48 protein-coding genes and 1 riboswitch (2 of these 49 running past the window's edge) are annotated in these 57,671 nt (G+C 58.0%); of the genes, 25 read left to right on the top strand and 23 right to left on the bottom strand.

The genetic code is table 11. From position 1 onward, the window contains the following. Together EDC27_RS02365 and EDC27_RS02360 are read left to right on the top strand one after the other, a co-directional pair. Positions 1–527, top strand: the final stretch of a protein-coding gene (locus EDC27_RS02365) for a hypothetical protein (RefSeq protein WP_123289007.1). 598 nt of this gene lie to the left of the window's left edge; the window shows 527 of its 1,125 coding nt (coding positions 599–1,125); its start codon lies off the left edge, out of view; the stop codon is at positions 525–527. A 262-nt stretch (positions 528–789) separates the two neighbouring features. Further along, positions 790–2,502, top strand: coding sequence for a glucose-6-phosphate isomerase (locus tag EDC27_RS02360; protein ID WP_170161526.1), 1,713 nt, complete (start codon positions 790–792; stop codon positions 2,500–2,502). 196 nt (positions 2,503–2,698) lie between these two features. On the opposite strand, the gene purB is transcribed toward EDC27_RS02360, so the two are convergent. The 3 genes from purB to EDC27_RS02345 are packed head-to-tail and all read right to left on the bottom strand — an operon-like array spanning position 2,699 to position 6,065. Then, positions 2,699–3,997 carry an adenylosuccinate lyase gene (gene purB / locus EDC27_RS02355; RefSeq protein ID WP_123289005.1) on the bottom strand — a complete coding sequence of 433 codons (1,299 nt, stop codon included), beginning with the start codon at positions 3,995–3,997 and terminating at the stop codon, positions 2,699–2,701. A 26-nt stretch (positions 3,998–4,023) separates the two neighbouring features. After that, positions 4,024–4,689, bottom strand: coding sequence for a potassium channel family protein (locus EDC27_RS02350; protein WP_123289004.1), 666 nt, complete (start codon positions 4,687–4,689; stop codon positions 4,024–4,026). 11 nt (positions 4,690–4,700) lie between these two features. Further along, entirely contained in the window at positions 4,701–6,065 is a 1,365-nt protein-coding gene (locus tag EDC27_RS02345) for a TrkH family potassium uptake protein (protein WP_170161525.1), read from the bottom strand. Positions 6,066–6,550: 485 nt separating this feature from the next. Between EDC27_RS02345 and sfsA the strand changes: the two genes are divergently transcribed. From sfsA to EDC27_RS02295, 9 genes are all read left to right on the top strand, one after another. Continuing rightward, complete coding sequence (sfsA, locus tag EDC27_RS02335; protein WP_123289154.1) at positions 6,551–7,288, top strand: DNA/RNA nuclease SfsA; 738 nt, start codon at positions 6,551–6,553, stop codon at positions 7,286–7,288. A gap of 79 nt (positions 7,289–7,367) precedes the next feature. Further along, on the top strand, positions 7,368–8,648 hold the full coding sequence (eno, locus tag EDC27_RS02330) for a phosphopyruvate hydratase (protein WP_123289001.1): 1,281 nt from the start codon (positions 7,368–7,370) through the stop codon (positions 8,646–8,648). After that, positions 8,620–9,318, top strand: a complete 699-nt coding sequence (coaE, locus tag EDC27_RS02325) for a dephospho-CoA kinase (protein ID WP_123289000.1) — start codon at positions 8,620–8,622, stop codon at positions 9,316–9,318. The genes eno and coaE overlap by 29 nt, the downstream gene beginning before the upstream one ends. Beyond that, positions 9,282–11,018, top strand: a complete 1,737-nt coding sequence (gene sdhA, locus EDC27_RS02320; protein ID WP_123288999.1) for a succinate dehydrogenase flavoprotein subunit — start codon at positions 9,282–9,284, stop codon at positions 11,016–11,018. The genes coaE and sdhA overlap by 37 nt, the downstream gene beginning before the upstream one ends. A gap of 1 nt (position 11,019) precedes the next feature. Beyond that, complete coding sequence (locus tag EDC27_RS02315) at positions 11,020–11,724, top strand: succinate dehydrogenase/fumarate reductase iron-sulfur subunit (protein ID WP_123288998.1); 705 nt, start codon at positions 11,020–11,022, stop codon at positions 11,722–11,724. 21 nt (positions 11,725–11,745) lie between these two features. Further along, positions 11,746–12,024, top strand: a complete 279-nt coding sequence (locus tag EDC27_RS02310; protein WP_123288997.1) for a hypothetical protein — start codon at positions 11,746–11,748, stop codon at positions 12,022–12,024. 23 nt (positions 12,025–12,047) lie between these two features. Beyond that, entirely contained in the window at positions 12,048–13,013 is a 966-nt protein-coding gene (locus EDC27_RS02305; RefSeq protein ID WP_123288996.1) for an acyltransferase, read from the top strand. A 104-nt stretch (positions 13,014–13,117) separates the two neighbouring features. Then, complete coding sequence (locus tag EDC27_RS02300) at positions 13,118–14,983, top strand: amino acid permease (RefSeq protein ID WP_123288995.1); 1,866 nt, start codon at positions 13,118–13,120, stop codon at positions 14,981–14,983. 132 nt (positions 14,984–15,115) lie between these two features. Next, complete coding sequence (locus tag EDC27_RS02295; RefSeq protein ID WP_148045655.1) at positions 15,116–15,322, top strand: hypothetical protein; 207 nt, start codon at positions 15,116–15,118, stop codon at positions 15,320–15,322. Between the two features lie 189 nt (positions 15,323–15,511). Here EDC27_RS02295 and EDC27_RS02290 read toward each other — a convergent pair whose 3' ends face one another. Further along, positions 15,512–16,693 carry an iron-containing alcohol dehydrogenase gene (locus EDC27_RS02290; RefSeq protein WP_123288993.1) on the bottom strand — a complete coding sequence of 394 codons (1,182 nt, stop codon included), beginning with the start codon at positions 16,691–16,693 and terminating at the stop codon, positions 15,512–15,514. A 48-nt stretch (positions 16,694–16,741) separates the two neighbouring features. Next, positions 16,742–19,219 carry an aldehyde ferredoxin oxidoreductase C-terminal domain-containing protein gene (locus EDC27_RS02285; RefSeq protein ID WP_123288992.1) on the bottom strand — a complete coding sequence of 826 codons (2,478 nt, stop codon included), beginning with the start codon at positions 19,217–19,219 and terminating at the stop codon, positions 16,742–16,744. 784 nt (positions 19,220–20,003) lie between these two features. Here EDC27_RS02285 and EDC27_RS02275 point away from each other — a divergent pair. The 4 genes from EDC27_RS02275 to EDC27_RS02260 are packed head-to-tail and all read left to right on the top strand — an operon-like array spanning position 20,004 to position 25,240. Then, a complete protein-coding gene (locus EDC27_RS02275; RefSeq protein ID WP_123288990.1) occupies positions 20,004–20,789 on the top strand; it encodes a SapC family protein in 786 nt (261 codons plus the stop codon). Positions 20,790–20,830: 41 nt separating this feature from the next. Further along, positions 20,831–22,171: a TolC family outer membrane protein gene (locus EDC27_RS02270; RefSeq protein ID WP_123288989.1), complete on the top strand. Its 1,341-nt coding sequence runs from the start codon at positions 20,831–20,833 to the stop codon at positions 22,169–22,171. Continuing rightward, positions 22,168–23,925 (top strand): type I secretion system permease/ATPase, encoded by a 1,758-nt coding sequence (locus tag EDC27_RS02265; protein WP_123288988.1) that lies wholly within the window; start codon positions 22,168–22,170, stop codon positions 23,923–23,925. Before EDC27_RS02270 ends, EDC27_RS02265 begins: the two co-directional genes overlap by 4 nt. Beyond that, positions 23,909–25,240, top strand: a complete 1,332-nt coding sequence (locus EDC27_RS02260; protein ID WP_123288987.1) for an HlyD family type I secretion periplasmic adaptor subunit — start codon at positions 23,909–23,911, stop codon at positions 25,238–25,240. The genes EDC27_RS02265 and EDC27_RS02260 overlap by 17 nt, the downstream gene beginning before the upstream one ends. Before the next feature lie 259 nt (positions 25,241–25,499). On the opposite strand, the gene EDC27_RS02255 is transcribed toward EDC27_RS02260, so the two are convergent. Further along, a complete protein-coding gene (locus EDC27_RS02255) occupies positions 25,500–26,294 on the bottom strand; it encodes an ABC transporter substrate-binding protein (RefSeq protein WP_123288986.1) in 795 nt (264 codons plus the stop codon). Positions 26,295–26,444: 150 nt separating this feature from the next. Here EDC27_RS02255 and EDC27_RS02250 point away from each other — a divergent pair, with 150 nt between their 5' ends. Continuing rightward, positions 26,445–27,626: a patatin-like phospholipase family protein gene (locus EDC27_RS02250; protein ID WP_123288985.1), complete on the top strand. Its 1,182-nt coding sequence runs from the start codon at positions 26,445–26,447 to the stop codon at positions 27,624–27,626. Between the two features lie 29 nt (positions 27,627–27,655). Further along, positions 27,656–28,084 (top strand): GNAT family N-acetyltransferase, encoded by a 429-nt coding sequence (locus tag EDC27_RS02245; protein ID WP_148045653.1) that lies wholly within the window; start codon positions 27,656–27,658, stop codon positions 28,082–28,084. 6 nt (positions 28,085–28,090) lie between these two features. Here EDC27_RS02245 and EDC27_RS02240 read toward each other — a convergent pair whose 3' ends face one another. Both EDC27_RS02240 and EDC27_RS02235 read right to left on the bottom strand, forming a co-directional pair. After that, positions 28,091–30,319 carry a hybrid sensor histidine kinase/response regulator gene (locus EDC27_RS02240; protein ID WP_170161524.1) on the bottom strand — a complete coding sequence of 743 codons (2,229 nt, stop codon included), beginning with the start codon at positions 30,317–30,319 and terminating at the stop codon, positions 28,091–28,093. Between the two features lie 15 nt (positions 30,320–30,334). Next, positions 30,335–31,852: a cyclic nucleotide-binding domain-containing protein gene (locus EDC27_RS02235; RefSeq protein ID WP_123288982.1), complete on the bottom strand. Its 1,518-nt coding sequence runs from the start codon at positions 31,850–31,852 to the stop codon at positions 30,335–30,337. 418 nt (positions 31,853–32,270) lie between these two features. Here EDC27_RS02235 and EDC27_RS02230 point away from each other — a divergent pair, with 418 nt between their 5' ends. After that, positions 32,271–32,645, top strand: a complete 375-nt coding sequence (locus EDC27_RS02230; protein WP_123288981.1) for a hypothetical protein — start codon at positions 32,271–32,273, stop codon at positions 32,643–32,645. 332 nt (positions 32,646–32,977) lie between these two features. On the opposite strand, the gene EDC27_RS02225 is transcribed toward EDC27_RS02230, so the two are convergent. The 3 genes from EDC27_RS02225 to EDC27_RS02215 form a co-directional block, all read right to left on the bottom strand. Continuing rightward, positions 32,978–34,129 carry a coiled-coil domain-containing protein gene (locus EDC27_RS02225; RefSeq protein ID WP_123288980.1) on the bottom strand — a complete coding sequence of 384 codons (1,152 nt, stop codon included), beginning with the start codon at positions 34,127–34,129 and terminating at the stop codon, positions 32,978–32,980. 235 nt (positions 34,130–34,364) lie between these two features. After that, entirely contained in the window at positions 34,365–35,705 is a 1,341-nt protein-coding gene (locus EDC27_RS02220; RefSeq protein ID WP_148045652.1) for an HDOD domain-containing protein, read from the bottom strand. 289 nt (positions 35,706–35,994) lie between these two features. Then, entirely contained in the window at positions 35,995–36,321 is a 327-nt protein-coding gene (locus EDC27_RS02215) for a ComEA family DNA-binding protein (RefSeq protein ID WP_123288978.1), read from the bottom strand. 197 nt (positions 36,322–36,518) lie between these two features. On the opposite strand from EDC27_RS02215, the gene EDC27_RS02210 reads away from it, so the two are divergent. From EDC27_RS02210 to EDC27_RS02200, 3 genes are all read left to right on the top strand, one after another. Next, a complete protein-coding gene (locus tag EDC27_RS02210) occupies positions 36,519–37,595 on the top strand; it encodes a M20 family metallopeptidase (RefSeq protein WP_211334742.1) in 1,077 nt (358 codons plus the stop codon). 45 nt (positions 37,596–37,640) lie between these two features. Further along, the gene (locus EDC27_RS02205; RefSeq protein ID WP_123288976.1) at positions 37,641–38,039 is read left to right on the top strand and encodes a DUF3783 domain-containing protein; all 399 of its coding nucleotides are present in this window, start codon (positions 37,641–37,643) and stop codon (positions 38,037–38,039) included. A 447-nt stretch (positions 38,040–38,486) separates the two neighbouring features. Then, positions 38,487–39,920, top strand: coding sequence for a DUF4139 domain-containing protein (locus EDC27_RS02200; RefSeq protein ID WP_170161523.1), 1,434 nt, complete (start codon positions 38,487–38,489; stop codon positions 39,918–39,920). 86 nt (positions 39,921–40,006) lie between these two features. On the opposite strand, the gene EDC27_RS02195 is transcribed toward EDC27_RS02200, so the two are convergent. From EDC27_RS02195 to EDC27_RS02165, 7 genes are all read right to left on the bottom strand, one after another. Continuing rightward, the gene (locus tag EDC27_RS02195) at positions 40,007–40,909 is read right to left on the bottom strand and encodes an ABC transporter substrate-binding protein (RefSeq protein WP_123288974.1); all 903 of its coding nucleotides are present in this window, start codon (positions 40,907–40,909) and stop codon (positions 40,007–40,009) included. Between the two features lie 402 nt (positions 40,910–41,311). Then, a complete protein-coding gene (locus EDC27_RS02190; protein WP_123288973.1) occupies positions 41,312–42,181 on the bottom strand; it encodes an ABC transporter ATP-binding protein in 870 nt (289 codons plus the stop codon). Then, positions 42,178–43,305, bottom strand: coding sequence for a FecCD family ABC transporter permease (locus tag EDC27_RS02185; protein WP_245994165.1), 1,128 nt, complete (start codon positions 43,303–43,305; stop codon positions 42,178–42,180). The genes EDC27_RS02190 and EDC27_RS02185 overlap by 4 nt, the downstream gene beginning before the upstream one ends. Before the next feature lie 121 nt (positions 43,306–43,426). After that, positions 43,427–44,137 carry a precorrin-2 C(20)-methyltransferase gene (cobI, locus tag EDC27_RS02180; RefSeq protein WP_123288972.1) on the bottom strand — a complete coding sequence of 237 codons (711 nt, stop codon included), beginning with the start codon at positions 44,135–44,137 and terminating at the stop codon, positions 43,427–43,429. Between the two features lie 216 nt (positions 44,138–44,353). Continuing rightward, the gene (locus EDC27_RS02175) at positions 44,354–45,037 is read right to left on the bottom strand and encodes a precorrin-8X methylmutase (RefSeq protein ID WP_123288971.1); all 684 of its coding nucleotides are present in this window, start codon (positions 45,035–45,037) and stop codon (positions 44,354–44,356) included. A 146-nt stretch (positions 45,038–45,183) separates the two neighbouring features. Continuing rightward, a riboswitch (cobalamin riboswitch) is annotated at positions 45,184–45,371 on the bottom strand. Positions 45,372–45,498: 127 nt separating this feature from the next. After that, entirely contained in the window at positions 45,499–47,235 is a 1,737-nt protein-coding gene (locus EDC27_RS02170) for an FAD-dependent oxidoreductase (RefSeq protein ID WP_123288970.1), read from the bottom strand. A gap of 21 nt (positions 47,236–47,256) precedes the next feature. Beyond that, entirely contained in the window at positions 47,257–47,520 is a 264-nt protein-coding gene (locus EDC27_RS02165) for a hypothetical protein (protein WP_123288969.1), read from the bottom strand. 451 nt (positions 47,521–47,971) lie between these two features. Here EDC27_RS02165 and EDC27_RS02160 point away from each other — a divergent pair, with 451 nt between their 5' ends. Then, complete coding sequence (locus EDC27_RS02160) at positions 47,972–48,832, top strand: REP-associated tyrosine transposase (RefSeq protein ID WP_123288968.1); 861 nt, start codon at positions 47,972–47,974, stop codon at positions 48,830–48,832. Between the two features lie 60 nt (positions 48,833–48,892). Then, on the top strand, positions 48,893–49,435 hold the full coding sequence (locus EDC27_RS02155) for a hypothetical protein (protein WP_123288967.1): 543 nt from the start codon (positions 48,893–48,895) through the stop codon (positions 49,433–49,435). 90 nt (positions 49,436–49,525) lie between these two features. Here the strand turns inward: EDC27_RS02155 and EDC27_RS02150 are convergent, their stop codons facing one another. From EDC27_RS02150 to EDC27_RS02140, 3 genes are all read right to left on the bottom strand, one after another. Next, positions 49,526–51,103 (bottom strand): ExeA family protein, encoded by a 1,578-nt coding sequence (locus tag EDC27_RS02150; protein ID WP_123288966.1) that lies wholly within the window; start codon positions 51,101–51,103, stop codon positions 49,526–49,528. Between the two features lie 116 nt (positions 51,104–51,219). Then, the gene (locus EDC27_RS02145; protein WP_123288965.1) at positions 51,220–51,480 is read right to left on the bottom strand and encodes a hypothetical protein; all 261 of its coding nucleotides are present in this window, start codon (positions 51,478–51,480) and stop codon (positions 51,220–51,222) included. 32 nt (positions 51,481–51,512) lie between these two features. Next, on the bottom strand, positions 51,513–52,496 hold the full coding sequence (locus EDC27_RS02140; protein WP_123288964.1) for a TAXI family TRAP transporter solute-binding subunit: 984 nt from the start codon (positions 52,494–52,496) through the stop codon (positions 51,513–51,515). A 405-nt stretch (positions 52,497–52,901) separates the two neighbouring features. On the opposite strand from EDC27_RS02140, the gene EDC27_RS02135 reads away from it, so the two are divergent. After that, positions 52,902–53,762 (top strand): REP-associated tyrosine transposase, encoded by an 861-nt coding sequence (locus EDC27_RS02135; protein ID WP_123288963.1) that lies wholly within the window; start codon positions 52,902–52,904, stop codon positions 53,760–53,762. A gap of 64 nt (positions 53,763–53,826) precedes the next feature. Beyond that, the gene (locus tag EDC27_RS02130) at positions 53,827–54,990 is read left to right on the top strand and encodes a glycosyltransferase family 4 protein (protein ID WP_123288962.1); all 1,164 of its coding nucleotides are present in this window, start codon (positions 53,827–53,829) and stop codon (positions 54,988–54,990) included. Between the two features lie 846 nt (positions 54,991–55,836). Here the strand turns inward: EDC27_RS02130 and EDC27_RS02125 are convergent. Both EDC27_RS02125 and EDC27_RS02120 read right to left on the bottom strand, forming a co-directional pair. After that, positions 55,837–57,198 carry a sigma-54-dependent transcriptional regulator gene (locus EDC27_RS02125; protein ID WP_123288961.1) on the bottom strand — a complete coding sequence of 454 codons (1,362 nt, stop codon included), beginning with the start codon at positions 57,196–57,198 and terminating at the stop codon, positions 55,837–55,839. A 193-nt stretch (positions 57,199–57,391) separates the two neighbouring features. Further along, a protein-coding gene (locus EDC27_RS02120; RefSeq protein ID WP_170161522.1) for a TonB-dependent receptor plug domain-containing protein crosses the window boundary here: on the bottom strand, positions 57,392–57,671 show its end. Its footprint extends 1,880 nt past the window's final position; the window shows 280 of its 2,160 coding nt (coding positions 1,881–2,160); its start codon lies off the right edge, out of view — the gene reads right to left on this strand; it ends in the stop codon at positions 57,392–57,394.

The raw sequence follows: 57,671 nt of genomic DNA, 5'->3' as shown, positions 1-57,671 counted from the left end.
GGTTCCGACTCTGGAGTCGAGCCGCGGCAATGGAACAGCCCATAGCCTTGGCGGCGCTGTCCCGGGACGTGGTGGACGAAGCTCTGGATGCCTTGCAGACGCAAAAAGAACGGCAGGGGGGCATCTGGGAACGCGGGGAGAGCCGACTCCTGAACCTTCCCCGTGTGGACCTTCTGAGTCCCGCGGCGTTTGCGGAATGGCTCGAAGCCGTTGGAGATCTCGAGGCGCGAGCTCGATTTCTCCAAGGCTTCGAGGCTCTTGTGCAAGATCCACGCAACGCCGATCGTCTTCGCGACGTTCGAGATGGCGCGCAAAGCCTTGAGCAATCTTTACAATCCCTTTGGCGTCGGTCTCAAGGGGAGGCTTTTGGATCCGACGGGTATCGTGTGGTGTTGACCGTCCCCGAGAACGTGACCTATCGAGACATGTGGCGTTCTGTGGACCGCGCGGGGCTACAGACTCTGGGACCGGGTGCGGTGAGCCAGAATGCGGCCGTGCTGGTGCATGTGGAACCGGAAAGGCTTTGAGAATCGGGCGCTGCCCCCAGCCGAGTTAAAAAAGCCATTCTCGGACAAGCTCTGTGAAGTGGCCAAGCGGAATAAGGTTTGACCGGTGTGGCATAAGTCAAGATGTGACCCCATGGTCCACAAGCACCGTGAAGAGGCCCGCGGAGACAAGGTTTGACCCGTTTGGCATGTGACCCCATTGATCTACACAAAGCAAGATGTGACCCCATGATCCGTTTGGCATAAATCAAGATGTGACCCCATGATCGGGGAGGGAAGGAACATGCCGAGTCCCATTGTTGTGGAAGGCCATTGGCAGGAACTGGCCGAAGCGGTTCAGGACGCCGTGGTGCGCATGGAAAAAGACGGCATCGTGCCGCGCATCTGGAACGGCGACCATACCGTGTGGAAGCAAAATCCCCGGGAAATTTCCAATCGGCTCGGGTGGCTTCAGGCGCCGTGGACCATGCAGGACCGCATGGCGGAGCTTGAGGCGTTTGCTCGGGAAGTGCAGGGAAGCGGCTTTGAAAAGGTTGTGTTGCTGGGCATGGGCGGTTCCAGCCTGGCTCCGGAAGTGCTCTCTCGCATGTTTTCCGCACGGGACGGCTTCCCGACCCTGACCGTTTTGGACTCCACGCATCCCGACGCCATCACCCGTGTGCGTGCCTCCCTCGATCTTTCAAAGACCCTTTTTATTGTGGCCACCAAATCCGGCGGCACGGTGGAAACCCTTTCTCTTTTCAAGTACTTTTACAACCAGGTGGCCGATTGTCGAGGTGCTCGCAATGCCGGAGCCCACTTTTGCGCCATCACCGACCCGCAAAGTGGCCTGGAAGCGCTGGCGAGATCCCTGGGGTTTCGAAAAATTTTCCTCAACGACCCCCATGTGGGCGGGCGGTATTCGGCCTTGACCTTATTCGGCCTGGTTCCTGCGGCCCTTGTGGGCATCGATGGGCGCTCAATTCTTGAGCGCGCCCAGGGAATGGTCGAAGCCTGCCGGCAAAGCGGCGCCAGCCCCGGGGATGGCAATCCGGGGCTGTGGCTTGGGGCCTTCCTGGGCGCGGGGGCTCTTCAGGGTCGGGACAAGGCCACCGTGATCACGGATCCTCTTTTCGCCAATTTCGGCGATTGGGTGGAGCAGCTAATCGCCGAAAGCACAGGAAAAGAAGGCAAGGGCATTGTGCCCGTGGTGAACGAGCCCTTGGGCCATCCTGGTGTGTATGGCCGGGATCGCCTGTTTATCACTGTGTCCGTGCCCGCGGCGTGCGCTTCAGGTGTTGGGTCAGCGCTCGAAACCGACCTCTCGAAAGGGGCTTTTCCCTTCGTGTGCCTCAGGGCAAAGGACCCCTATGATGTGGGAAGCCTGTTTTTCCTGTGGGAATTTGCCACGGTGGTGGCCGGTCATCTCCTGGGAATCCATCCCTTTGATCAACCCGACGTGGAATCCGCCAAGGTGCAGGCAAAAAAAATGCTGGCGGCCTATCGAGAATCGGGGGCCTTGCCTCAGGTGGCGGCGACGCTGCAGTGGCGCAATGTGACGGTCATCGGCGAGGCGACGGGATCCACGCCCAGGGAAATCCTTGCTTCCTTCGTGGACGCGGCGCCGCACGAAGGCTACGTGGGCCTGCAGGCCTATGTGGCCCCGTCCCCGACAATGGACGCGGCGTTGCGAGCGCTGCGAAAAGCCATTCGAGACCGGACAACTCGGGCCGTGACGGTGGGCTACGGGCCCAGGTTTCTTCACTCCACAGGACAGTTGCACAAAGGCGATGCCGGCAAGGGCGTGTTCGTGCAGATCACGGATGAGCCGACCACGGATGTGCCCATTCCCGAGGATCCGGGCCGAGAAACCTCACGCGTCACTTTCGGTGCTTTGATCGCGGCCCAGGCTTTGGGGGATCGGGAGGCTCTGCTGGCTGCCGGCCGGCCCGTGTTGCGCCTGCATCTTGTGGGTGACGTGCCTCAGACCTTGCACGCCCTCGCCCAAGACCTGTAAACGCGGGTCCATCTTCGGCTTGAAGGATCGGCGCACGCCGCCACCAAGCGCGCACCACGACCCGAGGGCCCACGGGATTGTGTCCCAATGCGGCCGGGTGCGAGGCCGCATCGCGCCTTTGGGCGTTTCGACACAAGAGGTCCAGCCCTGCTGGAGGCTTCTTTCAACTAGGCGGCGGCGTCTCTGGCCGTGATGGTCAACTGGTGCCAAAGACGCGCTGAAAAATGGCGTCCACGTGTTTCACGTGGTATTGCAGGTCAAAGAGGCCTTCCAGTTCATCATGGCTAAGGTGAGCCGTGACATCGGGGTCCGACTGCAGCCGGTTTTTGAGCTGCCCCCCTTCCTGCCACACCTTCATGGCGTTTCTTTGGACCATCGCGTAGGCTTCTTCGCGGGTCAGCCCCTTGGCCACCAGAGCCAAAAGGACGCGCTGGGAAAAGAGCAAACCGCCGGTGATGTCCATGTTGCGGCGCATGTTTTCAGGATAGGCCACGAGTTTGTCCAGAACGCGCGTCAGCCGATGCAGCATGTAGTCCAAAAGAATCGTGGAATCGGGTCCGATGATCCGTTCCACGGACGAATGGCTGATATCCCGTTCGTGCCATAGAGCCACGTTTTCCATGGCGGCCAAAGCGTTGCCTCGAAGGACGCGGGCGAGGCCCGACAGATTTTCGGACGCGATGGGGTTGCGCTTGTGGGGCATGGCCGAAGAGCCTTTCTGACCCGGAGCGAAATATTCTTCCGCTTCGCGCACCTCGGTCCTCTGCAGGTGGCGGATTTCCACGGCGATCTTTTCCACGGTGCAACCGATGATGGCCAACGTGGTGAAATATTCGGCGTAACGGTCCCTCTGAATCACCTGGGTGCTGATGGGCGCGGGCTCCAGCCCCAGCTTCTGGCAGACCCGCACTTCGATGTCCGGATCGATGTTGGCGTAGGTGCCGACGGCGCCGGAAATTTTCCCCACCCGCATGGCTTCTCGAGCCCGCGCCAGGCGTTGGCGGTTTCTTTTCATCTCCGCATACCACAGGGCCCATTTGAGGCCAAAGGTGATGGGTTCCGCGTGGATTCCATGGGATCGGCCCATCATGACCGTGTTCTTGAACTCAAAGGCGCGGCGCTTGAGCACGGCAAGGAGGCGGTCCATGTCGTCCAGAAGCAGATCGGAAGCTTCTAAGAACAACAGGGCGTTGGCCGTATCCAGCACGTCGGAGGAGGTGAGCCCTTCGTGAATGAACCGGGAAGCCGGCCCCACGTGTTCGGCCACGCAGGTGAGGAACGCGATCACATCGTGTTGGGTTTCCTTCTCAATTTCATGGATGCGTTCCACGCGAAAGGCGGCCTTTTGGCGAATCTGCTCCATGGCCCACGAGGGAATTTCCCCGCGTTCGGCTCGCACCTCACACACGGCCAGCTCCACGTCCAACCACTTGCGGTATTTGTTTTCCAAAGTCCAAATGCGGCCCATTTCCGGCCGTGTATACCTTTCGATCATCGATCCTCCTCTTCTGGCTCTGCTTTTTAATGTTGTCCGGCGACTTTGTTCAATTCTTTCATGGCCTTGTTGGGCGCGAGCAGGATCAGGGTATCCCCGGTGCGCAGGACAAAATCGGCCTTGGGAATAAATTTCAGGGTGTTGCTTACGGCCTGGCGCACGGCCAGCACCTGGATGCCGAACCGATTGATCAGGTCCAGATCCCTTAGGGCCTTGCCCACAAAATCCGATGGGGCTTCCAGTTCAAAGATGCCGTGATCCTCGATGAAGGGTAAATACTCCAGCATGTTGGGATTGGCCAACCGTCGAGCCAAGCTCATGGCCATGTCCTTTTCGGGAAAAAGAATGGTGTCCGCCCCGACCCGTTTGAGAATCCTTTCGTGCTCTTCACTCAACGCCTTGGCGTAAACCTTGGCGACGCCGATTTCCTTGAGCATAAAGGTGGTGAGAAGGCTCGCCAGCATGTTGGTGCCGATGGTCACCACGGCCGCATCGGCTTCCGCAACACCCAGGTTCAAAAGATTTTCCTTTTCTGTGGCGTCTGCCACCACGGTCACGGCGATATCGTTTTTGGCGTGCTGAACGGCGTCTTTTCGAATATCCAGACCCAGCACATCAAATCCTTGTCGGCTCAGTTCGCGGCCAAGGTAATATCCAAAATTACCCAAACCAATGATGGCAACGCGCTTCATGGCTTATCCTTTTAGCCGATCATCACGGGTTCCTCGGCGTACTCGTAGTGACCGCTGTCCTTGCGGGGTTGAATGGCCATGGCCAGGACCAACGGTCCCAGTCGGCCGATGAACATGAGGGCGATGACGGTGACCTTCCCCCAAAAGCTCAATCGAGCCGTGGCGCCCAAGCTCAAGCCCACGGTGCCAAAGGCGGACGTGGTCTCAAAAAGGATTTCCATAAAGCGCGCTCGGCTCTCCGCAAGAGGCAAGGGACTCAGTTCGCTGCCCACAAGAAACGCCGTGCCGATCACGACCACCGTGGCGGACAGGACAAAAACGGAAAAGGCTCGACGCTGGGTTTCATCGGAAATGGTTCGGCGAAAAGCATGGACGCAGGGGCTGCCTCTAAACCGGGCTCGACTGAGCGCCACCAAGACGGCCACCGTGGTGGTCTTGATGCCGCCTCCCGTGGACCCCGGAGAAGCCCCAACAAACATGAGCAAAATGGTCCCCAGCAGGGTCAAATCCTTCATCTGAGAAAAATCCAGAGAATTAAAACCGGCCGTTCGTACGGTGATGGATTGAAAAAAAGAGGCCAGGATCTTAGTGGAAAGCGGTTGTCGTGCCAGCGTCGTGTTCCATTCGCAGCACAAGAAAAAGACGGTGCCGGCACCAATGAGAAAAATCGTGGTGGTGAGGGCCAGCTTTGAATGCAGGGATAGTCGCGGCCACGGCCTTTTTTGACGAGGGGCTCTAAAGGTTTCATGAAGCACGAGAAACCCAAGGCCGCCCAAGACGATCAAGGCGGCCATGACAAGCGTCACCAGAACCGAGTCGCGGTAGCCCACAAGAGAGTCCGAAAAGAGGGAAAAGCCCGCATTGCAAAAGGCGCTGACGCTGTGAAAGATGGCATGAAAGACGGCCTGGCTCCACGGCATGCGATCGACGAAAGCGGCCACGAGCAGGGCGGCGCCGGCGGTTTCAATCACCAGCGTAAAGAGCATCACTCGAACAACGAAAGTTCTCAGATGCGCACGAGGCCCGTAGGTGTAGGTGTCTTGAATAAGAAATCGGGACGCAAAGGAAATTCCTTGGCCTACGGCCATGAGAAGGACGGTGGACAGTAGCATGATGCCGAGGCCGCCCACTTGAATGAGAAGGAGCAGGGTTCCTTGAGCCCATGGGCTGAATTGCGTTCCGATATCGTAGAGGCTCAGGCCCGTGACGCACGTGGCCGACGTGGCCATGAACAGGGCGTCGATCCAGGGAATGTGGGCTCCTGTGGACGTCGAAAGCATGCGCAGCATGAGGCTTCCCAGGAAGATGATGGCGGCAAAGCCCGCCACGGGCACCAAGGGTGTCGGAAGAAAGGTTTTCCTTTGGAACGACGCCATAAGCCTTTTTCCCCTCATATTATGCCGTTGCGACGTATAGCACACAAAAACTCGGCCGTGCAAAGGCATCTACCTGGGCTACAGAGTCTGCTTTGTTGCCGGTCCTGTGGAAGAGCCCCATGATGCATCGCCCCGAGATGTGGCCAAAAGGGTGCGCCGTGCCCGCCATGGACCCTCGCCCCATTGGCGAAGAACATGGTCAATTTGAAACCATAGGCCCGCGACCGGTGCCTTTGAAGGGACCGCCTTCTTGCCCTCTGAGCCTCTTGAGGGCTGTCGAAGGCCGTCCTTTGGAAACGAGTGATGCGTGCCGAATCCCCTGACCTTTAAAAACGACTTGACCGATGGCGTCATCGTCCAGGTTTTGGCAGGGCATTTTGAAAGAAGAGCGCGGGACGGTTTGACTCTGAGAGCTCCGTGACTATAATCAAAGAGCTTTACGGCGTTTTTTACTCGGCGTGCTCGGCTATCATTCAGGATACATCATGCCCGACATTCCTCTTCAATCGGTATCCCTTTCCTTTAACGGCTTAGGGGGAGCCGGCCTGATTCCCGCCGTGTTTCTCAAGCGGCCCAACAGGTTTACGGCCGAAATGCTCATGGCCGACGGCCGTCGTGAAACAGTCCATTGCCCCAATTCGGGGTCCATGAAAGGGTGTCTCAAGGTGGGGGCCTCGGTGCGCCTCTCCGAGGCGTCGCCCCGTCGCGGGCGCAAGACGGCCTACACCTGGGAAATGATCGAGATCGACGGGGTCTGGGTCGGCATTAACACCGCCGTGCCCAACCACCTGGCGGCGCAGGCTGCCGAAAAGAGGGCTTTGCCCATCTTCACGGACGCTCTGGCCGTGCGCCGGGAAGTGCCTGCCGGAAATCACAGCCGCATAGACCTTCGCGTGGAAACACCTGCCGGAGCCCTGTGGGTGGAAGTGAAAAACGTGACTTTGGTGGAAAACGGCACCGCCTTTTTCCCCGATGCCGTGACCACTCGAGGGACGAAACATCTTGAAGTTCTCGTGGAAAAGGTTCGCGCCGGCGATCGGGCCGCCATGCTGTACGTCGTTCAGAGAATGGACGCCGACCGGTTCGCTCCGGCGGACCACATCGACCCGGTGTATGGCCGGCGCTTTCGATGGGCTCAAACGCAGGGGGTCGCCGTGTGCGTCGTGCAGGCGCGGGTGAGTCCCGAGGCGATCGTTTTGGAAAGGCTTCTGTCGTCTTCATGAGCCGAGGCGGAACTGAGGGTCACGCAACGCGGGCGGAAGCGCACGGCCGCCTTGTCCGCCCGAAGAAAGGGGGGCATTCATGAGTGAGATTATTTCAGTGCGGGCAAGGGAAATTTTGGATTCTCGAGGCAATCCCACCTTGGAAACGGAGGTCGTCTTGGAGTCCGGGGTGGTGGGGCGCGCGGCGGTGCCGTCCGGAGCCTCCACCGGATCCCGCGAAGCTTTGGAACTGCGCGATGGAGACCCGAAACGCTACTTAGGCAAAGGGGTGCTGACGGCGGTGCGCCATGTCAACGAGGAAATTGGTCCCAAGATTCTGGGCATGAACGCCCAGAACCAGGTGGAAGTGGACCGTTTCATGGTCGCTTTGGACGGTACGGAAAACAAGAGCCGTCTGGGAGCCAATGCCATTCTTTCTGTGAGTATGGCCCTTGCCAAGGCGACGGCGGAGGAGTGCGAACTGCCTCTGTACCGATACCTAGGCGGCGTGTCCGCGCGCATGCTTCCCGTGCCCATGATGAATGTTCTGAACGGGGGTGCACATGCGGACAATAACCTGGACATTCAGGAATTCATGATCGTTCCTGCGGGAGCGCCCACCTTTCGGGGCGCCTTGCGCATGGGCGCCGAAATCTTTCATCACCTCAAGAAAGTGCTCAAATCCCGGGGCTTTAACACGTCCGTTGGTGACGAAGGAGGCTTCGCGCCGAACCTTGGGTCCAACGAAGAAGCCCTGGAACTTATCACGGAAGCCATTCAAGCCGCCGGCTACGCTCCGGGAGATGATGTGTTTCTGGCTTTGGATCCGGCGGCAAGCGAATTTTACGAAAACGGTCGCTACCTGATGAAGGCGGAAAAGAAGCCGGAGAAAACTTCGGAGGAAGTCATTGACCTTTACGAGAGCTGGGTGGAACGCTACCCCATTTTGTCCATTGAAGACGGCTTGGCGGAGGGCGATTGGGACGGCTGGAAAGCCATGACCCGCCGCCTTGGCGACCGTGTTCAGATCGTGGGTGACGATGTGTTTGTCACCAACACGAAAATTCTGGCTCGAGGCATTGACGAAGGGGTCGCCAACGCCATCCTCATCAAACTCAACCAGATCGGCACGGTGACGGAAACCTTTGAGGCCCTGGCCATGGCGTATCAAGCCGGGTATCGAGCGGTCATTTCCCACCGGTCTGGAGAGACGGAGGACACCTTTATTGCCGATTTGGCCGTTGCGGCGTCCACCGGCCAGATTAAGACGGGATCCCTGTGTCGAACGGAGCGCATTGCCAAATACAACCAGTTGCTACGCATTGAGGAAGATTTAGGAGACGCGGCGCGCTATGCCGGCATCGAAATCTTTCGGCGTTGAGTGCGCCGCCGAGGGCCTGAGCCGTCCCACGCGAACGGCTCTGACGGGAGGGATAGCGTCCGGCAAGAGCACGGTGGCTCGAATGTTTCAGGAGAAAGGGGCCATCGTGCTGGATGCCGACGAAGCGGCGCGCCGGGCTGTCCAGCCGGGACAACCGGCCTGGAACAAGCTCAGGGCGATCCTCGATGCCGGCTACTTCGATGCGGCGACGGGAGAGCTCAACAGAAAAAAGCTTCGGGAAGACATTGTGCGGGACCTCACACTGCGGGCTCAGGTCAACGCCGCGGTGCATCCGTCGGTGATGGAAGCCATGGAAGCGGCGTGGCGGGAAGTGACCGCGCGGGATCCCCACCGAATCGTCCTCTTTGACATTCCATTGCTTTACGAGGTCGGCCTTCAGGACGCCTTTGACTGTGTCATTGTGGTTTACGCGGACCCGGAGAAGCAGGTGGAGCGCCTGTGTCGCCGAGACGGCGTCTCGCCGGAGGAAGCTCGAAAAACCCTGACCATGCAGTGGCCCATCGCTTGGAAAAAAGACCGAGCCCACCTGGTGATCGACAATTCGGGGGACATAAAAGACACGCGGCGACAGGTGGAGGCGTTGTGGACAGGGCCTTTGCAAAGGATGCGATCATGTCGGAAAGATACCTACATACCCACGACGTCGTGATTGTGGGTTCCGGACTTGCCGGATTGAGGGCGGCCGTCGAAACCGCAGGCTGCCTCGATGTGGCGCTCATCAGCAAAGTCTTTCCCACCCGGTCCCATTCCGGGGCTGCTCAAGGGGGTATCGCGGCGGCCTTGGGTAATGAAGAGCCGGATTCGTGGGAATGGCACATGTTTGATACGGTCAAGGGCGGCGATTACCTAACGGACCAGGACGCCGCGGAAGTGCTGGCCCGCGATGCGGCCCGCGCCGTCTATGAATTGGAACACATGGGCGTGCCCTTTAATCGAAACCCCAACGGCACCATTGCCCAAAGGGCTTTTGGAGGGCACACCCGCCACTTCGGGGAAGCTCCCGTCAAGCGCGCCTGTTACGCTGCGGATCGCACAGGCCGCGTCATTTTGGATACGCTCTACGGCCAATGTGTGCAGCGCGGCCTTCATGTCTACCCGGAATTGTCCGTGGTGGACCTGGTGGTGCGAGACGGCATCGTCTGCGGTGTCATCGCTTTGGATTGGGCCACGGCGGCCGTCCATGTGTTTCATGCCAAAGCCGTCTTGCTGGCCACGGGCGGCTTTGGCAAGGTTTTTAAGACCACGTCCAACTGTTTCGCCAACACGGGAGACGGCGTCTTTTTGGTCTACAGGCATGGGTTTCCTTTGCAAGACATGGAATTTGTGCAGTTCCACCCCACAGGTATTTACGGCCTGGGTGTGCTGATCAGCGAAGCAGCTCGAGGGGAAGGCGGCGTGTTGAGGAACCGTCACGGCGAACGCTTCATGGAACGTTACGCGCCCACGATCAAGGATCTTGCCGCCCGGGATGTGGTCTCTCGAGCTATCATGAAAGAAATTCAAGAAGGTCGAGGCATCGATGGCCGCGACTTCGTTCATCTGGATTTGACCCATCTGGGCCGGGAACGGCTGGCGGAAAGGCTTTCAGACATCTCTTCCTTTGTCCGCATTTATCTCGGCATCGATCCGGCTCATGCCCCAATACCGGTTCAACCCACATGCCATTACATGATGGGAGGCATTTCGACGGATCTTCATGGTCGAGCCTTGGACGTCCAGGGCCGCCCCATTCCCGGGCTGTATGCCGCCGGAGAATGTGCCTGCGTCTCTGTCCACGGCGCCAACCGTTTGGGATGCAATTCCCTTCTGGACTTGGTGGTTTTTGGGCGCCGAGCCGGTCAGGACATGTGTGCCCGTGTGCCGACCATGGACCGAAGCCCCTTACCGGCGGACGCCGAAGAGGCGACACGGGAACGTCTGGCGCGCCTCAGGGAAAGAACGCAGGGCGTGCGGCCGGCCGTGCTTCGAGAACGCCTGCAACGGGAAATGATGGAACGCTGCGGGGTATACCGTTCTCAAAGCGGGTTGGAAAAAGCCCTGGAGACCGTTCGAGGGTTGCAGGAAGAATACCGGCACAGTGTTTATCTAGATTACCGGGGAGATCGCTACAATACGGACCTTATGGAAGCTTTGGAACTGGAGTCGCTCCTGACCCTAGGGGAAGTCATTCTGGTGTCGGCGGCGTCGCGGCGCGAAAGCCGCGGTGCGCACAGTCGGGAAGATTTTCCTCAACGGGACGACCACAATTTCTTGCATCACACCCTGGTTTATCGGGACGAAGAAAAAATCCGGCTTGGCACCAAACCGGTTTCCATCACGCGATTCCAACCCAAACCGAGGGTTTACTGATATGGAACTGAGCTTCAAGATCTTTCGTTACGATCCCCAGGTGGACCGCGAGCCGCGCTATGAGGTGTATCGCGTGAGAGCGGAGGCCACGGAGCGGGTTTTGGATTGCCTCAATCGAATCAAATGGGAACAGGACGGCAGCCTGAGTTTTCGCATGTCGTGCGGGCATGGTGTGTGCGGATCGGACGCGGTGCGCATCAACGGCCGATGCGCTCTGGCCTGCCAGACACTGGTCAAGGACGTGGCCCAAGCCGAAGAAGTGCTTGTGGAGCCCTTGCCGTCTTTTCGGGTGCTCAAGGACCTGGTGGTGGACTTGGAACCCTTTTTCGAAAAAGTCCGTTGGGTGCAGCCGTACCTTGTCGGAGGAAACCACGTCCCGGAAAAGGAAAGATTGCAATCGGCGGAAGAAAGGAAAAAACTGGACCAGGTCATTCGGTGTATTCTCTGCGCCTGTTGCGTGGCCTCATGCCCTGTGACGGCGGAAAACGACCGTTTCCTGGGGCCGGCTCCTTTGGTCTGGGCCTTTCGCTATATCTTTGATAGCCGTGACCGGGAAAAGGAAAAACGGCTGAGGGCCGTGGACACGCAGGACGGCGCGTGGGGCTGCAGGAATCATTTTGAATGCACGCGAGTGTGCCCCAAGGAAATTCCGGTGACCAAGAGCATTAACTTTATCAAGCGAGAAATCGAAAAGGTGCTGCGCTGAATGGAAAGGAGGAGAGTGATCATGTTCCAGCAAAAAGAAGTGGAGGCGAAGATCAGGGAGCTTTATCCGGACATCGATAAATTCGGCATCTTTGTCACGGTGAAAAAAGACAAGCTGGTCGGAGCCACCAACTACGCCGTGCAGTTGGAAAAAGACACGCGCACCGCCACCTTTAAACTGGGCATTGACGATGTCAAACAGTGCATGGCGGGGAATCGTTGCGCGTTGATCACGGCGGAACTGGGCCAGTTCATCAAGCGGTTCATCGACGAAAATTACAGCATCGCCGAAGCGGGCTAAGGGATGATGAAGGGAAGGTGACGATGTTACATTGGCTTCCGGGGCCGTTGAACGGCCTTCTTTCTGTGGCGTGGCTGTCGGCCAACACGCTCTTTTGGTTTGTTCCGCTCCTTGTGGCGGCTTTTCTCAAGTGGGTCCTTCCCGTGTCCGCGTGGCGTCGGGGATGTGATCGTGTGTTGAACGCCATGGCGCAATCCTGGGTGGCCGTCAACAATGTGGGTCTGGCGTGGACCAAAAAAATCCGCTGGAAGGTCAGCGGCGGAGATGCTCTCAAAGAAAAGGGATGGTATTTGGTTCTGGCCAATCATCAAAGCTGGACGGACATTGTGGTGCTTCAAAAGGTGTTCCATCGTCGCCTTCCCTTTCTCAAGTTTTTTCTGAAAAGGGAGCTCATCTATGTTCCCTTTCTGGGATTGGCCTGGTGGGCTCTGGATTTTCCTTTCATGAAAAGGTCTTCCGCAGCGACGGCGCGAAAGAAGCCCAACGTGCGGGCTCGAGACGTGGCCGAAACCCTCAAAGCCTGCGAAAAGTTCAAGCAGGTGCCCATCGCGGTCATGAATTTTGCCGAAGGAACCCGCGCCACCGTCCGCAAGATTCTCGAAAGGGGATCGCCATATCACCATCTTCTTCGGCCCAAAGCGGCCGGAGCGGCCATGGTGTTGGCGACCATGAAGGATCGGCTGCAGCACATCGTGGATGTCACGGTGGTGTATCCTGAAGGTCCCGTGAGTTTCTGGCGGTTTTTGTGCGGCAAGGTGCGGGAAGTCTGGGTTCATGTGGAAACGCACCCGGTGCGTCAGGAGCTTTTGGGCGACTATTTTCACGACCAGGAATTCCAGAAGCGGTTTCAAAACTGGTTGAACGAACTGTGGGAAGTTAAAGACCGAAGAATCGACGCCATGAAAAAAGAATGGCACGAACTGTGTCGTCGCCGAGAAACGCCGGCCGTTTTTCCCGTCGGTGGGGAGTGGACGGGTTCCAGGGCCTGAAGGGTATGAGGATTTTCACCGGCAAAGGTCAAACAGAACCCGCGCATCGGCTGTGTTCCAGTCGACGCGGGTCCCTATGAAGGTCAAAGGGGACGAAGGCGGCCGTGGCCCAAGACGATTTGATAAGACGCCTGGGAGTTCTGGACATCTTTTGCATTGCCGTCGGGACCATGATGAGTTCGGGAATTTTCATCTTGCCCGGCTTAGCTTACGCCAAGGCGGGTCCGGCCGTGGTGGTTTCCTATTTGCTGGCAGGATGCCTGATGACGTCGGCGGCCTTGAGCGCCATCGAGTTGGCGACGGCCATGCCCAAGGCGGGCGGCGATTACTTTTTCATCGCGCGGGCCATGGGGCCGGCGGTGGGCACCGTTTTGGGCTTGCTCAGCTGGTTCGCTTTGACGCTCAAAAGCGCCTTTGCTCTGGTGGGTGTCTGGGCGTTTACGGAAAAATTCTTTCCCTTTGACACCCGCCTTCTCGTGGTGGGGGTGGCCGTTTTGTTTACCGTGATCAACCTTTTGGGGGCCAAAAAATCCAGCCTGGTCCAGGCCCTTTTTGTGCTTGTCTTGCTCGGTCTTATGTCCCTGTACGTTTTTAAGGGGCTTCCTCAAGTCCACGTGGCCAACTATATACCGTTCGTTCCCCATGGATGGCATGCGGTTTTGAGTACGGCCGGATTTGTTTTTGTATCCTACGGAGGGTTGTTGAAGATTTCCGCTCTGGCCGAAGAGGTCAAGAACCCCTCTCGAACCATTCCCTTAGGGGTTTTGTCCGCCGTTTCCGTCACCATGCTCATTTATGCGCTGATGGTTTTGGTCACCTGCGGCATTTTGCCTCCCGATGCTTTGGCCCATTCCTTGACACCCATCATCGATGCGGCTCGGGTTTTCATGGGGCAGGCCGGTGAGGCTGCGCTGAGCTTGGCGGCCATGGTGGCCTTTTTGACCACGGCCAACGGAGGCATTTTGTCAGCGTCGCGCTATCTGTTGAGTCTCAGCCGCGATGAACTGTTGCCGACCCTTTTCGGTCGCGTGTCCTCTTCAAGGGGCACCCCTGTGCCCGCGGTACTCATCACGGGAGCCTTCTTGATCGGGCTTTTTTTCGTCCCTTTGGAATCCTTGGTGAAGATGGCCTCCATGGTGGTTTTGCTCACTCAGGCTTTGGCCAACGCCTGTGTGGTGATTCTGAGGGAAAGTCGCCTTCACAATTATCAGCCCACGTTTCGAGCGCCTTGGTACCCGTGGCTGCAGATAGCAAGCCTGGCCGGTGTCTTTCTTTTGCTGGCGGAAATCGGTCTGCAAACCCTTCTCATCGGATTGATCTTTGTGGCGGCGGGCCTGATCTTTTTTTGGTTTTACGGGCGCCTCAAACAGCAACGGGAATATGCTTTGCTGCACGTGTTGGAACGGCTTTCGGCGCGCAAAGTGGTTCGATCCGCCCTGGAATCCGAGCTCAAGGACATCATACGCGAACGGGATGAACTCTGTTTGGATCGTTTTGACCATGTTGTGGAAGCGGCTGATGTCGTGGAGATCTCTGAACCGAGCGACATGGAAGGGCTTCTGCAGCACCTGAACCCCGTGCTTTTGGCGCGAGGCCTGGAACGGCCGCTTTCCGTGCAGGACCTCAACGGCGGAGAGGCCGTCGTGCGGAGTGTGGAAATCTTTCCCGGCATCCTCGTGGCTCAGGCCCATGCCACCCGCCCAGATCTTTTTGACGTCGTCCTGGTGCGCAGCCGGCAAGGGATTCGTTTTCCCGAAGCGGAAGCGCCCGTGCACGCCATGTTCTTTTTTCTGGTTGGGGCCGACGAACAAGATTTTCACCTCAAGGCCGTGGCGGCCCTGGCTCAAGTGGTTCAGGATCCGCAATTCGACACGCGTTGGCATCAGGCACGGAACGCGCAAGCCCTGAAAGACATCATCGTCCTGACCGATCGTCGCCGCGTCTGTTCCCGAGAACCCCGCCCCTGGTGATACTTGGGGTCACACCTTATGCCGTATCGAACTTACGGTAAGCATTCTCTGTTTGTTCGACATAACTTGTTGCTTTTTCTATAAATAGAGTTCAAGGTGCACCCGAAAAAACTCACTCAACGGGTGCCCCAAATGCGCCAATTCATCATTGAAAGATCCGAAGACGATGTCATGACCCCTAGGAATCAAGCCCAAAATGTGCGTTATTGGGACCGCGCGGCTCTTGGTTTGTCTGTGCGGATCATGTCGGGGCAGCCCTTGTGGCTGCCCCTGATTGGCACGGGCACGGAGACCATCGGGGCAGGCACGGAGGCCTGCCCCTACGTGGTGCCCCGGTAGTGGTGGGCGTGCGCAAAAGTTGTGTCCTTGGGGTCACATCTTGACTTATGCCATACCGGCTTCATCGTCAGGGCTCGACCACGGTGTTCAGGAGTCCTTTTTGAAGAGGGTCTTGTGGCGAAACCTTAGGAAGCCCTGCGGCGTCGCCCCGTCATGGGATAGACAACGTCGAACGAGGGCGCCGAAGTGCTAATAGGCTCTTTGAAGGACGTAAAGGGCCTCTTCCAGCGTCATGTCTTCGGGGTTGAAGAGTAGAGCGCCGTCGTTGAGGGCTGTGGCGGCGATGCTTTCCAGCATGTCCATGGGCACGTCGGCGTCGCGAAGGCGTGTGGGAAGCCCGGAAAGTTCCTGAATGCGCCCTTGAAATACACGAAGCACCTCGATGGTTTTTTCCGCACGCACCCTAGGCGGTGTGGTCGCGTAGAGTTCATGCCCTCCCAGGGGTAGCAGCAGTTCTCCGATGGCGTGACGCCTTTTTCCCAGATTGTATTCCAAGCCGTGAGGAAGAAAGATGTTCATGGCCGTGCCGTGATGAATGTGGCACAGGGCTCCTGCGGCATGGCCCAAGGCGTGCACGATGCCCACCATGGCGTTGGAAAAGGCGATGCCGGCACAGCAGGCGGCGTTGGCCAGGGCCAGCCGTCCTGCGGTGTCGGACCCGTTTTCCAGCACATGGGGTAGGTTGTGCACAATGAGGCGAACGGCCGTGGTGGCATAGGCGTCGCTTAACGGATTTTTCTGAATGGACAGGTAAGCCTCCACGGCATGGGTGAGGGCGTCCATGGCGGTGGCGGCGGTGAGAACCTTGGGAAGGCTCAGGGTCAGGCGTGGATCCAGAATGGCCACCTGGGGATACAGGTGGCTGGAGGCAAAGGCCATTTTGACGCGCTTTCGAGGGTTGGCGATGACGGCCACCAAGGTCACTTCGGACCCCGTGCCGGCGGTGGTGGGAAGGACAATGAGGGGATGGAGCGGCCCGTGAATGCGGTCGGCTCCGGAGAACTGCAAAAGGTCGTCCCCGCCGTGACTGACCAAAATGTTGACTGCCTTGGCCGTATCCATCACCGATCCGCCGCCCACGGCCACCAGACTGTCGCAGCGGCCCTGACGAAAAGCCGCGGCGGCTTCCTGCACGATGGTGACCGAAGAGTCGGCGGGTACGCGGTCGTAGACGGCGCCCACAACGGCTTTCGAGTCTCGAAGGGCGGCCGTCACCAGATCCAACAGCCCCGCCTTGGCCACGCCGAGATCGGTGAGAAACAGGGGGCGCGAGGCGCCGAGTCTTTGCAGTTCGTAGGGAAGATTTTCCAGGGCCTTGTGGCCTGAAAGGATTTTGACGGGGCAATGAAATTCAAAGTAGGATGCCGTCATGAATGGGCTCCTTTCTTGTGTTGGCGTGGTCCTTTACAGCGAGCTGGGTCATAAGCCCAGGGGAATGCCGACCAGGTACAGCCAGGCCCGTTTCCCCCATTTTTCTAGAGTGGGCATGGAAGGCACGCGCTTAACCAGGCGTTGGGCAAGCCATTTCGGGTAGAGCAAGCATTGGACGCGATCCAGCAGCCGTGTCAGTTGCATGGCTATGGCCAAATCGCCCACGACACTGAGGCGGTTTTGCGCAAAGGCGTCCGGTGTGCTGAGCTGCGCCGTGAGCATTCGAAAGGCCGTGTCCATGTTTTTGAAACCAATGATGAGATCGGCTTCCCGTTCCGAAACGGTATCCCCGAGGGCGCGCAGCTTTCCGGCATCGTCCACTCTCAGGGCAGTTCTGGGCCCATAGGGCAACACCTTGAAAAGCACGGTCAAACCCTTTGGCCAGGAAGCCAACTGGCGCCGAAAGACGGCGTCTCGCCGAGACGCCGATTGCATGGCGCGGCCGAGAATCCAGAAGAAGATTTGAACCACCTTGTCCTTTGGTGTGTCGCGACCGGGCACGATGTCAAAACCGTCCTGAAAAGGCACGGTGACTTTTAAGGTGCGCAACGTTTTGGCCATGGGCAGGCCGTTTCGAGTGTACCCTCGGAGGGTGTAATATTTATCCAACATGGAGTCCAGGGCGAGCAAGGGAGGGTTCTGGGCGGGGCCTGGCGGCTCAGGGCAGCCTGCTGCCACGAACCGTCGCCACCAAGGCCGTTTTTCCTGCCGAGCCGTGGTATCGCACGGTCTGGGTTCCGCAAGGATTCTTTCGGGAAGGGTGTCGTCCTTGCGGCGAACCCCTTCCATGGCATTGAGAAGGCGTTCCAAGACAACGATGCGGTCCCCTGCCTGCAGAAATTCTCTCGGGCTTAATTTTTCACCGTACATGGTTTCAAACAACCGAGTGAACACGCGTAGGTCCATCAGGCGCACGGCCAGGGCGGGAAGATGGCGCATGGTCCAGGCCAAGATCGGCTTGGGTGTCAAGCGGGCAATGGGAGCTTCCAACAGGTAAGCATAGGTGGTGAAAAGGCAGGTGGGCAAAGAATTGATGCCCGCATAGAGGCTTTCAAAAAAGCGTACAAAATGGGCTTTGGCTTGGGGTGTGCGCGGTTTCAGGAATCCGAGAAACACTTCCAAGGGGAAAAGGGTTGCCGACAGATGGCATCCGCCTCGGTTGGCCACGGCGTACGCCAAGCCCTGTCCCCAGGATCCTCGAGGATCATAGGCGGGAAGTTCCAATCCCTTGACGTGCATGGCAAAAGAAGTGCCCCCGTATTTTTCCGCAAGGCGCCGTACCCCCTGCGCCATGTCGTCCCCGAAGCCTTTACGGAACGCCATGGCGTCAATGGCTTCGGCCACTCCCTGAGGTGAACCGAAACGCAGGGGTGAGGTGATCAGCCCTTTTTCTGACGCTTCCATCACATAGCCCAGAACGCCACCGCAGGATATGGTATCCAGTCCCAGCCGTCCGCACTGAGCGTTCCAGACGGCGATGGTTTCCGGATCGAATAGACCCAAGTTAGTTCCCAAAAGTCCCACGGTTTCGTATTCAGGCCATTGCCGGGTCTGCTGATCCGAAAACGTGCCTTGATGGCCGCACAGAATGGTGCAAGGGCGGCATGTGCTGGGCTTGGCGCCGAAGCGTTCTTTCATGGCCCAACCGCTGACCTGGGAAGCCCGAGGGTCTTGGCCGTCTTGAAAGTTGTGAATGGGCAAAATGGCGCCGGCTTGGCACAAGTCCACATGGCTTGCCGTGCCGGCGTTTCGGTACAGATGGCCTGTAAATCGGTTTCGATGAATGGTGGCGGTCGCCCGACGACATGCCTTGTCAAACCCTAAAGGATCGGCCGGAACGGCATGAAATGCACCGCCTCGAGCTACAATCGCTTTGATGCGTTTGGATCCCAACACGGCGCCAAAGCCGCCGCGACCGAGAAACCGATGCCCGGAAGCGATATTGGCAAAAAGCACCAGGTTTTCTCCGGCCGGGCCGATGACCAGGTCGCCGTCCTTACGCCCAAGTTCCAAGGCTTCCTGGGTCGCCGGAATGTCTCGTCCCCAAAGGTGGTCTGCGTCTAGAAACCGCACATCGTCTTCGAGAATTTCCAAAACCATGGGTTTCGAGGCTTGGCCTAGGACAATGAGGCCTTCATAGCCGGCTGTTTTGAGCGCGATGCCGAAAGGGCCGCCGCAGGAAGAAGATGCCACGAGTTGGGTCAAAGGGGATTTGGTTACGGCCGAAAACCGAGCACTGCATGGCGCTCCGGAGCCGACCACGACGCCGCCGAAAACCGCCAGCACATTGTCCGGCCCCAAGGGATCGGTGCCCGGCCGCAGCCGATGGGCAAGATAGCGCAAAGCCAACCCCTTGCCGCCGAGGTATCGACGCCGATCTTCCTTGGAAATGTTAAAAACGCGGGTGGTGCGGCGAGACACATTCACTTCCAGCACTCTGTCGCAGCTTCCTACCCATTGTGCCATCGTCTCTCCTTTTTTGTCCCACGTTGCCCCATGAGCGTCGCAGCGTCTTTGAAAATGCTCTTAAGCGTTTATTTTGTCAAAGCGGCGCACGCCTTGGTCAAATCTTGCGCCGTGCATCGCTTTCACCGCGTTCCTTATGGAACCGGCTCCTAACACGGGACCCGACGGCTGTGGCGTGGCACCCCCATTCGAGACCATGCGATGCCATTACGCGGCCATGTCCACAATGCGTGGTCCGGCTCGACAAGTCAACCCGAAGGGAAACACCCGCACGCACCCTTCACGCACGGCAGCACACGAGAACCATCGGGCATCCTGCCGCAGGAGGAAGACAAGGCTTGGCTCGCACAGAAAGACGATCTGGGAATTCCAGGCCACCACCTTTCGGGCGACACTTTGACATACGAATCGGCTTCACGGGCGAAAAAATTCCGCCCGCCTGCGCGCTGGATCGCATCGCCTTGGAAAGCTTAAGGCCCGACGGTAACGAGTGGGTTTTGCTGCAAGAAGGGCATGCGGCCCCTTCAAGGTGGAAAGAAATTTTCGCCCTCGAGGGTTTTCACGCCGAGGCGTGACGTTTGGCGATGATTCATAAGGGCTGAAGAAATCGGTTCTGTTCCAAGCCCTGCTATTAAAAGGCTATTCCTGTGGATTCCAAGGGCGGCTGTTTAGGTCGTGGTGATTTAAACCTGGGCCGAGATGCTTCGGAATCGGACCGCGCACGCTCTAAACAACCTGTAGACAAAGTGGACGGATAAGGGGTAGAAAGCCGTCGGAGGTAACGATGATGGCTCAATGGGTTCCCATTTCACGAGAACGCCATGGCGGGTTGCGCTACCGGCCGCTATCCACTTACAAGCATGCGGAGTCGTGGACCGTGGTGCCGGTGGTGTTGGCCGAGCTGGGTCGGGTGGTATCGCATTATCCGCTGGTGTTGGTGCGAAGAGAAGACGCCTCTTTTGGGCTCTGCGCTTTACTGGGATTGGCGCCGGGCCGAAACCTGTTTGTCGATGTGAACCACGGACGATGGCGTGCCGAGTATATTCCGGCGGCGGTTCGAGCCTATCCTTTTCGATTATCACCGGTTTCCGAGTCCAACCAATGGGTTTTGTGCGTCGATGAGGAGGCGGGAGTGCTGCAGGAAGGGGCTTCGGGTCTCCCGTTGTTTGATGAGGGTGGTGGACCGGCTTCCTGGGTTCAGGAGGTTTTTTCCTTTCTGCGGCACCTTGCCGATAATGAGCGCCGAACGGCGGCGGCCTGTGCTGTGCTTGATGCGACAGGACTCATTGTGCCGTGGCCGCTTGCCGTTCGAACCCCGCATGGGGATCGCAAGGTGGAGGGGCTTTACCAAGTGGATCAAGGAGCCCTGCAACAGGCCGACGGCGGCGCGTTGCAGAAACTTCGTGACACCGGAGCGCTCGCTGTTTTTTTTGCTCAGCGGTTTTCGGCGTGGCATGTGCGCACTTTGGGACGGCTCCTTGGGCAGGAGGGCGGAAAGACGGCGCCGCAAGAGGAGGGACCTCCCGTAACCCCCACCGGAGAACTGGATCTGAGTTTTCTGGGTGAGTGAGGCCATACGTGACAACTAAGAGAAAAATCAGGAGCATTTTGATGGGCCGCACGAGTGGGTGGGTGATGATGGTCATCGCCTTAAGTGTGATGGGCATCGCATCAAACCATGCGTTCGGCAGCGACACCGGACTTGGCCTCATGGAGGCGGTGCGGCTGGCCAAGGAAAACGATCCCACGGTGCGTGGTGCTTACCATGAACTTCAGGCAATCCAAACACTTCCGGACCAGGCCCTTTCCGGGCTGTTGCCCACGGTCCAAGGCTCACTAAGCTTGACGAACATTTCTTTTGTTCAGGCGCCGCCGACCTACCAGGGTTACTGGTCGGAATCGGAGGGGATAAGCCTTCGCCAACCCTTGTTCAATGTGGGGGCCCATGTAGGCTATGTGCAAAGTCAAAAGCGGGTGGAAGCGGGCCGGGCGCGCTATGACGAAACGGTGCGCAACCTGCTCTACCGCGTGGCCTCGGCGTACCTTAATGCTGTTTATGCGGAAGAACACCTGCGCGTGGTGCGGGATGAGGAAAAAACGGCGGCCGAACAGGTGCTCATGGCCCGCCGGTATTTTCAATCGGGGGAAGCGTCATTGACCGATGTTCACGACGCGGAAGCCCGGCAAGCGGACATTCGCTACCAAAGGGTGGATGCGGAAAAGCTTGTGACCCTTTCGCGAAACACCTTGGAGGCGCTTATCGGCCGTCCTTCAGGCTCCCTTTTTCGCCTAGGGCCACGCTGGAAGCCGTCGCCGCCCGATCCGACATCGGTGGAGGCCTGGTTGAACACGGCCCGGACCCACAGTCCTTTTTTGAAGTACTATCGTTTGGGTGTCGAAGTAGCCGAAGACGACATCCTTAAAGCTCGAAGCCTCCATTTGCCCACCCTGGATTTTCAGGGATCCTATGCGCGGCGTAACACAATCAGCGACTACATTCGGTCCCAGGCCACGGAGTGGTACGCCCTGGGAGTGCAGCTCACCGTGCCCGTCTTTTCCGGGGGCTACGCGACAGCAAAAACGCGCGAGGCTGTGGAGCGGCGAAATCAGAGCGAAGAGGACTATCGTCGTGCGGAAACGGATGTCACACAAAAGATTTTGGATGCCTTTTATGGCCTGGAGGCGTCACGGGCCAAGATAGAAAGTTCGAATCAGGCCGTGCGGGCCAACGAAACCGCGGTGGCCTCCACGCGCAAGGCCTTTGAGGCGGGATTGCGTTCCATCGTGGATGTGCTCAACGCCCAGAGCCGCCTCTACAAGGCCAAAGCGGATCTTGTGCGTGCCCGTCACGAATACGTGCTCAACTTGGTGGCTTTACACTTCCATGCGGGCATCCTGGATGAATCTCTGCTCACAACCATCGATGAATGGCTGGAAAGGAACATGCCATGAATCCCCTTTTGCAACGATTTCTAAGGCGCCATGTCCTAAAGGATCCTGGGGAAGTTCGCCGCATTCTGGGATCCTATCGGCGATTGCTGGTGTTTTTGTTTATCTTTTCGTTTTTCCTCACCGTGCTGTCCATTGTGCCGGCCCTGTACATGTTTCAAATCTATGACACGGTCCTGACGGGGCACAGCTTAGTCACCCTCTCCATGCTCACCATCATTGCCGTGCTCATGTACGTGTACATCGGCTGTTTTGACTGGGTGCGCTCCCAAATTCTCGTGCGCTTGTCCAATGACTTTGATAACAAGCTGCGAGGCCGCCTCTTTGATGCAGTGGTGGACAGTGTGCTCATGAGCCGATCCACGGGAGCGTCCCAGGCTTTTGGGGACCTGACCAATTTACGGCAGTTTCTAACGGGAAGGGGTCTTTTTGCGGTGTTGGACACTCCGTGGGTTCCCCTGTATCTGGCGGTCATTTATCTAATCCATCCCATGATCGCGGTCTATGCTTTGGTGTGTATGGGGGTCATCTTGGTGGTCGCGGTTTTGTCGGAAAAAATGACCCGTGGCCCTCTCGAGGAATCCAACCGGCACTATCAGAAGGCTATTGGCTTTGCGCAGGCGAATTTGCGCAATGCCGAGGTGATTGAGGCCATGGGCATGCGGGACGCCGTGCGCGCGCATTGGTTTGAGTCTTACGGAAAGATGTTGGCGTTGCAAACGGAAGCCAGTCGGCGTGCCGCGACATTGCAGGCCGTGTCCAAAGCTGTGCGTATCACCTCCCAGTCTTTGGTTTTGGGTGTCGGCGCCTACTACGTGCTCCAGAACCAAATCACTGCAGGGCAGATGATCATGGGCAGTATTCTCATGGGCCGCATGATGTCGCCGGTAGACATCGCTGTGGGCGCGTGGAGGCATTTGGTTTCCGTGCGTCAGTCCTATCGGCGTTTAAACGATCTCCTGGCAGATTTTCCATCGCACCCTTTGCGTTTGCCCTTGCCACCACCGAAAGGGGCCGTGAAAGTGGAAGGGCTCGTGGCGGTGCCGCCCAACACCCAGGTGCAGGTGCTTCGAGGGATCACCTTTTCCGTGGCCCCGGGGGAGGTGGTGGGCATTATCGGTCCGACGGCGGCCGGCAAATCGACGTTGGCCAAACACTTGGTAGGGGTCATGCGGCCGGCGGCCGGGGAGGTGCGCTTGGACGGAGCGCGTCTGGACCACTACAACCGATCGTCCCTGGGAGGCTACATCGGGTATGTGCCGCAAGACATTGAATTGTTCGGCGGTACGGTGGCCCAGAACATTGCGCGCTACGGGGAACTGGACGGAGAAAAAATTGTGGCGGCCGCTCAGAAAGCCGGGGTGCACGACATGATTTTGCAGATGCCGCAAGGCTATGAAACACCCATTGGTGAGGGCGGGGCTTTCTTGTCTGGAGGGCAGCGCCAGCGTATCGCCCTGGCGCGGGCTCTGTACGGCGATCCTGTGCTGGTGGTCCTGGACGAACCCAATTCCAATTTGGACGAATCGGGCGAGGCGGCGCTCATGACGGCCATCAGGGACATGAAGGCTCGAGGCACGACGGTGTTTGTCATCACCCACAAGACCAACATTCTGTCCCTGGTGGACAAGATTCTGGTGCTGGCCAACGGCATGGTGCAAATGTTCGGCAGCCGCGAAGAAGTGTTTGCCATGCTGCGGGAACGGGCCAAGGAGGCGGGACGCCTGAGGGAGGTAAAACATGGAGGAGGGCATTAAACTGACCGGGCCCACGTCGGGCGATGTGGCTTCCGATTACTGGAAACCCGTGCGGGTGGGTCTGGGTTTCGTGGTTCTTTTTGGGCTCACCTTTGTCCTGTGGGCCGTTTTGGCACCCATTCAATTGGGGGCGGTGGCCATGGGGCAAGTCACCGCCGCCACGTTCACCAAGGTGGTGCAGCACCCGTACGGGGGTACCGTCAAGGACATTCTGGTCCAGGACGGAGATGCCGTGGACAAAGGGCAGGTGTTGATACGGCTGGAAGATGCCACGGCTCGAGCCCAATACGCACAAGTGTACAGCGAATACTTGCAGGCCCTGGTCGTACGGGCCCGGCTGGAAGCGGAAAAAGCGGGGTTAGAGCGCATCCAATATCCGGAAGAAGTGCGGCGTATGGAACACGACCCCGTTATTCGGGGTGTGATGAGGGCTCAAGAAGAACTGTTTCGCGTGCGACGGGCCAAAAGGGCCGACGAAAAACAGGTGCTTCAGCGCAATCTGGAGGGATATCGGGAGGCGGCAGCCAACCTAAAGGTGCAGGCACGGGCCTTAGAAAGGCAGGCTGAGCTCCTTGGCGAACAGATTCAGGCCGTCTCCGTTCTGGCCGAGGACGGATATTACCCCCGCAACCGGCTGCTGGATCTCCAAAGGTCTCTGGAAGCCGTGCGGGCCAACTTGAGTGAAGTGGTCACGAGTCGGGCGCGCATGGAAGCGTCGGCGCGGGAGACGGAGGCGCGTTTGCAGGCTCTGGAAAGCGAGCAGGCTCGGGAAGTGGAAGACCAGTTGGCGGAAGTGGTCAAGCGACTGATGGCGCTTCAGGACCAGTTTGCAGCCGTCCAGGACCATCTGGAAAAAACGGAGATTCGGGCTCCGGAAGCAGGCATCGTCATGAACCTGCGGGTTCGTAGCGTGGGCGCCGTGATCTCCCCCGGGCAAGGCATCTTACAGATTGTGCCCAAGGGAGCCAGTTTTGTGGTGGAGGCCAAAGTGAGCACGCAGGACATTGAAGACGTCCAGGTGGGTTCGGAAGCGATCCTGCGGTTTATGGCCATAAATCCCAAAACGAGCCCCACCTTTGATGGCACGGTGCTTTACGTATCCCCTGATGTGCAATACGATGAGGTGCATCGGGTGCCTTATTACTTGTGCCGCGTGAGCATTCCTCCGGAAACGGTGGAAAAGATTGCCGCCATGGGCAAAGAAATCATTCCGGGCATGCCGGTGATGGTGATCGTTAAAAAAGCGTCCACCACGTTTTTTGCGTGGCTTTGGAAACCCTTTACAGACCGGATGGCCATAGCCTTTACACGCTGATCTCGTGGGGTCGGATCTTGTTTCATCCACAAGGGCCCAGCCCCCGTTCTCGAACAGATTTGCCCTAAGGGTATTCAGAAACGCCCCTGAAAGGATCGGCGCCACCTGCAAAAGCGCCTCGTCTCGTGGCGCTCCTTCAGGACGACGTCGAATCCACTTCCACGGCCGGTCCCCTAGGCATTCCGTGTGTTCGGGTGTGTCGGTTGCCGTGGTTTTCGGACGGCCTTCCATTCCCGGGACAGGCGATGGTCCCAGATGATCAAAAAGCGCCTTCTTCTGTGTATGGGACCCCCTTCCTGTCAAACCAATCCCAGACCATGCGATGGAGTTGCTCGGTCATGTCCACAATGCGTGGTCCGGCTCGACAGGTCAACCCGCAGGGAAACACCCGCACGAACCCTTCACGCACCGCGGTGCACGAGGACCATCGGCTATCCTGCCGCAGAAGGAAGGCAAGGCTCGGCTCGCACAAAAAGACGATGTGGGGATTCCAGGCCACCACCTTTTCATGGGACACTTTGACATACGGATCGGCATCACGGCCCAAAAAATTCCGGCCGCCTGCGCGCTCAATCACATCGTATTGAAAAGCTCCAGGCCCCACGGTGATGAGCGGGTTCCATTGCATGAGGCGAAAGATTTTCGGTCGTGCGTCGGGGGGTATGCGCTCCGTTTGCGCATCGATTTTCGACAAACGACGGCTCAATCGTTCCACAAGCCCAGTTCCCTTCAAAGGCCTTTTCAGCTCTTGGGCCAATCGGGCCATGTCCCTCAGAGCCTCGTCCACCGTGGCCGGGTCGCTGTGGAAGACCGAAAGGCCTCGATCCCGAAGCCACAGCGCCATTTCCTCTTGATGCCGACCGAAGGTGCATACGAGATCGGGTCGGTCTCGACAGATGGCGTGCAAGTCAGGAGAAGCCCAGCTGCCGTAGGTGGGCATGCGGCGCACATCTTCTGGAAAATCGCAATCTTCGGACACGCCTATCAGAAGGTCCAAGGCCCCGAGGGCGGCAAGGGTTTCCGTAGGTGTCGGCGCAATGGACAGGACTCGCATGGAATTTCATCCGTGCAACGCTTTGTTTCAAGCCGAAGGCCTCATGAAAAAAACCGGTCCTTGTGGTAAAGTCGGTGCGTTCGAAAGATGGCATCATGCTGTCCAGCCCCTTTCGAATAGCACAATGATTGAAGGTCTGTCGAAGGACATGTGGGCAAAGCCCTGAGGCGGCTCGCGGGAAAATCGTTCAACGGGGCGCATTGGGGCAAAACCTTGCAGGGGGTGCCGGGAAAAATCATGGGGCCATGGCTGGATTTCTACGCCGGTCGGCGCATTTTGGATCGGCTGAGGGACGAAGGGCTTCGATGGGAACGGATCAAAGGGGTTTTCGGTGCGGCCGGTGGGCCCAAATGGCTTGTGCTATACGGCCTGGACCGCGTGCTGTGCCAAGAGTGGCTTTCCAATGCCAAATCCCCTGTGGATTTTTTGGGAGCCAGTATCGGCGCCTGGCGGTTTGCCGCCTATTGCCAAAAAGACCCGGCGGCGGCGCTGGACCGTTTCCTGGCGGCGTATCGAGAGCAGAGCTACAGCTCGACACCGACACCTCAAGAAGTGTCCCAAGTCCTGGGCAATGTGCTGCGATCCTTTGTCGGGGATCGGGAAGCTCAGCACATGGCCACCCACCCGCTTCGTCGTTTGCACATTGTCGCCGTTCGAGGACGAGGCTTTTTGAACACGCAGGCCGCGCCTTGGGTGGCCGTGGGGCTTGCGGCGGCTTTCACGGCCAATGCGGTGCGCCGAAAGTGGCTGAAAGGGTTCTTTGAAAGAACCATCTTTGCGCACACCCAAGGCGATCTGCTTCGTCATGTGGATCACGGCGCCTGGCCCGCTCGCCGCGTGCCCTTGCGGGCCAGCAACGTCATTCCGGCCCTTCTGGCATCAGGGTCCATTCCGCTGCTCATGGAACCCATCATGAACATTCCCGAAGCGCCTTCGGGTGCTTACTGGGACGGAGGCCTTACGGATTACCATGTCACGGTGCCGGTGCGCCCGAATTCCGACCGCATCTTTCTTTATCCCCATTACACGCACCGGCTTGTTCCCGGCTGGTTTGATAAGCGTTTTGCCGGGAGGCGGCCCAATTTGAGCCATGTGGATGAGGTGCTTCTGGTGGTGCCGTCTCGCCGCTTCGTCGACTCCCTGCCTTACGGGCGCATTCCGGACCGGAAAGATTTTTGGATTTTTGCCGGGCAGGATTTCCAGCGCCGACGTTTTTGGGATACAGTGATTGTACAATCGCGCCGTCTGGGCGATGAGTTCATGGAACAGGTCCTTTCGGGAAAAATCCGCCACTGCGTCCGCCCCATGGACACTTTGGTGTGCAGGCCATAGGCTTGGCTTGTGGCGTGGGGAGCGAAGCCATGGTTCGACAGGCCGAAGCCGATGATCTGGAAAGAGTGGCCGAGATCGAACGCTTGTCCTTTCCCAACCCATGGACGCCCTATTACCTGGAAAACGCGCTTAAAGATTTCTTTCTCGTCTACGACGACGGACAACGCGTGCAAGGCTATCTCGCGGCCACATGCCGAGACGAGGATTACAAGGCAACCATTCTTAAAGTGGCCGTGCACCCGGAAGCTCGAGGCCGAGGCATCGCTTCCGAACTCGTTCGAGAGGCTTTGGAGGCGTTTCACCGGCGTGGCATCAAGAACGTGGACCTGGATGTGAAAATCATTTCGGCCGGCGCCGTGCACCTCTATGAAAAATTCGGCTTTCGCATTCAGCGCATGGTCACCGTCGATGTGGACGACACGAGCTTTTTGGTCATGAAAAAAGAGTTGGAGCCATAAGAAAAATCAGTCGGCACGCCGGGGTCTAAGCCGGCAAATGCGCGATCTTTGCAAAGTGTGAAGAATTCTCTCAAAGTGGAAAGGCTTTTCCACGAAGTCGGTGGCTCCTTTGCTCAGGAGTTCTTCACGCTTTTTAGGATCCAGATATCCTGTGGCAATGATGACCGGAAGCTCGGGATAGTGCTGAAGGATTTCCGACAGGCATTGAGCGCCACCCATGCCCGGCATGTTTAAATCCAAAATGACGCCATCTGGCTTAGGATCCATGGTTTTCAAAAGCTCCAAAGCCGATTCGCCATCTGAAGCTGTGGCGACGTGCAGGCCGTAGCTTTCCAAAAGGCTTTGCCCGATATCTAGAAGATGGGGCTCGTCGTCCACCAGAAGGACGTGCAGGCCCGCAAGATCCACCGGTATCGCCTCTTCCCGATCCAGAACCGCTTCCTTAGACTCGGCATGGGAGACGGGAAAATAGAGGTGAAAACGTGTGCCGGAACCCGGTTCACTTTCGCACACGATGCCTCCTCCAAACCGCTTAATGACACTGTAGACGATGGCAAGCCCCAGCCCCGTGCCCTTATCGGGGGGTTTCGTGGTGAAAAAGGGTTCGTAGATACGGTCTTGAATTTCGTGGGGGATTCCCGGGCCTGTGTCGGCGATGGACAATCGCACGGCGGCCCCTCTGCGAAGCATGCCGAGTTTTTGTGCCAGCACCTCGTCCACCGTTGCCGGAGAGGTTTTGATGGTGATGGTGCCGCCGTCGGGCATGGCGTCCCGCGCATTCATGACCAGGTTCATGACCACCTGTTCCAGTTGATTGGCATCGGCCGAGATTCTTCCCAGGTGACTTTCCAAATGCAGATCCAGGCGGTACATTTTGGGAAGAACCCGCTCCAGCATCTCGCACACACGAACAACGGCCACGTTGATGTCCACGGGACCGACCTTTTCATCGGTTTTCCGTCCGTAAATCAAAAGCTGCCGAGTCAGGTTGGCTCCTCGATCCACGGCCTGAAACAGCTTGTCCAGAAGCGGACGATGGGGATGGTCGGCATCGGTGTGTCGCCCAAGAATTTGCAGGCAGCCGTGAATCATCTGCAAAATATTGTTGAAATCGTGAGCGATTCCTCCGGCCAGCGTGCCGATGGCTTCCAGTTTTTGAATCTGTACCAGTTCCTGTTCCATCTGCCGCTTGTCGGTCACGTCTCGAGCGATGCACAGAAGGGCGGGCCGTTGCTGCCACTCCATGGGCACCACGTTCATGTCCACCCATACGATCCGCCCTGATGGTTGCTCCAAACGCAACGTCCTCAACGGAGGTGCCGCCTGGGGATGCCGCTCCAGTTCTTCAAAAAGCTCCACGAGAGCGTCCTGATCTTCGGGGACCACAAATTCCAACAGCAGGCTTTCTTCCAGGTCCTCTAGAGGCCGGCCCCAAAGGGTTTGCGTGCGCGGGTTCGGGAATCGAATACGCCCCTCCTGGCAGATAAAAATCGCATCATTGGCATTTTCCACAAGATGTCTGTACTTGGTTTCCGTTTCCTCAACTGACGATTCCAATTTCTTGGAATACTGTTCCAGTTTGGCCTGTGTTTGCGCCAGTTCATGACGCAGGACAAAATCGCGCCACCGATGCCTGTGGTCCATGTGAGCGGCGATGAGAATGATGCACAGCGTGCTCAGAATGAAAAGATTGTGCGCGAAAAAGGTGTTCATGGTCGGATGCGCATCGAGCCCCAATGCTCCTGCCACGTAGCCCGCATAGAGCACAACGCTGTGGATGGCCAATTTCTTGACTGGAACCGGCAGGACCACGCAGTAGGTGAGAAAAACCAGGTTGAGTCCGGCATAATAGGGCGTGTGCGTGCCTCCGGTGTCCACGATCATGGCGATGATGCTCAAGCCCACAGCGTAAAAGGCGATGGTGCCCAAGGCAAAGCTGGGCATGGGCCGGCGCCGCTGCCGATTGAGTAGGTAAAGACCCCAGCAGATGATAGCCGCAAGGATGCGGTAGACCATGAGCTTTTCAAAAAGGGAGGGAAAGAGCAGGGCATCCAGAATGCCGAACAGGGGCACGAGCGTGCCGCCCATGATCAAAATGACGTTCACGCGAGCGCGCAGAAGCACCTGGATTTCTTTTTCAAAGCCCTGCCTCAACATCTCGTGGTTGGCCAACCTGGGCAAAGGGGCGGCGGTCTCCAAAGCCCAAGGTGCGCCAAAAGGCTTTTCATTCGCCATGGCTTTAGGCATCTCTTAGTTGGTGCCCCGTGACGAGGTGGCGGAATCTGACTTTCGTGGTCCGTTTTCGGATCCGCGATATGCGACGGCAAAAAGATTGATCCCTTCCGGTTCGCAAAGACAGCTCACGCGATGTCCAAAAGGCGTTTCGGCAAAGATGTTTCGCAAATCTTTCTCCGTTCGGTAAATCAACTTCCATTGCAGGATGTGGTCCATAATGGCTCTGTTGGGGTTTTGCGGAGAGAAGTTGCCGATGATGAGGCATCCTTCAGGTTTGAGCTGTTCATAACATCGACGCACCAACGCGGTAAAGAGCCGTCGATCCAGATAATCGGTCAAACCGGCCGAATAGATAATGTCCTGCGGAGCCAGTTCTTGGCGGGTGCGGCCCAAAGCCCACCGGACGGCATTGTCGTTGAGATAGCGAATTGTGGCCCGGTGAGGAAAGGTGTTCACGGCCGTGTTGGTGTAGTGCAGAGCTTCCACGTCGGCATCCATCAAGGTGGCTTCCACGCGATGAGTCTCCGGGCAACTTTTAAGGAAATCGAACAATTCACGGCTCGGCCCACAGGCCAGGTTCAGAATGCGTATGGGATCGGAAGTATGGGTCCGTTCTAGGACACGCCGTTTCAATTCTTCGGCCAGCAACGACCGTCGTCCCCGCACCGCGCGCGAAGCCGGCGCATTCAGACACCAGGCATCCACGAGAAAACCCAGTTTGCCGTCGCCTGAAGGTTCATGGCGATAGATCATTTCCATCATGAGATAGTCGCCGGCGTACCCTTTGGGTTTGTAATAGGCGCGTTCGGCAAAACGGCTTCTCATGAGGTAGGGAAAAACTTCTTTAAAAATATAGCCCCACACGACATCTTGAAAGTCACTTTGAGCAATCAAAGGTTCCATGTCCTGAAGGTTCTCGTTCAGGTGGTTCATGATGGAGGTGCAGCGTTCCTGCAGCCCATTGAGTTCGCCGTCCTTGCCGATGCTTTGCACGGCGTAGCTCAGGTCAAACAAATCGGCTTTGGTTTTTTCCACCAGCTCGACGATGCTGCCGCCCAGGGGCGTGCGAAAAAAGTGGCCGGGCACCGGTCGAGCTTCATGAAACTGCCGGCGCCCTGTGGAAAGAGAGGCAGCATAGGCCGTCAGGGGTTCTCGTTCATCAAGGACACGGCGAAATTTGGCGCACACGGACCGGGCCACGTCCGTGATAAAAAGGGCGTAGCTGTGAGGATCCCTGGAACGCAAAGCCTCCATGGATGCCCAATCATAGATCCGCAAGACCGTGGGTTCCGCGGCTCGAACATTCCGCACTCGAGAAGCGCCGTCGAAAAAACCCGTTTCACCCAAAAACTCTCCCGGACCGATATAGGCCACGGCGATGGTCGTGCCGTTTTGACCAAAGGCGACTTCCACCGCCCCTTGTTCCACGTAGTAGAGGCAGCGTTGCTTAGCGCCTTGAAGGAAGATTTGCTCGCCCTTGCCATAAACGACCTTCCGCCCGATGGTCGGCCACATCCCTTGTATCGTTTGCATGCCACAGACCCCCCGAATTCTTCGGCCGTGAGGCTCTCGTGACGATGACCAGACCCATAAAAATAATCGGCCCAAAAGGATAATGCCTTGAAGTTTTTCATCAGGCCCATGGATTCAGGCGGCCATACTGGTTAAAAAGAATCCAGCCAACCCGTTGAATTCCACAGCAGGTGGATGCTTTTGACTCAGCATGCTTCGGGGTGATGGGCAGGGCTTTGGAAAAAGGCCGGTGCCTCTCGCTCGAGGTGTTCGGAATAAGTCATTGATTTATCAAAGGAAAAAACTTTTGGGGCCGTTTTTGTGGGGCGACACGCATGGCCTGGCACGTCCCTTGCCTAAGAATGGGACCGAAAGTGAGAGGTTCCCGGGAACGTGGATTTTCTTCACAGGATGAACGAGACTGGAAAGGAGCAAAGCAATGAAAGGCATGCGATGGTTGGTGGTTTTTGGCTTGGTTTTGGTGGCGGCGGTTCCTGTGTGGGCTCGAGGGCCTTACGGAGGTGGCATGGGACCCTGTTGGGCTGTGGCGACGCCCGAAGGGCAAGCCTTCGCTCAGGACGTGGCTCCCCTTCGACAGCAATTGTATCAAAAGCAGTTGCAATACCAGCAGATGCTGAACGATCCCCAAGCGGATCCCACGGCCCTGGGCACCCTGGCTCAGGAGATGCATCAAATCCGCCAGCAGATTTGGCAAAGGGCTCAGGATGCCGGCATTCCTTGCGGCTATGGCCCTCACGGGCGCGGCATGGGCTGGGGCATGGGCGCCGGCGCCCCAGGCATGCGGGCTCAGTAGCTCGGCGCGACGAAGCGCAGGCGCCTGAACGGACGGGGACCTGCACGAAAGGCACCTTCTCGGGCTCCGCAGGCCATCTCTCGCGGGGGTCATTTCGACCCCCGCTCCTTTTGCTACGAAAAACCCGAGAACTTGTCAGACGAATCGGCTTGATCTTTGATAGCGTTCAACACGTCAAGCGGACGGCGTGGCGAAAACCGCGACCCAAAGGCCGCCACTGGAAAGAGCTTCCCCATTGCCGTTTGACGGGGCTCCGGCAAAAGGAAGCCGAAAAAAACGCCGAAAAGCCATTTCCGTGATGGCATCTCTTGCCACCCGGTGTGGACGCCACATCACCATTCGAAACTTTGAATGACGATCATGCCCCGCTTTTCCGCTTTTTCCAAAAGATCTTTTTTGGCAAAATGGGTGACCAATACAGGGATGACGGGCCCTCCCACCGCATCTTCCACAACATCCACCGTTTCCTGAAGCTGGGTCAATTTGGATCGGTCGTCCAATCGCAGGACCGATTCGCCCACAAGATGCATTTCTTGGCCGTCTTTACGGACCCGCCCAAAGAGATTGACTTCCCGCCCTTCGATTTCTGCGCGCACAATCCGTTCCAGGACTTCGATACCGTACTTGGCCTTGAGAAAGTCGGGCAGATGGCGATAGGCTTCATTTTCTAAGGCGTAGCCCACACTGCGGGCCAATCCCCCGACCTGTTGGCGAACCGCTCCGAGACCCGCGGCCAGCTGCTCGATGGCCAGCTGCATGCGGGCTTGGGCCACCAGCATTTCCTCAAAGCGTTTTTCAGTCCGCTGTTGCGCCTCGGCCAGCTCCTCAAACCTTTGTTCCAGGCGTTCATGCGCCAGGGCCAGTTGTTCGAATCTTTTCTCGGTGCGCTGTTGGGCCAGGGCGAGTTCTTCGACGCGTTTTTCCGTGCGTTGTTGGGCCAGGGCGAGTTCTTCGAGTCTTTTCTCGGTGCGCTGTTGGGCCAGGGCGAGCTCATCGACGCGTTTTTCCGTGCGTTGTTGGGCTAGGGCGAGTTCTTCGAGTCTTTTGTCCGTCCGCTCTTGGGCTTCTGTGAGCTTCTGCTGGGCCAAGGAGAGTTCATCGAGTCTTTTCTCAGTGCGCTCTTGGGCCAGGGCGAGTTCTTCGACGCGTTTTTCCGTGCGCTCTTGGGCCAGGGCGAGTTCTTCAAGTCTTTTTTCCGTCCGCTCTTGCGCCTCTGTGAGCTTCTGTTGACCCTGGGCCAGTTGCTGAAGGCTTTGGACCGTGGCCAGCTGAGCTTCTGTGAGCTGCTCGAGCCTTTGTTCTGTGCGTTCTTGCACCGCGGCAAGCCTTTGCACAACGTCCTTTAACGCGTCGAAGTCTGAGCGCGTGACGGATTGCTCCCATTGCCGCCTTTGGTTTTCGACTTCTTCCAGGATGGCGGTCAGCACATCCCGAAGGGGAGCGTCCAATTCGGAGACCTTTTTCAACAAGGCCATGGTGGTCATGAAAGTTCCTTACTATCCGCGATGGTTTCTAGAAAGACGAAGTCTTGTCCGAATATTAACCAAATCAGCCTAACAATCAACACCAAAGCCGTCCGGTTCAGGCTTTGCCTCATGGCCGGGGCTTGGTGGATGGCATCACGGAACAGGACCACGTCATCCGTGGGACGCGCCATCCACGAGATCCTGCCGCTTTTTGGAAGAAGGGTTTCTGGAAGCTTTGTGCCACGCCGAGGCGTCAAAAGCCGGAAGCTTGTTGGCGCATGAGGCCGAGAGGCATGTCGGCGATCATCTTTTCCAGCACTTCCGAGCTCAGGCCACAGCGGCGTAGGGCCGGAATCACGGGCCGAGGGTCCAGCCGTTCCAGTTGACTTCCCGCCAGAAAGCGATTGGTGATGAAATCGGCTACGGTGATCAAGGCCACGTCTTGCGGCGTGGCGTGCTCGCCGTTCAGATTCGATCGGTGATGTCCTGAGATGACATCGGCCATGTCGGCGGGCAAATTCCAGTGTTGCACCAAAAGGGCTCCCACTTGGGTATGATCCATCCCGAAAAGCTCTTTTTCAATGTCCTTTAAGGGGCGATCGCCGTGCAAAGCCTTTCGATAAAACAGCGGAGCACTCTCAGCCACCAGTTGGTCCAGGACAATCTTACCGATATCGTGAAGAAGGCCGTAGGTGTAGGCTTTTCCCTGGGGCATGCCGAGCCGTCGGGCTATGAATTCAGCGCCTAAAGCCGTGCTCACGGCATGCTGAAAGAGCCCACCCTTGCACAGGGAATAGCCGCCGACGCGGGAAGGAAAAACCCCTGAGAGGAAAACCTGCAGCGCCATTTGAAGAATGCGCTTTTCCCCAAGAAAGACCAAGGCTCGGTCCAAAGAATCGATTTTTTCCGGGGCGCCGTAAACGGGGGAGTTACACAGCGCGAGAACCTTGGCCGCCAGAACCTGGTCCAGGCGAATTTCGCGGCTGATTTCCCCCATCTGATAAGTTTCGGAACGCAGAAGGGCGAGAATCTTAAAGGCGGTTTGAGGAATGGGTTTGACGTCCTTGATGGCTTTTTCCAGGGATTCCCTGCTGGGCCTGCAGTGGTTAGGGGGGCCTTCAGGGCGGAAAAAATGGGTACCCACAGGGATGATTTCCGGAGTCCAATTATGGCAATGGAGGCGCAGGCAACAGGTGAAGGTGCCGCCTGTTTCGCTGAGCACTACAGGAATGCGAGTTGCCTTCAGGAAAAGTTCCACGCGTTCCAGGGTGCGCGCCCCGATCTGGAGGTCCAGGTGCACGTCATGGCCGGGACCGACGATGGCTCCGCCGGCCACTGCGGCTTCCAGGCGAGACGGCTTGGCTCCCTTTTCTTCAAGAGCTTCAAGGAACAAGGGAAGTCCCGTGGAGGCGTAACGCAAAGGTTCCGCGGGAACGCTGCCGGACATGAGCGGTTCCGCCAGCAGAGCGTGGAACAAACCGCCGACACCCGCTTCCCGGTCCCACAGGGCCACCCCCACACACGTGCCCAAATAAGCTTCCAAAACCTCATGAGCTCGCCGGCATACCGCCATATCTCCCGAAGGTACGATCACAGAAACCTCCTGACCACGTTGCGTTCTCTCATGCGCAGATAGCACGCCGCCATGTCCTGATCCTCATGCTTTCGACAAACTCCTGGTGCGCCGGCAGCGTCCAGACAACGCCGCTATGAGGTGAGCTTCATTGTGAAGCGCGCGGCGACGGTAGGAAAACGGCGCCTAATTCAGCATTCCGAAAAAGAGTCTATAAATGACATTCAAATCCTAAGGCATGGGCTTTGAACACGCAAGGTTGTGCCGTGTCAGCCCCCGAAAGAAGGACATCCTTGGGCGGTTCCGTCTTTTATTCCGTCGTAATCAAGTCCTTAATGGCCTCGTATCTCTTGTCGCCGATGCCCTGAACCTGCTTGATGTCTTCGGTGTTTTTGAAGGGACCGTGGGCTTGCCGGTACTGCACGATGCGCTCGGCGATGGCGGGTCCGATTCCGGGCAGCGCCTGCAACTGCGTTGCATCGGCGGTATTGATGTTGATGAGGTTGACCGATTTCCCAGGGGCCGAAGATTGTTGCTGACTTAAAGCGGGGAAAGCGCATAAGGCGATGCAAGCGGCAACTACAAAAACAATCCATGCCACCCGCTGCCGTGGCCTAAAGGAGTTCACAACACGCATCTCTCACTCCTTATGCCCTGCCGACGGCGTCCGCCCAAGGATGTCCAATGGTTTTGTTTGCCTTTATTTTATAACCCCGTCGCCGACCTTTCGTCGACAGGAAAATGATGTGCGCCCCAAGACTTGGCGCTTGATGCTCGACGCGGCCCGTGGCAGACTAGATTCGCATAGTTTCTCTTCCGATGAAAGGATATGCCGTGCACGAACTCATGGAACTGACCAAAAAACTCATCACTTTTCGCAGCATGCACTCGCGGCCGGAAGAAATCCGACGATGTGCCGATTTCATCGAGTCCTTTCTTCGAGACATTCCCGTGACCGTGAAGCGCCAGGATGTGGAAGGCATTCCATCCCTTTGGGTTCTTCCGTCGGCGGGGCGTGTTCCGGTGCTTTTCATGAGCCACCTCGACGTGGTGGACGCGCCGGAGGCTTTGTTCGACCCGGTGGAACGGAACGGGCGCCTCTACGGCCGAGGAAGCATCGATGACAAGTACGCCGTGGCGCTGTCCATGATCCTCTGCCGGCAGCACATGAGAGAACTGCAGGCCCAAGGGCGAGGCCAGGAATCCCTTCGCTTTGGCCTTCTCATCACGGGCGATGAGGAGGTGGGAGGGTATCGAGGCGCGCGTGCGGTGCTCCCCCATATTCCCGCCGATTTCGCCGTGGCCTTGGACGGCGGAAGCCTTCATGAGATCATCGTCAAGGAAAAGGGAATCCTTCGTCTGAAGCTGACCGCTCGAGGTCGAACGGCCCACGGAGCGCGCCCCTGGCTGGGTCAAAACGCCATTGAAATCCTCATGGAAGATCTTGCGGCCGTCAAAACCCTTTTTACCACCGAGACGGACGATCACTGGCACCGGACCCTGAACATCGGCATGGTTTCCGGCGGCCGCTCCGTGAACCAGGTGCCCGACACAGCGGAAGCGCACCTGGACATTCGCTACACGGAAAACGACGACCCGGAAGCCATCGTTGAAGCCATCCGCCGCATGGTCCGTTCCCAAGTGGACGTCCTGGAACGGGAGCCTCTCTTCTTTGGAGAAACCGCCGGCCCTGTGACTATTCTGCTGCAGCTCGTGCCCAACGCTCGATTGGGCCGAGCCCACGGCGCCTCCGATGCCCGCTTTCTTTCTCAATTCGGCATTCCCGGCATTGTCTGGGGGGCCGACGGCGAAGAAAGCCAGCATGCGGACAACGAACATGTGGTGATCGACAGCCTGCTGCGCCTCTACGACATCTTGGATCAGTTCGTGCGCCGACTTCGCCAGGGTTGACGAAGATGCCGGCCGTTCCTCAAGACAGCCCAAAAAGGAACCCTCATGGATGAGCGACCACGTCTTCTGGTATGGAATTTCACCACTGAAGAAAAAGACAAACTGGACCGCATGCTGAAGCAGGTCCAAGCGCCTCCGGCCTTCAGCATCACCCCTCGTCAGGGCCACCTTTTGGTTCGGGATATCCTTCACGGCGACCGGGAAGGGGACGAAGCCTTTGCGTGCGACGAAAAAATCGTGCTCTTTTACAACATTCCCCAAAAAGGCATCTTTTTCCTGATACAGAAGTTTAAGGACGCAAATCTTCCCAAGCCCATCTTTGCCGTGGTCACCGAACATTCCATCAACTGGCCATTCAGCACCTTGGCAGCACACCTCATCGAGGAACGCCGCCAGGCTCGGGCCCGCACCGCCAAAGAAGCCGGGGACGACGCATCGGCATGAATCGCTTTCAAAGCAGGACGTGCCGGCTGTGTATCGCACAGAAAAACTCGGGCCAGGGCACCTTGGCAGTAGCCGTGGAAGCCGCGACCCGCAGCACGGCCATAAAAGGTTTCGTGGTGAAAGCGGCGCCGACAACGGCACAGCCGCCCCAATAACGGATGGTCATGGCCGGTGAAAAAACATGGCGCCGTATGGGGCCTCTTCGGAAGGCTGCAAAGGCTTCGAAGGCGTGGCGCCGGCCGCGACGCTGTGTCGCATACAGGCCCTGGGCTCATGTCTATCACGTGGTGTTTCGAAATCCTTTCCTAAAAGCACCGGCCTTCGGCCCGCATAACCGGCACTCCCGTGAACGTTCCGTAAGACATGGTTCCGAGGACCTTTAGAGGTTGTGGGCCGCCGCATTTTAGGAAAGGGCAAGGGCAGCGTGATCCACGCAAGGAGGAAACGATGAACGCACGCCGTACATGGCTACTGTGGACCTTTTGGATTATTTGGGGCGTGATGGCACCCAACGCGGTTTCGGCTCTGGTTCAAGAACGCACCGTGACGGTCAGCCAGAGTGGAATCGCCTTGTTCCGGGAAGTGGACACGGTGGCCGTGCCACCTGGGCGCCACACGGTCGTGCTGGAAGGTTTCCCTCAGACCATGGATCTGGAAACCTTGACCGTGCGACCTTTGGCGGAAGCGGAAACGGTGGTGCCGTATAGCCTGGTGAGTCATTTTCGACCCGTTACGAAAAACCAATTGCTCAAAAGCTACGTGGGTAAAACTCTGGATGTGGTGATGACCAATCCCAAAGGAAGCCTGGATGCTCGCATGGTGCGTCGGGTTCAGCTGGTTTTTGACGGGGGCGAGGGAGGATCGCCCGTCTTTCTCACGGAAGATGGCGTCTATACGGGTGAATATCACGGCATCTTTTTTCCGTCCCTTCCCGAGGAACTCACTCCTGCGCCCAAAGCCTTCTGGGACGTGGAAAACAAGGGCACAGCGCCTGTAGAAGTGAAAGCGGAACGCGTTTACGAAGCCGAAGGGCTTCAGTGGAAGGCCCTGTACGTGCTCACCCTGAACGAGGACGCATCTCAGGCGGTTCTGGAAGGCCGCATCCTTGTCCACAACACGACGGACATGGATTTTCCCGGAATCAAGGTGCTTCTTGTGGCCGGGGAACTCCGGCAGGTTTCAAGACGTAAGCTACCGCCCAGGATTCCCATGGCCGGTGTGGTTCGAGAGGCGAAAGCGGCTGCCGTGGAAGAGTCTCCCGCCCTGGAATACCACCTTTACCGGATGACCGAACCCTTGAACCTGACGGCGGGGGATCCCGTGCAGGTGCCTTGGGTGAAGGCCTCGGCGGTTCCCATTGAACGTCGGCTGGTCAGTTCAGGATTCGGATCGCGCGCCGATTGGAGCTTTGAGCGCAAAGAAAGCCGAAAGCAACCGGTGCGAATCCTCATCCACATTCGGAACGAAGGTGCCGCAGGGCTGGGGATTCCTCTTCCGGCGGGTGTGGTGAGCGCCCGCATGATCACCGCCCAGGGCGAAGCCATTCCCTTGGGCGAAGACACCATCGATCACACGCCGGTCCATGGAATGCTTCAACTGGAGTTCGGCCGTTCCTTTGACGTGCAGGTGGAACGGACCCTCGTGGAGGCCAAAAAGATCGGAAACCGAATACAGCGTCTGCAATGGTCCCTGATTGTCAAAAACGCCAAGGCGCACCCCGAACGAGTGCTGTTGGAAGAAACCTTCTCGGGGGACTGGAAGATTGTCCGGTCCGGTCAACCCTACGAGAAGGTGCACGCGGCGCTGGTGCGCTTTCCCGTGGATGTGCCGGCGCAAGGGCAGGTGGAGGTCACCTATGAGGTCGAAGTGACGTCGCGCTGACGGTGCCCGGGAAGGGCTGGCAGGCGATCCATGTCTCTGCGGCGCCGGCTGCCATAGCGGGTCATGGCCAACACGAGGGGCCTCAATCACGGAAACAGCGACGGATACAACCGGCGGGCGAGCTCTTCGGCAGCATCCACGGCTCGAGGCCCAGGTCGGGAATAGAGCGCTTCGTCCACTTCAAAGACGCGACCGGAGATCACGGCACGCAGTTTGTCGAAATGGGCGCGGTCTCGAGGATGACTCGGACGGGGATTCATGGGCCCTATTTGAACGAGGTACACATCCGGGTCCAAGGCCATAAGATTTTCCACGGACGTTTGCACAATGGGATCGGGAAGTGTCACCGCATTGATGGCCCCGACGGCGTCCATGACGGCCTGAGGCATGCCACCTTGGCCGGCCACGGCCAGCGGCTGTGCCCGAATTTCAAAGACCGCGCGAGGCCGATGTGGTGCCGCGCCACAGATCGATCGAACGACCTCAAGGCGGCCGCGCAGGTTCTCGACGGCCGTGTGCGCCTGTTCGCTTCGCCCCACCAGGACCCCCAGACGTTCCATGGTGCGAAAAACCCCTTCAAAATCCTTGGGGGCAAAGATTACCACGGGAATGCCGGCTTCTTCCAGGCGGGCCAATTCCGGAGTGGCATTTCGGCGGCTGGCGCTTTGGACCACAAGGTCCGGCTGCAGCCCGAGAATCATTTCCACGTTGGGGCGCATGTGGGTGCCCACGGAAGGCAGCGCGCGAATCTGTGGTGGGTAAGCGTCCGCTTGGGTGCGGGCCGCCAGGATGTCTTCGGCGCCGATGGCGCAAAGCATTTCGGTGAAAGCACCGTAGAGCGCAATGACGCGGCGTGCCGGAGCGTCCAAGCGCACGGTTCGCCCGGCATCGTCCACCACCTGCACGGCCGCCTTCACAGACGGTGTCCACACCGCCAACAAAAGCCCAACCACAGTCCAGACCCATTGTGACCGTGCCCATTTCATCATGAAACCACCCCTCCATGTTGGACGGCGCCAAAAATCGGTGCCTTGGCTTCGTGATGGCATCGACCCCTAACACTCCCGAAGTGGGCGACGATTCCTGAAGCCGCGTTGGATCGAACCGGCCCCAAACGGAAAAGTTCCAAGGCGCAGCGCCGGTTACAAACCCAAAAGCTCGGTTTCTTTATCACCCTTTGCCTTTCAAAAAGCCCTCGTGGAAGCGGCGCACACCGCGACGTCAGGTGCCCGGTGTTGCGGGCAAACCGGACAGGGCGTGTGGCGTGAACGCGGGCTTCGCACGGTGTGGCGTGGCGACGGAAGCCATATGGACGTGCCCACGTGGCGGCGCGGACCGCTCACTCCGAGCTGGGCTTATTCGCGGCGTCGCCCCCGTTGCCAAAAGCCCACTCATGCCTTGACAGTTCTAATTTGGGAACGCTGCACGCATGCCGGTATAACCCCACAAGAACCGAGCATCGCCGCATCCGTGGTGAGCCCCGCCATGGGGCGCGTGAAAAAAACCTGGCGCACCCCGTCTCGGCCCGGCACAGGGTACACCAAAGCCGACGTTTCATAGACGTCTTCCAGCACCTTGGGCTGCAGCACGTGATCGGTCGGCCCGTCGGCCACGATGCGACCGGCCTTGAGGAACACCAGCCGTCGGCAAAAGACCGCAGCGGTGTTGATGTCATGAAGCACAAAGACGATGGTCCGCTTTTCTTTGTGCTGCAGGCTTGTGAGCAGGTCGAAAATCTGAAGCTTTCGGTGCACATCCATGGCGGAGACGGCTTCGTCCAGGAGCAGCACGGGCGTGTCCTGGGCCAAGGCCTTGGCGACAAAGACCCTCTGGCGCTCCCCTCCGCTGAGAAGCGTCACAGGTCGTTCGGCCAACGCCTCGGTGTCGGTCCAGGCCATGGCACGGTGCAGAGCGTCCCTGTCTTGGGGTGTTTCCCGGCCGGCTCTCTTTTGGTGAGGGTATCGTCCCATGGCCACCACCTCTCGGCATGTGAAGGGAAACGTCACATGGACGTCTTGCGGCACGACGGCCATGAGGCGGGCTCTTTCCCGATGCGGTATGGTCTGTAAAGGTCGGCCGTTCCATCGAATCGAGCCCGACTGGATAGGCAACACGCCGCTTAAGGCCAAAACCAGCGTGGTTTTGCCGGATCCGTTGGGGCCCAGAATGCCCACGAACTCCCCCGGTTCAATGGTGAGGGTGACGTCCTGAAGGACCTTGCGATCGGGATAACCGCAATGAAGATGTTCGACCTCAATCACAGCACGACGGTCCTTTTCTTGTGGATCAGAAGGTAGGCGAAGAAAGGGGCCCCCAGAATGGCCGTGACCACGCCCAGAGGTATTTCTCGACCGTCGGGAAGCAGCGTTCGAGCCAGCGTGTCGGAAACCAGCGTCAAAACGGCGCCGAGCATCATGGACGCGGGCAGAAGCTGCCGATGCCTGGGCCCGAGGCACAACCGGGCCACATGGGGCACCACCAATCCGATGAAACCTACCACGCCGCTTACGGCGACAGCCGCCGCGGCCACCAGGGATGCGGCGCCCAGAAGGCGGCGTCGAACGGCATGGGTGTCCACGCCGGTTTGAAACGCGGCCGTGTCTCCTAGAGCCAAAAGGTCCATTTCCCGCGCATGGGTCATAATGATCCAGAAGCCGGCCACCACATACGGCACAATGGCCAGCACATGGCGCCAACTGCGTCCGGATAGGCTTCCCATGATCCAAAACACGATCGCCGAAAGAGATTCCTCGTGAAGGCTTTTGAGAAGACTAATCCATGCCGAAAGAAACGTGGAAACGATAATCCCTGCGAGGACCAGTGTGGTGGGGTGCATGGTGCCGTGCAGTCGCCCCAAAAGCATGACGAGGCTGAGGGCTCCCACTGCCCCAAGAAAAGCCACCACGGGAAGCAGACTGATGCCCGCCAGCTTCCAGGACGCCCACCCCATAAGAATGGTCACGGACGCGCCAAAGGCGGCGCCCGTGGACACGCCCAGCGTGAAAGGATCCGCCAAAGGGTTCAACAAAATCCCCTGATAGACGGTGCCCGATAGGGCCAAGGCGGCGCCCACAAGAAGGGCCAGGGCGACGCGCGCCAGTCGAAGATGCACGACAATGTAATGGGCGGTGGCGGTTTCTTTTTCTGAAAGCGCCGACGGTGCCGCATGAAAAATTGACCCCAAGACGCGCCACAGGGTGTGGGATTCGATGGCGTAAGGGCCGACAGTGATGCAATAAAATGAAAGTGCCGGCACCAGAAAGATGATGGTGACCCAAAAGGCACGAATTCGCCACCCCCTTGCGGCAGCCGAAAGTTTGCCCGCCGCCGCCGTGGTTCCGGACACCGAAGAACGTGGGGCCGAAGGGGCATGGGTCGCGTTCACGGGCTCTCCTGAATCCTCGTGCAGGCTGTCTTGAAATGCATGATCGGCTTCTTAGGGACGCCCGTTGAAAGTGATGGACATGGCCGTGGGCCAAAAGCCCATGCTCGAACAGGCGCCCAGGTCAACGCGCCCCTTTTTTGACGATAAGGAGAGAAAGGTAATGGGGTTTGAGGTCTTCCAGGGCGCGAAAGTCCTTTTCCACCACCTGGCCTTTGAGGCCGCAGCGGCTGACAAAGCACACGGAGTCCTCAAGGCCGAAACGGCGAATCTGGTCAAGGATCTGCGGAAACTGCTTGTAAGCTTTCATAAGGACCACGTTGTCGGAAAAGGGAAGAATATCCGAAAGGCGCCGGCCGCCTTTGGCGCCGGAAATGATGGTAAGGGTTTCTTCCGCTTCCGCCAAGGCGACCCCGGCGCACGCGGCAGCCGCCTGATAGGACGTGATCCCTGGAACGATTTCCACGGGCACCGATGGCAGCCGATACTTTATCGTGCGCCACAGGTAGATGAAGGTGCTGAACGTCATGGGATCGCCCAGAGTGAGAAAGGCCACATCGACGCCATTTTCCAGTTGCTCCGCCACCGTGTCGCAATTGGCCCGCCAGGCTTCTTCCTGGTGATTCTTGTCAAAGGTCATGGGGAAGTCCAAAAAGTGAACGGGCACACCGTCGCGCAAATGATCGCGAACGATTTCCAATGCCAGGCTGTAGTCGTTGGACGAGGACGAAGCGGCATACACGTGGCCCACACGACCGAGAATCTTGACTGCCTTGAGGGTTAAAAGGTCCGGGTCTCCCGGACCCACACCGATGCCGTACAGCGTTCCCAGCATGAAATTTTTCCTTTTTTCGAGCCCATTGTAGAGCCGATTGGGTATGGGGATCACAAATCATCGAGCCGCGCGGCACTCCGCCGGGGCCGGTTCTGCCATGGGTCCGAGTCTCGCCACGCGGCGCGGCTCCGGAAGATCGCCGTCGCGGTGCTTCCATGCCGTGCGCCATCAAACGCGCCATGGAAAGGGACGAGCGGCAACGGATCTTCTGCGCCGTCAGCGAACCGGGGCCGCGTCCGCGCCGTGGGCCAGTTCCATCAGGGCGTGCAAAATGGCCACAGCCACCGAGCTTCCCCCTTTGCGGCCGAGCACCGTGATGGACGGCACGGCCTGGTCTTGCCACAAGGCTTCCTTGGCGGTGTCGGCCTGCACAAAACCCACGGGAACGCCCACCACCAAAGCCGGCCGAATGTGTTCTTGTTCCATGAGCCGCAACGTTTCCAAAAGGGCCGTCGGGGCGTTGCCTACGGCCACGATGGCCCCATGAAGATTGGGCCCGGCATGGCGAAAGGCGGCCGCGGATTGGGTCAGCCCATCTCGATGCGCCATGTCGCGTACGGCCGGCTGTGATGCGGGCACCACGACGGCATTGCCAAACCATTGAAGCCGCGTTGAAGAAAGCCCCACCTGAATCATGCGGGTGTCCGCATAAATGGTAGCGCCCCGGCGCAGCGCTTCACAGCCCGCTTCCACGGCTCGGGAATGAATTCTTATGAGCCGCGCATATTCAAAATCGCCCGTGGTGTGAATCACGCGACGCACAATGGACCACTGATCGGGTGGATACCCGTGGGGCCCCATTTCGGCGTCGATGATGCGAAAGCTTAGGTCTTCAATGGCTTGTCCGGCCGAAACCAGCGGCCCGCGTGGGCCGTCGGCTGCCTTGTCCTGGAGTGTCATGGACCATGCGCTCCTTGGGAAACAAAAAATCCTTGAAACGTTTCCGTTCCAAGGATTGCACCCGTTTTCTTCATCCCTTGTCTCGTCCAAAGACCTGGACCTCGAAGCCTTTGGACGGCGGAAGAGCCCTTTACCATCGGGTTCCCTTCCATGAAAGGATTCAGGCAGGTCTTCTGGCTCACGGATCACCCTACCGGCCGCCCTTCCCATCCCATGCCCATGGGACAGTGGGTTCATCGGCTTTCGTCCCCGTTCACAGCGGCGGGACCGCGACGGAATCACACCGTCTTCCCTTTTCAACCCGCATGCGGGTACCTGATCCTCTCACCTTATCAAAGAACGCCACGTTGAAGACGTGGACGTTCCTTTACTAGACCAATGCATACGCTGCGTCAACAGCAGCGTGCGGCGTAACTGGAAGCTCGCCGTGCAAACCCAATGAACCAGGGCCCCCGGCCGTTCTACGTGTCCTCATCCTTATCCAATGAAAGCATGCCCGCTTTTTTGATGGCCGCCACGCCGCCTTGGACATTGACGGCGTTTTCCAAGCCTGCGGCTCGAAGTTGCAGAAGCGCTTCGTAGGATCGCACGCCCGAATTGCACATCACCAGAAGACGCTTGTCCTTGGGGAGCGCATCCAGCCTTTCGGCCAGAGTTTCCTGCGGAATGTTGAGCCAGCGGTCGCCAAAAGCCTCCACAAAGGGGGCGGCGTTGCGAGGCCCGCGCACATCCAAACAGACCACTTCTGGGCTGGCTTCTTGCAAAAAGCAGCGCTCAAAGTCCTCGGGATCCATGGTGACGTTGTGGCCGTCCAGAATGTTTTCGGCTGTGTTCCCCAAGGCATTGAGGATATCCATGGCGGAAGCAAAGGGTGGCGAGTAGGCCACTTCCAGGTTGGATAGGTCTTCCACCGTGCCGTGCCGAGCCAAAAGAGGCACCACGGCGTTGATGCGGCCCACAAGGGCGTCTCCATTGCGACTCACGCCTTGAATGCCCAGCAGCCTTCGTGTTCTTCGATCCACCACCAGGGCCAGGGTCATGAGGTCCTGTGTGGGATAAAAGTGGGCGCGATCGGCTTGAATGACGAGGGCCTGCACGGCGTCAAAGCCTTCCGAACAAGCGGCCTTGAAGGAAAGGCCCGCGGCTGCCACGGCCAGGTCGAAAACCTTGACGGCAAAGGATCCCACGGACCCTTCAAACGTGGCGTGTCCTCCGGCGATGTTCGTGCCGATGATGCGCCCCTGCCGGTTGGCCAAAGATCCTTGAGGAAAGTGAAAGAGCTTTCCCGTGATGTGATGCATCACTTCGATGCAGTCCCCTCCGGCGTAGATCCAGGGATCCGATGTCTGCAGGCGCTCATTGACCACGATGCCCCCTCGAGGCGTCACGAGCAGGCCGGCCTCGCGGGCGAGCCGGCCGTTGGGGCGAACGCCCACGGCCGTGATGACCAAGTCCGCGTCCAAATCCCTTTTGTCCGTTCGCACCGTAAGGGAGCCGTCTTCCGAGCCCGGGATCACTTCCCGAACCGTCTCTTCGGTGTAGACGGCCACGCCGCGCTCCTGGAGATGCTCGGACACCATTCGGGCCGGTACGGAGTCCAACACACCGGGCAGCACGTGTGACGCGATGTCCACAAGGCACGTTTCCACGCCCCACATGTCGCTGACCGCTTCCGCCATTTCGCATCCGATGGCCCCGGCGCCGATGATCACGGCGCGGCCCACGGCCCCTTTGGCCAGCATTTCCTTGATGGCCGCGGCATCATGCAAATTGGACACCCGAAAGACGCGAGGATGATCCAGGCCGGGAACGGGCAACGTGTTGGGAACGCTGCCAGTGGCCAGCACCAGGTAATCGTAGGAAAGCTCCTCTTCGGTCTGGGTTTCCAGGCGTCGAAGGCGAAGCACCTTGCGGCGCCGGTCGATGGCTTCCGCCCGGGTTCGCGTCATGACGCGAACACCCTTGGCTTTTTCAAAGAATTCAGGCGTACGTAGCATATGAAAACTGGTGCTCATGAGCGCCGACAGATCGCTCACGTCCCCGGAAACATAGTAGGGTATGCCGCATCCGCCGTAGGAAATGTATTGGTCTTGGTCCACCATGACCACGTCGAAATCGGGGCGAAGCCGCTTGATGCGGCAGGCAGCTTTGGGTCCCAAAGCCACCGCCCCCACAATGACCACGCGTTGTCGTGCCATAAGAAAACCCTTCCCTTGCCGTCATTGATTGCCGAAACCGCGAATGGCCCCGCAGTCCGGACAGGTCCAGGTGATGCCGTTGCAGGTCATGCCCCAAAAGTTTTCTTCCATGCAATCGGAACAGATCATGAAGCCGCACGGGCAGGTCCAGCAGAAAGGAAGTTCTTGCCCGCACACGGCGCACACGTACCGGTTTGGCCGCCGCCGCAAGCGGCGTCGTGCCGAGCTCTGGGGTTCCTTTTCCGCCGTTGGTTCTGAAGAGTTAAGGTGTTTTTGCAAAGCCATCGAACCTCTTTCGGCTTGGCCATCTCGCGTCCTCGCGCACAGCTCTATAACACCGCACCCTCCCCCAAGACAACAATCGGTTGGGGTCAGACCTTTATTTTTGATAGGATTTAGGGCGGGGTCAGACCTTTATTTTTGATACCGTTTGTTTTTGAGGAATTTTGCTATGGCAAGGCCGCTGCGAGTGGAATACGAAGGAGCTGTCTATTAAGTATTAAGTAACGAGTCGAGGAAACGCGCAACAAGACATTTTCCTCGACAAGGAGGACCATATTCGGTTCCTTGAGATTCTCGCTGATCTGGTTGCCAGATAAATGCACATGCACATGCAGTTGGGGTCAGACCTTTAATTTTGATAGGAGTTGTGCTCTAGTTAGTTTGTTGTGGCAAGCCCGCTGCGCGACGGGTTAAACTTTATCTTTCATACCGTTTGTGTTTGAGGGATTTTGCTATGGCAAGGCCGCTGCGAGTAGAATTTGAAGGAGCTGTCTATCACGTAACGAGTCGAGGAAATGCGCAACAAGACATTTTCCTCGACAAGGAGGACCGTAGTCGGTTTCTTGAGATTCTCGCTGATTCGGTTGCCAGATACACCTGGATTTGTCATGCGTACTGTTTGATGACAAACCACTACCACCTGATCATCGAAACTCCACAGGCCAATCTGTCTCGGGGAATGCAACGTCTCAATGGGGTGTACACCCAGTGGTTCAACCGACGGCACCGACGTGTCGGTCATCTCTTTCAAGGGCGCTTCAAGGCAATCCTTGTGGAAAAGGAGAGCCATCTTCTAGAGTTGACCCGGTACGTCGTGTTAAATCCTGTTCGAGCGGGGCTGGTCCGTACCGTTCAGAGTTGGCCTTGGAGCAGTTATCAGGCGACGTCCGGCCAGATCGAGGTGCCGGAGTTCCTGACGGTGGATTGGATTCTGTCACAGTTTGGCCCCGATCGAGCGCGGGCGGTTCGGGCCTACCGCCGTTTTGTGTCGCAAGGGAAGGGAGGCAATGTATGGAAAGAGTTGCGCGCGGGGGCCTTCTTGGGAACCGCTGGATTTGTGGAACAACTTGCGCCCTTGCTTTCGCAGAAGCCCCTTGACCCTGAACTTCGGAAGAAAGAACGGTTTGCGGCCCGGCCGAGCCTGGAAGAGCTGTTTTCGGGTATCTCCGACGAGGCAACGCGCAATGAACGGATTTGCCAGGCTGTGCGGACCTATCAATACAAGCTCAGAGAAGTGGGGGATTTTTTAGGATTGCACTTTTCCACCATCAGTGTCATTGCAAAACGGGCGAGCCAGGTCAAGAATCAAAAATAAAGGTCTGACCCCACCATTCTTGTCGGTCATCTCTTTCAAGGGCGCTTCAAGGCAATCCTTGTGGAAAAGGAGAGCCATCTTTTAGAGTTGACCCGGTACGTTGTGCTAAATCCTGTTCGAGCGGGGCTGGTCCGTACCGTTCAGAGTTGGCCTTGGAGCAGTTATCGGGCGACGTCCGGTCAGATCGAGGTGCCCGAGTTCCTGACGGTGGATTGGATTCTGTCACAGTTTGGCCCCGATCGAGCGCGGGCGGTTCGGGCCTACCGCCGTTTTGTGTCGCAAGGGAAAGGGGTCAATGTCTGGGAAGAGTTGCGCGCGGGGGCCTTCTTGGGAACCGCTGGATTTGTGGAACAACTTGCGCCCTTGCTTTCGCAGAAGCCCCTTGACCCTGAACTTCGGAAGAAAGAACGGTTTGCGGCCCGGCCGAGCCTGGAAGAGCTGTTTTCGGGTATCTCCGACGAGGCAACGCGGAATGAACGGATTTGCCAGGCTGTGCGGACCTATCACTACAAGCTGAGAGAAGTGGGGGATTTTTTAGGATTGCACTTTTCCACCATCAGTGTCATTGCAAAACGCGCGAGCCAGGTTAAGAATCAAAAATAAAAGTCTGACCTCAAAGTTTACAGCATTCTCAAACTTCGCCCCCCCCACTTTGCAGCAGAGTATCAAAACTAAAGGTCTGACCCCAAAGTTCTAAAGGTCTGACCCCAGATTTCTTTTGTTGAGAATCCAGTCGATGACGCGGCCGGGATCCGGCTGGGGAACATCGGGGTGGGCAGAACGGGCGGGCGGTTTGGCGGCCGAGGTGGAAGGCTGCAAGGGGGTCTTGTCCCGTGTCGGTGCTGTGAATGGAGCCGCACGGGAAAGATAGTTCTTGGGCTCTTGGAACAGTCTTACCCTTTCCGGGTCCCACGCTCCCGAAAGCCCTGGGTCCGTCGTCGGCCAGAAGCCATAACCAGGGGGGCTACCAAGCCGTTCCATGATGGAGAGACTGTGCGCCGCGCCGAGCATGGCCTGGCCTTGCTCAACCGCGGCCGGCTTCCTTCGCCGTGCGGACGATGGGTCTGGATGTGTTTTCCTCTTTTCCCCTGACGACGGGGTTGTTTCCCGTGCAGTCATGTACGGCGACGGCCGTTCTTCGTTGACGGCTTTTGGCTCCCACGGGGTTTTTTCCGGCAAGGGAAGGGGCTTGATGACGCGCTGCCCGATGGTCTTTCCGTTGCCGAAAGAGTCGGCAACCGCAGAGGACTTGGTTTCCGGGGGGCCGGTGCCTTCCAAGGGGTTCTGGAGCAAAGGCGTCTTTAGGGCCTGAATCCACTGCGTGGAAAGGCGTTTTACGGTTTCCAGAAGCCAGGCCCCCGTGGTGCGCGGCACTTCGAAATGCCACATCAAAACCAGCGCCAAAATCACGGCGCCCACGAGCACCGCGGCAAATCGTTTGCGGCGGCGGGATGGCTCGTGGGAACGCCCTTCCAAGTCGTTCACCACTTCTCGAACGATTTTCGGCGTGATGGTTTTTTGTCCGTAACCAAAGCCCGTGATGAAGGCGTTGTCGCAGATGATGTTGATCTTTCGAGGAATACCCTGGGCTTCTCGCACAATGAGTTCCAGCGCTTTGGCACTGAAAGGTTCCCTCGGCTGAATCTGCACCCGGGACAAACGGTGGCGAATGTATTCCAAGCTTTCCTTGGGAGTGAGCGGTTTGAGTTTGGTGCGGATGGCAATGCGCTGTTTGAGCTGGCGCAGCCGGTGCTGGTTCATAAGGTGTTCCAGTTCCGGCTGCCCAATGAGGACGATCTGAAGGAGTTTGTCCTTGGTGCTTTCCAGATTGGACAGCATGCGAAGATTTTCCAGAGTTTCCACGGGCATGTTCTGGGCTTCATCGATGATGAGCACCACGTTCCAGCCTTCTTGGTATTCCTGAATGAGCCGCATGTGAAGATCGAGGACCATCTCATAGGGATCCAGATCGGGCGGATCCAGCCCCAGTTCGCGATAGATCACCCGCAGCAGCCCCTTAAAGGATACGTTGGCGTTGAACACCAGAACGGTCTTGATTCGGCTGCGGTCATAGCGTTCCAGATAGCTGCGCACGATGGTCGTCTTGCCGAGGCCCACCTCGCCCGTGATCGTGATGAAGCCCTTGCGTTGCTGCACGCCGTAAATGATGGCCGCCAGCGCCTCCTTATGACTCGGACTTAAATACAGAAAATCCGGATCCGGCGTGATGTGAAAGGGTTCCGAACGGAATCCGTAGAAATCGAGATACATAGATCTCACGCTCTTCGGTTTTCAGGTTCTTAAGCCAACGTTCAACGCACGCGCACGTCAAATCGACAAGGCGCCCCAAGGTTGGCCTTGGTCCACGACCACGGCGTTAAGAATGTTCAAAGAGGCGTCCAGGACGCCGCCTTGAGGTCCCGCCATTGGTGTCTTTCCGGCCTTGGCGAGTTTTCCGTAGGCTCCAGAAGGGTCCTGGGCAACTGGACGAAATCGAACAGCGCTCGGTACCGGTCCTCTTCAACGGTGACACAAGGGAGCGTCCGTTTCAGGGTGTCGTCGGCCGTGCCGCCGGCTTCGAAACCCGGTCCCCGCATGGCGGCCATGAGGACCATAGTGACAACCATCCAAAAAGCTTTGCGAATCATAGCCGTCCCTTTTTGTGGTGATGAGGTTGGTCTTAAAAGAGCTTTTGAATGGCTTTCAGCACGGGATTGACGTCCTCGGATTTCGGCAGCTCGACCGGTGTGCCGGTGCCCAATTCCCTTCGAACGCACTCGTACTGTTCCCAACCCTTGAGTTGATAGGAAAGGTCCACGTTCTTCCACTTGGGATGCCCATGCCGGCGCAGCCAATCGAGATTTTCATAGAGAATTTTTGAAAACCGCCCCACCTCGCCGCAATGTCCGAACCGGTAATCGTAGGTGATGAGCATGGCCTTAACGGCGACCGTGGGGACTTCTTCCTTTTGCCAGTCGTATGTCCCTGCGGGGATGACGGCCTGAGGGTAGAATGCCACCACCTTTGTGTTGGTCAGGGGGATGAGCTTCAGCTGATCTTCGGCTTTGACGTTTTCTTTAAAGAGCCGAACCGGGCAACCGGCCACATAGATCATGGCGTCCAGCGTGCCGGCTTTGATCCGTTCCAGGGCTTCTTCGGTTCCCACCGGGGCCAATTCCTCAGGTTTCACTTGAGAAATTTCAAAAAGTATTTTGGCCGTGAGATACGTCCCGCTACCTTCCTTGTCGATGGCAACGCGCTTTCCTTCCAAGTCGTCAAAGTCGCTGATGTCCTTTCGTCCCACCACATGGATTTCCTCATCGTACAGAGGAAACACGATCTTGATTTTCTGTGCGATGCGTTTAAGGGCCAAAGGGGTCCGCACCTTGGCCACGAAAGCCAAAACGTCCGATTGGACGATTCCAAGCTGCACGCCGGGCCTCTTGTAGACCGCGTAAACGTTTTCCACCGACCCGTTGGAATGGAAGACCTCCAACTCATAACCCCGCGATTTCATGAGTTCCTGCAGGTTCAGTCCCACCTGATAGGAGGTTCCCTTTGGCCCTCCGGTGATGATCCCCAATTTCACGGCAGCCGCGGGTGAGGCCGAGAGCGTCAAAATCAAAATGGCTGCAAAAAGCTGCCCTCGACCTGTTCGTCCCATGAACAACCTCCTCTTGAACGGTTAAGGGGGGTGTTGCGCCAGAGCATAGACCATGCCACCCATTGTCCTTGTTATTGTCACAGGACGCGGGAAATGTCGCCCAGGGATGATCCGTTGTGCCGACCCGTTGATGGCTCAACAACCCTTGACACGGGGCCGCATGGCTCTGCTTTTCAGCGCCAAATCATCGCGCGAATCCGGATCTTGTTGTTTCTGTCTAGCAGAGTGAGCGGCGGCGGGCAACAGGATCGCGAGTTGGGAGCCAGATGTGGACGATGGGATGGATGCCGGACTGCGGAGGACGGACGACAAAGCAAGGTTTTTCGGGGAAGCTTGAAGGCTCATCGCGCAGCGACGGGGTCAGACCTTTATTTTTGATACCGTTTGTTTTTGAGGAATTTTGCTATGGCAAGGCCGCTGCGAGTAGAATTTGAAGGAGCTGTCTATCACGTAACGAGTCGAGGAAACGCGCAACAAGACATTTTCCTCGGCAAGGAGGACCGTAGTCGGTTTCTTGAGATTCTCGCTGATTCGGTTGCCAGATACACCTGGATTTGTCATGCGTACTGTTTGATGACAAACCACTACCACCTGATCATCGAAACTCCACAGGCCAATCTGTCTCGGGGAATGCAACGTCTCAATGGGGTGTACACCCAGTGGTTCAACCGACGGCACCGACGTGTCGGTCATCTCTTTCAAGGGCGCTTCAAGGCAATCCTTGTGGAAAAGGAGAGCCATCTTTTAGAGGTGACCCGGTACGTTGTGCTAAATCCTGTTCGAGCGGGGCTGGTCCGTACCGTTCAGAGTTGGCCTTGGAGCAGTTATCGGGCGACGTCCGGCCAGATCGAGGTGCCCGAGTTCCTGACGGTGGATTGGATTCTGTCACAGTTTGGCCCCGATCGAGCGCGGGCGGTTCGGGCCTACCGCCGTTTTGTGTCGCAAGGGAAAGGGGTCAACGCATGGGAAGAGTTGCGCGCGGGGGCCTTTTTGGGAACCGCTGGATTTGTGGAACAACTTGCGCCCTTGCTTTCGCAGAAGCCCCTTGACCCTGAACTTCGGAAGAAAGAACGGTTTGCGGCCCGGCCGAGCCTGGAAGAGCTGTTTTCGGGTATCTCCGACGAGGCAACGCGGAATGAACGGATTTGCCAGGCTGTGTGGACCTATCACTACAAGCTGAGAGAAGTGGGGGAATTTTTAGAATTGCACTTTGCCACCATCAGTGTCATTGCAAAACGCGCGAGCCAGGTCAGGAATCAAAAATAAAGGTCTGACCCCAGACTTACAGAATGCCGAATGGGATGAAGCCTTGAGAGGGAGTTGAAAAGCTGTGGACATTTTGGTGAATGCCATCCCGCTATCGGGTCTGCAAACGGGCATTGGGCGCACCCTAAGATGCCTCTACCAAGCTGTGGAAAAGCTTTCTTTTGGCCCGTTGCCCCTGTGCATCAGCTACTTTGACGGGTGGCGTGTGCGTCGAGACATGCCCAAGGCGGCGGACCCAAAGCAATGGCAGACACGGACTGATGCGGTGTGGAAACTTCCGGACCTTGTGGTCCTGGGCCGGAGAATCCTCAGGCAGGTGCAGGTGGAGTGGCGTCTGCGGCGGGTGTGCCGTCAAGCGTCCTATGACATCTATCACGAAGCGTCTTTTTTCCCTGCGGCGCAGCATCGAGTGCCCACGGTCTTTAGCCTTTTTGATTTCTCCCTGGACCGATTCGCTCATACGCATCCCAGAGAGCGCGTCTGGTTTTACCGTCTCTTTTTTGCGCGGCGCCTCCGCTACGCGTCCCACATCGTGACCATCTCCCATGCGGTTTTGAACGAAGCCAGAGCCCGGTTGAGAGTGGCCGACAATCGCTTGACGGCCGTGCCTCTGGCTCCGGACCCCATTTTTTCCCAAAGATCTTCCGAAGAGGTCGCCGCCGTGCGCCGCCGCTTTGGTCTGGACGGCGATTATTGGCTTTTTGTGGGATCTTTGGAGCCGCGAAAGAATCTACGTCTCTTCTGGGACGCCCTTCGACGCCTGGGGGCGTCGGCCCCCATGGTGCTGGCGGGCTGGCACGGTTGGGGGGATAAGTCGTGGCTGCGGGAGGCTGTGGAGCGAGGGGGGTCACGGACGCCGCGATGTGTGCTCACGGGTTTTGTCGACGATGCGACGTTGGCGGCTTTGTACTCAGGAGCGACGGCCTTGGTTTATCCCAGCCTTTATGAAGGCTTTGGTCTTCCCGTGCTGGAAGCCATGGCCTGCGGCTGTCCTGTGGTGTGTTCGAACATTGCGGCTTTGCGGGAAACGGCCGGGGATGCGGCCCTTTTCATCGAACCGCACGATCCCGACGGCCTGGCTGCCGTGCTGGACGACCTTCTTAGCCATGGCCGGCGACGGAAAGAATACAGACAACGAGGATTTGAGCGCGCTCGCCAATTCAGCTGGGAAAAAACGGCTCGGGCCATGGTCGACGTCTTTCAAAAGGTTGTGGAAAAGAATGCATAGCGACCATCATCGCGATAAAAATCAGGTCTAGCGCTTCAAAGGCTATTCCACCTCTGCCGATGGGCTCAAGGAAATCCTTTTCAGAAAACCTTCACGTCGTGTATTGACCGCCTTGGACCGCCTGAGTCTATCGTTGGAAAAAGGCCCATTCATCGCCATTCATGGACGCAACGGCTCGGGCAACCCAAACGGCGCGCCATCGTATCCGGCATGGTCCTTGCGGCCCACGGCACGGTGGACATACGCGGAAAGATCTCAGGATTGGTCCCGACCCCACCAACACAAAAAACACGGAAATTCAAAATCAAAGGTCTGACCCCAGCAGTTCACACCCCGGTTCGATTCAAAAATAAAGGTCTGCCCCCAATAGATGAATTCAAAAATAAAGGTCTGACCCCAATGACGATGACCCCAATGACGACCAATGGCCCTGACCGCCGAGGCTCGTTAGGCCAGCATTCAAAAAATAAAGGTCTGACCCCCGGTGTTCAAACCTGTAGGGGCAGGCCTGTGGCCTGCCCAATCACGCCCCCCTAACGTTGGGCTAACCCTCAAAATCAAAAATTTACCCCAAGAATCAATTCAAAAATAAAGGTCTGACCCCAATGACGATGACCCCAATGACGACCAATGGCCCTGACCGCCGAGGCGCGTTAGGCCAGCATTCAAAAATAAAGGTCTGACCCCCGGTGTTCAGACCCCGATGGATGCATTGGGCTGGCTTTCAAAATCAAAAGTTTGCCCCAAGGATCAGTTCAAAAATAAAGGTCTGACCCCTCGGTGTTACCCCCAGGTTCGATTCAAAAATAAAGGTCTGACCCCAATACAATAGATCGACCCCGGGGGTTAGTCGGTGGGGTGGTTGAGGTGCTTGAGGAGGGTGCGGAAGCGGCCTCGCGTGAGGCGAAGCAGCCTGGCGGCTCGGCTTTGGTTGCCACCGGCTCGATCCAGGGCCAGCTGCACCACGCGGCGCATGAGCGCGTCAAAATCCAGCCCCTCGGGCGGGAATTCCACCAGGTCGGTCACGTCGCGGCGCGGCTTTTCGGGCCGCAGAAACGCCAGGTCATCGGTGGTGATGGGCGGGGTGCCGCCGCGCAGAATCATGACGCGTTCCACCACATTGGCCAGTTCCCGCACGTTGCCGGGCCAGGCGTAGTCCTTAAGCAGGCGAAGGGCGGCGGGCGTGGCCGCTTCGGTGGGCGCGCAGGGCTTTCGCGTGTAGCGCTGAATGAAGTGAACCACCAAGGGCAAAATGTCTTCGGGCCGTTCGCGAAGCGGCGGCACGTGTAGGGGAAAGACGGCCAGGCGGTAGTAAAGGTCCTTACGAAAACGCCCTTCCGCCACGGCGTGTTCCAGGTCCATGTTGGTGGCGCACAGCACGCGCACGTCCACGGCAATGTCCTGGTTGCCTCCGATGCGCTGCACTCTGCGTTCCTGAAGGGCTCGAAGCAGTTTGGCCTGCACTTCCAAGGGCAGATCCCCCACCTCGTCCAAAAACAAGGTGCCGCCGTTGGCGAATTCCAGCTTGCCTTCCCGGCGCCGGTCCGCTCCGGTAAAAGCCCCGCGTTCATGGCCGAACAGTTCCGATTCCACCAGGCTCGGGGTCACGGCGGCGCAGTTGACGGCCACAAACCGAGACTTGTGGCGCGGGCTTGCCTGGTGAATGAGGCGGGCGATGACTTCCTTGCCCACACCGGATTCTCCCGTGATGAGCACCGTGGCGTCGCTGGCCGCCACCTTGAGGGCCGTGCGCTGGACGTTTTTCATGGCAGGCGACGCGAACACGGCGTCTTCCACGGCACCGGCGCTCAGGGCGTGGCGCAATCGAATGTTTTCCTGAAGCAGGCGGCGAACGCCCAACGCCCGTTCCACGGCCAGCAGCAGATCCTTTTCCTCGTAGGGTTTGACCACGTAGTCGCTGGCGCCCAGCCGCAAGGCTTCCACGGCGGATTCCACCGTGGCGTAGGCGGTGATAAAGATCACGGGGCAGCCCGGTTCCCGTTCCTTCACTTCCTGCAAAAGACTCAGGCCGTCCATGCCCTCCATGCGAATGTCGGTGATGAGAAGATCCACCGTGTCGCGCGAAAGAATGTCCAGCGCCTCACGGCCGTTTTCGGCGACAAGCACGTCATGGCCATGAGCCGACAGCAGCATGCTGAGAAGCGTTCGCACTTTGGGTTCATCATCGACGGCTAAGATGCGTGCCATAGCTTTCGGTTTCCCGATGACGGTTCAGAGCGTTGTGGGCCCCCTTTGAAGGAATCGGCCATAGGCAAAAAAACCGTGGCGAACGTGTGGCCGAATAGGCCACGAAAAGGCCCCGTGGCCCGTGCGCCACGGCATGAAGGCCCCCAAAAGCCTTCAAAGCCCGGCCGGCCACCGCCCGGGCGTTTTTCGACCGCTAAAAATCCAGGCGCCATTCAAGCCACACGCGCAGGGGCGGGCGTTCCGCAGGTCCAAAAACCCCGGGCACGGACCCGCCGCGATCCAGCAGGTTATCGGCCACCAGTTGCAGCGTGGCGCCTCGAGTGCCGGCATGGTGCCAGGTCCATGATGCGCGCACATGGCGTTCCCCTTGAAAACGTCCCGTCCTTCGGCCCTGATCGTAGGCGTAAGGCCAGGGCCCCGTCAAGAGGCCTTCCAGGGCCACGGTGGACGAGGCACCGAAATGCCGGCGCACG

Origin of the sequence: Desulfosoma caldarium, from assembly GCF_003751385.1 — a bacterium.
Lineage (GTDB): Bacteria > Desulfobacterota > Syntrophobacteria > Syntrophobacterales > DSM-9756 > Desulfosoma > Desulfosoma caldarium.
The sequence above is the reverse complement of the archived record's forward strand: the minus strand, read 5'-3'. Positions and strand labels throughout refer to the sequence as shown.

Coding starts and splice junctions, on each gene's coding strand:
- EDC27_RS02170 (WP_123288970.1), bottom strand. CDS start 47,235: ATGGCACGACAACGCGTGGTCATTGTGGGGGCGGTGGCTTTGGGACCC.
- coaE (WP_123289000.1), top strand. CDS start 8,620: ATGCCGGCATCGAAATCTTTCGGCGTTGAGTGCGCCGCCGAGGGCCTG.
- EDC27_RS02135 (WP_123288963.1), top strand. CDS start 52,902: ATGGCAAGGCCGCTGCGAGTAGAATTTGAAGGAGCTGTCTATCACGTA.
- EDC27_RS02240 (WP_170161524.1), bottom strand. CDS start 30,319: ATGGCGAATGAAAAGCCTTTTGGCGCACCTTGGGCTTTGGAGACCGCC.
- EDC27_RS02310 (WP_123288997.1), top strand. CDS start 11,746: ATGTTCCAGCAAAAAGAAGTGGAGGCGAAGATCAGGGAGCTTTATCCG.
- EDC27_RS02160 (WP_123288968.1), top strand. CDS start 47,972: ATGGCAAGGCCGCTGCGAGTAGAATTTGAAGGAGCTGTCTATCACGTA.
- EDC27_RS02285 (WP_123288992.1), bottom strand. CDS start 19,219: ATGGCACAATGGGTAGGAAGCTGCGACAGAGTGCTGGAAGTGAATGTG.
- EDC27_RS02255 (WP_123288986.1), bottom strand. CDS start 26,294: ATGCGAGTCCTGTCCATTGCGCCGACACCTACGGAAACCCTTGCCGCC.
- EDC27_RS02205 (WP_123288976.1), top strand. CDS start 37,641: ATGGATGAGCGACCACGTCTTCTGGTATGGAATTTCACCACTGAAGAA.
- EDC27_RS02245 (WP_148045653.1), top strand. CDS start 27,656: ATGGTTCGACAGGCCGAAGCCGATGATCTGGAAAGAGTGGCCGAGATC.
- EDC27_RS02295 (WP_148045655.1), top strand. CDS start 15,116: ATGCGCCAATTCATCATTGAAAGATCCGAAGACGATGTCATGACCCCT.
- eno (WP_123289001.1), top strand. CDS start 7,368: ATGAGTGAGATTATTTCAGTGCGGGCAAGGGAAATTTTGGATTCTCGA.
- EDC27_RS02165 (WP_123288969.1), bottom strand. CDS start 47,520: ATGGCTTTGCAAAAACACCTTAACTCTTCAGAACCAACGGCGGAAAAG.
- EDC27_RS02260 (WP_123288987.1), top strand. CDS start 23,909: ATGGAGGAGGGCATTAAACTGACCGGGCCCACGTCGGGCGATGTGGCT.
- EDC27_RS02195 (WP_123288974.1), bottom strand. CDS start 40,909: ATGATGAAATGGGCACGGTCACAATGGGTCTGGACTGTGGTTGGGCTT.
- EDC27_RS02215 (WP_123288978.1), bottom strand. CDS start 36,321: ATGCGTGTTGTGAACTCCTTTAGGCCACGGCAGCGGGTGGCATGGATT.
- EDC27_RS02230 (WP_123288981.1), top strand. CDS start 32,271: ATGAAAGGCATGCGATGGTTGGTGGTTTTTGGCTTGGTTTTGGTGGCG.
- cobI (WP_123288972.1), bottom strand. CDS start 44,137: ATGCTGGGAACGCTGTACGGCATCGGTGTGGGTCCGGGAGACCCGGAC.
- EDC27_RS02270 (WP_123288989.1), top strand. CDS start 20,831: ATGGGCCGCACGAGTGGGTGGGTGATGATGGTCATCGCCTTAAGTGTG.
- EDC27_RS02360 (WP_170161526.1), top strand. CDS start 790: ATGCCGAGTCCCATTGTTGTGGAAGGCCATTGGCAGGAACTGGCCGAA.
- EDC27_RS02305 (WP_123288996.1), top strand. CDS start 12,048: ATGTTACATTGGCTTCCGGGGCCGTTGAACGGCCTTCTTTCTGTGGCG.
- EDC27_RS02140 (WP_123288964.1), bottom strand. CDS start 52,496: ATGGGACGAACAGGTCGAGGGCAGCTTTTTGCAGCCATTTTGATTTTG.
- sdhA (WP_123288999.1), top strand. CDS start 9,282: ATGTCGGAAAGATACCTACATACCCACGACGTCGTGATTGTGGGTTCC.
- EDC27_RS02265 (WP_123288988.1), top strand. CDS start 22,168: ATGAATCCCCTTTTGCAACGATTTCTAAGGCGCCATGTCCTAAAGGAT.
- EDC27_RS02350 (WP_123289004.1), bottom strand. CDS start 4,689: ATGAAGCGCGTTGCCATCATTGGTTTGGGTAATTTTGGATATTACCTT.
- EDC27_RS02235 (WP_123288982.1), bottom strand. CDS start 31,852: ATGCAAACGATACAAGGGATGTGGCCGACCATCGGGCGGAAGGTCGTT.
- purB (WP_123289005.1), bottom strand. CDS start 3,997: ATGATCGAAAGGTATACACGGCCGGAAATGGGCCGCATTTGGACTTTG.
- EDC27_RS02145 (WP_123288965.1), bottom strand. CDS start 51,480: ATGATTCGCAAAGCTTTTTGGATGGTTGTCACTATGGTCCTCATGGCC.
- EDC27_RS02315 (WP_123288998.1), top strand. CDS start 11,020: ATGGAACTGAGCTTCAAGATCTTTCGTTACGATCCCCAGGTGGACCGC.
- EDC27_RS02200 (WP_170161523.1), top strand. CDS start 38,487: ATGAACGCACGCCGTACATGGCTACTGTGGACCTTTTGGATTATTTGG.
- EDC27_RS02345 (WP_170161525.1), bottom strand. CDS start 6,065: ATGGCGTCGTTCCAAAGGAAAACCTTTCTTCCGACACCCTTGGTGCCC.
- EDC27_RS02175 (WP_123288971.1), bottom strand. CDS start 45,037: ATGACACTCCAGGACAAGGCAGCCGACGGCCCACGCGGGCCGCTGGTT.
- EDC27_RS02290 (WP_123288993.1), bottom strand. CDS start 16,693: ATGACGGCATCCTACTTTGAATTTCATTGCCCCGTCAAAATCCTTTCA.
- sfsA (WP_123289154.1), top strand. CDS start 6,551: ATGCCCGACATTCCTCTTCAATCGGTATCCCTTTCCTTTAACGGCTTA.
- EDC27_RS02225 (WP_123288980.1), bottom strand. CDS start 34,129: ATGACCACCATGGCCTTGTTGAAAAAGGTCTCCGAATTGGACGCTCCC.
- EDC27_RS02125 (WP_123288961.1), bottom strand. CDS start 57,198: ATGGCACGCATCTTAGCCGTCGATGATGAACCCAAAGTGCGAACGCTT.
- EDC27_RS02150 (WP_123288966.1), bottom strand. CDS start 51,103: ATGTATCTCGATTTCTACGGATTCCGTTCGGAACCCTTTCACATCACG.
- EDC27_RS02275 (WP_123288990.1), top strand. CDS start 20,004: ATGATGGCTCAATGGGTTCCCATTTCACGAGAACGCCATGGCGGGTTG.